Annotated in this window: 62 protein-coding genes and 1 riboswitch (1 of these 63 running past the window's edge); of the genes, 11 read left to right on the top strand and 51 right to left on the bottom strand. The window is 37.8% G+C overall.

Annotation, left to right across the window (positions count from 1 at the left end; genetic code table 11):
- Positions 1–169: transposase (locus tag OPF91_RS19160; RefSeq protein ID WP_373877063.1), on the bottom strand; the 169-nt coding region annotated here is incomplete at its 3' end.
- Between the two features lie 175 nt (positions 170–344).
- Positions 345–788, bottom strand: a complete 444-nt coding sequence (locus OPF91_RS14405) for a hypothetical protein (RefSeq protein ID WP_264989580.1) — start codon at positions 786–788, stop codon at positions 345–347.
- A gap of 424 nt (positions 789–1212) precedes the next feature.
- Here OPF91_RS14405 and OPF91_RS14410 point away from each other — a divergent pair, with 424 nt between their 5' ends.
- A complete protein-coding gene (locus OPF91_RS14410; protein WP_264989581.1) occupies positions 1213–1413 on the top strand; it encodes a response regulator transcription factor in 201 nt (66 codons plus the stop codon).
- Between the two features lie 48 nt (positions 1414–1461).
- On the opposite strand, the gene cysI is transcribed toward OPF91_RS14410, so the two are convergent.
- The 7 genes from cysI to OPF91_RS14445 all read right to left on the bottom strand — a co-directional run bounded on the left by cysI (position 1462) and on the right by OPF91_RS14445 (position 8890).
- Positions 1462–3183, bottom strand: coding sequence for an assimilatory sulfite reductase (NADPH) hemoprotein subunit (gene cysI / locus OPF91_RS14415; RefSeq protein ID WP_264989582.1), 1722 nt, complete (start codon positions 3181–3183; stop codon positions 1462–1464).
- A gap of 18 nt (positions 3184–3201) precedes the next feature.
- Entirely contained in the window at positions 3202–5004 is a 1803-nt protein-coding gene (locus OPF91_RS14420) for an assimilatory sulfite reductase (NADPH) flavoprotein subunit (RefSeq protein ID WP_264989583.1), read from the bottom strand.
- Positions 5005–5015: 11 nt separating this feature from the next.
- Positions 5016–5165, bottom strand: a complete 150-nt coding sequence (locus OPF91_RS14425; RefSeq protein ID WP_264989584.1) for a YezD family protein — start codon at positions 5163–5165, stop codon at positions 5016–5018.
- Positions 5132–5899 carry a sirohydrochlorin chelatase gene (locus tag OPF91_RS14430; RefSeq protein ID WP_264989585.1) on the bottom strand — a complete coding sequence of 256 codons (768 nt, stop codon included), beginning with the start codon at positions 5897–5899 and terminating at the stop codon, positions 5132–5134. The genes OPF91_RS14425 and OPF91_RS14430 overlap by 34 nt, the downstream gene beginning before the upstream one ends.
- A 12-nt stretch (positions 5900–5911) precedes the next feature.
- Complete coding sequence (gene cobA, locus OPF91_RS14435) at positions 5912–6688, bottom strand: uroporphyrinogen-III C-methyltransferase (RefSeq protein WP_264989586.1); 777 nt, start codon at positions 6686–6688, stop codon at positions 5912–5914.
- Between the two features lie 420 nt (positions 6689–7108).
- The gene (locus tag OPF91_RS14440) at positions 7109–7318 is read right to left on the bottom strand and encodes a uroporphyrin-III methyltransferase (protein ID WP_264989587.1); all 210 of its coding nucleotides are present in this window, start codon (positions 7316–7318) and stop codon (positions 7109–7111) included.
- 66 nt (positions 7319–7384) lie between these two features.
- Complete coding sequence (locus OPF91_RS14445) at positions 7385–8890, bottom strand: leucyl aminopeptidase (protein ID WP_264989588.1); 1506 nt, start codon at positions 8888–8890, stop codon at positions 7385–7387.
- A gap of 237 nt (positions 8891–9127) precedes the next feature.
- Between OPF91_RS14445 and OPF91_RS14450 the strand changes: the two genes are divergently transcribed.
- A complete protein-coding gene (locus OPF91_RS14450) occupies positions 9128–9610 on the top strand; it encodes a divergent PAP2 family protein (protein WP_264989590.1) in 483 nt (160 codons plus the stop codon).
- A 40-nt stretch (positions 9611–9650) separates the two neighbouring features.
- Here OPF91_RS14450 and OPF91_RS14455 read toward each other — a convergent pair whose 3' ends face one another.
- Both OPF91_RS14455 and OPF91_RS14460 read right to left on the bottom strand, forming a co-directional pair.
- The gene (locus OPF91_RS14455) at positions 9651–9980 is read right to left on the bottom strand and encodes a YuiB family protein (protein ID WP_264989592.1); all 330 of its coding nucleotides are present in this window, start codon (positions 9978–9980) and stop codon (positions 9651–9653) included.
- Positions 9981–10052: 72 nt separating this feature from the next.
- On the bottom strand, positions 10053–10547 hold the full coding sequence (locus OPF91_RS14460; protein ID WP_264989593.1) for an NUDIX hydrolase: 495 nt from the start codon (positions 10545–10547) through the stop codon (positions 10053–10055).
- 140 nt (positions 10548–10687) lie between these two features.
- Between OPF91_RS14460 and OPF91_RS14465 the strand changes: the two genes are divergently transcribed.
- On the top strand, positions 10688–10945 hold the full coding sequence (locus OPF91_RS14465) for a hypothetical protein (protein ID WP_264989595.1): 258 nt from the start codon (positions 10688–10690) through the stop codon (positions 10943–10945).
- Positions 10946–11074: 129 nt separating this feature from the next.
- A complete protein-coding gene (locus OPF91_RS14470; RefSeq protein WP_264989596.1) occupies positions 11075–11587 on the top strand; it encodes an ATP-binding cassette domain-containing protein in 513 nt (170 codons plus the stop codon).
- Positions 11588–11771: 184 nt separating this feature from the next.
- Here OPF91_RS14470 and OPF91_RS14475 read toward each other — a convergent pair whose 3' ends face one another.
- Positions 11772–12146: a HesB/IscA family protein gene (locus OPF91_RS14475; RefSeq protein WP_264989597.1), complete on the bottom strand. Its 375-nt coding sequence runs from the start codon at positions 12144–12146 to the stop codon at positions 11772–11774.
- A gap of 175 nt (positions 12147–12321) precedes the next feature.
- Here OPF91_RS14475 and OPF91_RS14480 point away from each other — a divergent pair, with 175 nt between their 5' ends.
- Entirely contained in the window at positions 12322–13014 is a 693-nt protein-coding gene (locus tag OPF91_RS14480) for a DUF2225 domain-containing protein (RefSeq protein ID WP_264989598.1), read from the top strand.
- A gap of 51 nt (positions 13015–13065) precedes the next feature.
- Here OPF91_RS14480 and OPF91_RS14485 read toward each other — a convergent pair whose 3' ends face one another.
- Positions 13066–13302 carry a NifU family protein gene (locus OPF91_RS14485; protein WP_373877060.1) on the bottom strand — a complete coding sequence of 79 codons (237 nt, stop codon included), beginning with the start codon at positions 13300–13302 and terminating at the stop codon, positions 13066–13068.
- An 83-nt stretch (positions 13303–13385) separates the two neighbouring features.
- Between OPF91_RS14485 and OPF91_RS14490 the strand changes: the two genes are divergently transcribed.
- Positions 13386–13721, top strand: a complete 336-nt coding sequence (locus tag OPF91_RS14490; RefSeq protein WP_264989831.1) for a YuzD family protein — start codon at positions 13386–13388, stop codon at positions 13719–13721.
- A gap of 41 nt (positions 13722–13762) precedes the next feature.
- Here the strand turns inward: OPF91_RS14490 and OPF91_RS14495 are convergent, their stop codons facing one another.
- Positions 13763–14830, bottom strand: a complete 1068-nt coding sequence (locus tag OPF91_RS14495; RefSeq protein ID WP_264989600.1) for an NAD(P)/FAD-dependent oxidoreductase — start codon at positions 14828–14830, stop codon at positions 13763–13765.
- A 235-nt stretch (positions 14831–15065) separates the two neighbouring features.
- On the opposite strand from OPF91_RS14495, the gene OPF91_RS14500 reads away from it, so the two are divergent.
- Entirely contained in the window at positions 15066–15302 is a 237-nt protein-coding gene (locus tag OPF91_RS14500; RefSeq protein WP_264989601.1) for a YuzB family protein, read from the top strand.
- 111 nt (positions 15303–15413) lie between these two features.
- Here OPF91_RS14500 and OPF91_RS14505 read toward each other — a convergent pair whose 3' ends face one another.
- Positions 15414–16163, bottom strand: coding sequence for a TIGR01457 family HAD-type hydrolase (locus OPF91_RS14505; protein ID WP_264989602.1), 750 nt, complete (start codon positions 16161–16163; stop codon positions 15414–15416).
- Complete coding sequence (gene hepT / locus OPF91_RS14510; protein WP_264989603.1) at positions 16163–16612, bottom strand: type VII toxin-antitoxin system HepT family RNase toxin; 450 nt, start codon at positions 16610–16612, stop codon at positions 16163–16165. The genes OPF91_RS14505 and hepT overlap by 1 nt, the downstream gene beginning before the upstream one ends.
- A 76-nt stretch (positions 16613–16688) precedes the next feature.
- On the opposite strand from hepT, the gene OPF91_RS14515 reads away from it, so the two are divergent.
- Complete coding sequence (locus tag OPF91_RS14515; protein ID WP_264989605.1) at positions 16689–16955, top strand: DUF3055 domain-containing protein; 267 nt, start codon at positions 16689–16691, stop codon at positions 16953–16955.
- Positions 16956–17000: 45 nt separating this feature from the next.
- Here OPF91_RS14515 and OPF91_RS14520 read toward each other — a convergent pair whose 3' ends face one another.
- The 18 genes from OPF91_RS14520 to OPF91_RS14605 all read right to left on the bottom strand — a co-directional run bounded on the left by OPF91_RS14520 (position 17001) and on the right by OPF91_RS14605 (position 38108).
- Positions 17001–17324, bottom strand: a complete 324-nt coding sequence (locus OPF91_RS14520; protein WP_264989606.1) for a YutD family protein — start codon at positions 17322–17324, stop codon at positions 17001–17003.
- 19 nt (positions 17325–17343) lie between these two features.
- Entirely contained in the window at positions 17344–18261 is a 918-nt protein-coding gene (gene lipA, locus OPF91_RS14525; protein WP_264989607.1) for a lipoyl synthase, read from the bottom strand.
- A gap of 192 nt (positions 18262–18453) precedes the next feature.
- Positions 18454–19236 carry a sporulation protein YunB gene (gene yunB / locus OPF91_RS14530; RefSeq protein ID WP_264989608.1) on the bottom strand — a complete coding sequence of 261 codons (783 nt, stop codon included), beginning with the start codon at positions 19234–19236 and terminating at the stop codon, positions 18454–18456.
- Positions 19237–19274: 38 nt separating this feature from the next.
- Positions 19275–20384, bottom strand: coding sequence for an HD-GYP domain-containing protein (locus OPF91_RS14535; protein ID WP_264989610.1), 1110 nt, complete (start codon positions 20382–20384; stop codon positions 19275–19277).
- A gap of 18 nt (positions 20385–20402) precedes the next feature.
- Positions 20403–21782 (bottom strand): bifunctional metallophosphatase/5'-nucleotidase, encoded by a 1380-nt coding sequence (locus OPF91_RS14540; RefSeq protein ID WP_264989611.1) that lies wholly within the window; start codon positions 21780–21782, stop codon positions 20403–20405.
- Between the two features lie 25 nt (positions 21783–21807).
- Positions 21808–22629 carry a sulfite exporter TauE/SafE family protein gene (locus OPF91_RS14545; protein ID WP_264989612.1) on the bottom strand — a complete coding sequence of 274 codons (822 nt, stop codon included), beginning with the start codon at positions 22627–22629 and terminating at the stop codon, positions 21808–21810.
- On the bottom strand, positions 22629–23480 hold the full coding sequence (locus tag OPF91_RS14550; protein WP_264989614.1) for a DUF72 domain-containing protein: 852 nt from the start codon (positions 23478–23480) through the stop codon (positions 22629–22631). Before OPF91_RS14550 ends, OPF91_RS14545 begins: the two co-directional genes overlap by 1 nt.
- A gap of 88 nt (positions 23481–23568) precedes the next feature.
- Positions 23569–24687 (bottom strand): amidohydrolase, encoded by a 1119-nt coding sequence (locus tag OPF91_RS14555; protein WP_264989615.1) that lies wholly within the window; start codon positions 24685–24687, stop codon positions 23569–23571.
- A gap of 97 nt (positions 24688–24784) precedes the next feature.
- Entirely contained in the window at positions 24785–25567 is a 783-nt protein-coding gene (locus tag OPF91_RS14560; RefSeq protein WP_264989616.1) for an aminoglycoside phosphotransferase family protein, read from the bottom strand.
- A gap of 463 nt (positions 25568–26030) precedes the next feature.
- Positions 26031–27428, bottom strand: coding sequence for a Fe-S cluster assembly protein SufB (gene sufB, locus OPF91_RS14565; protein WP_264989617.1), 1398 nt, complete (start codon positions 27426–27428; stop codon positions 26031–26033).
- 60 nt (positions 27429–27488) lie between these two features.
- Positions 27489–27917 (bottom strand): Fe-S cluster assembly sulfur transfer protein SufU, encoded by a 429-nt coding sequence (gene sufU, locus OPF91_RS14570; protein WP_264989618.1) that lies wholly within the window; start codon positions 27915–27917, stop codon positions 27489–27491.
- Positions 27907–29136: a cysteine desulfurase gene (locus OPF91_RS14575; RefSeq protein WP_264989619.1), complete on the bottom strand. Its 1230-nt coding sequence runs from the start codon at positions 29134–29136 to the stop codon at positions 27907–27909. Before OPF91_RS14575 ends, sufU begins: the two co-directional genes overlap by 11 nt.
- On the bottom strand, positions 29136–30425 hold the full coding sequence (sufD, locus tag OPF91_RS14580; protein ID WP_264989621.1) for a Fe-S cluster assembly protein SufD: 1290 nt from the start codon (positions 30423–30425) through the stop codon (positions 29136–29138). The genes OPF91_RS14575 and sufD overlap by 1 nt, the downstream gene beginning before the upstream one ends.
- Before the next feature lie 18 nt (positions 30426–30443).
- Positions 30444–31223 carry a Fe-S cluster assembly ATPase SufC gene (sufC, locus tag OPF91_RS14585; RefSeq protein WP_373877061.1) on the bottom strand — a complete coding sequence of 260 codons (780 nt, stop codon included), beginning with the start codon at positions 31221–31223 and terminating at the stop codon, positions 30444–30446.
- Positions 31224–31616: 393 nt separating this feature from the next.
- Positions 31617–34787 (bottom strand): hypothetical protein, encoded by a 3171-nt coding sequence (locus OPF91_RS14590; protein WP_264989622.1) that lies wholly within the window; start codon positions 34785–34787, stop codon positions 31617–31619.
- On the bottom strand, positions 34784–36205 hold the full coding sequence (locus tag OPF91_RS14595) for a glycosyltransferase family 2 protein (protein WP_264989623.1): 1422 nt from the start codon (positions 36203–36205) through the stop codon (positions 34784–34786). The genes OPF91_RS14590 and OPF91_RS14595 overlap by 4 nt, the downstream gene beginning before the upstream one ends.
- Positions 36202–37248 (bottom strand): HEAT repeat domain-containing protein, encoded by a 1047-nt coding sequence (locus OPF91_RS14600; protein ID WP_264989624.1) that lies wholly within the window; start codon positions 37246–37248, stop codon positions 36202–36204. Before OPF91_RS14600 ends, OPF91_RS14595 begins: the two co-directional genes overlap by 4 nt.
- Positions 37245–38108: a response regulator gene (locus OPF91_RS14605; RefSeq protein ID WP_264989625.1), complete on the bottom strand. Its 864-nt coding sequence runs from the start codon at positions 38106–38108 to the stop codon at positions 37245–37247. Before OPF91_RS14605 ends, OPF91_RS14600 begins: the two co-directional genes overlap by 4 nt.
- Before the next feature lie 607 nt (positions 38109–38715).
- Between OPF91_RS14605 and gltC the strand changes: the two genes are divergently transcribed.
- Positions 38716–39618 carry a glutamate biosynthesis transcriptional regulator GltC gene (gltC, locus tag OPF91_RS14610; RefSeq protein ID WP_264989626.1) on the top strand — a complete coding sequence of 301 codons (903 nt, stop codon included), beginning with the start codon at positions 38716–38718 and terminating at the stop codon, positions 39616–39618.
- Positions 39619–39654: 36 nt separating this feature from the next.
- Here gltC and OPF91_RS14615 read toward each other — a convergent pair whose 3' ends face one another.
- From OPF91_RS14615 to OPF91_RS14660, 10 genes are all read right to left on the bottom strand, one after another.
- The gene (locus tag OPF91_RS14615; protein WP_264989627.1) at positions 39655–40512 is read right to left on the bottom strand and encodes a MetQ/NlpA family ABC transporter substrate-binding protein; all 858 of its coding nucleotides are present in this window, start codon (positions 40510–40512) and stop codon (positions 39655–39657) included.
- Between the two features lie 58 nt (positions 40513–40570).
- A complete protein-coding gene (locus tag OPF91_RS14620; protein WP_264989628.1) occupies positions 40571–41239 on the bottom strand; it encodes a methionine ABC transporter permease in 669 nt (222 codons plus the stop codon).
- On the bottom strand, positions 41229–42257 hold the full coding sequence (locus OPF91_RS14625; RefSeq protein WP_264989630.1) for a methionine ABC transporter ATP-binding protein: 1029 nt from the start codon (positions 42255–42257) through the stop codon (positions 41229–41231). Before OPF91_RS14625 ends, OPF91_RS14620 begins: the two co-directional genes overlap by 11 nt.
- Positions 42258–42349: 92 nt before the next feature.
- Positions 42350–42454: riboswitch (SAM riboswitch) on the bottom strand.
- Between the two features lie 53 nt (positions 42455–42507).
- Positions 42508–42819: a thioredoxin family protein gene (locus OPF91_RS14630; RefSeq protein WP_264989631.1), complete on the bottom strand. Its 312-nt coding sequence runs from the start codon at positions 42817–42819 to the stop codon at positions 42508–42510.
- Positions 42820–42832: 13 nt separating this feature from the next.
- Complete coding sequence (locus OPF91_RS14635) at positions 42833–43174, bottom strand: toprim domain-containing protein (protein ID WP_264989632.1); 342 nt, start codon at positions 43172–43174, stop codon at positions 42833–42835.
- 110 nt (positions 43175–43284) lie between these two features.
- Complete coding sequence (gcvH, locus tag OPF91_RS14640) at positions 43285–43665, bottom strand: glycine cleavage system protein GcvH (RefSeq protein WP_264989633.1); 381 nt, start codon at positions 43663–43665, stop codon at positions 43285–43287.
- Between the two features lie 82 nt (positions 43666–43747).
- Positions 43748–44104 (bottom strand): arsenate reductase family protein, encoded by a 357-nt coding sequence (locus OPF91_RS14645; protein WP_264989634.1) that lies wholly within the window; start codon positions 44102–44104, stop codon positions 43748–43750.
- A gap of 127 nt (positions 44105–44231) precedes the next feature.
- Entirely contained in the window at positions 44232–46013 is a 1782-nt protein-coding gene (locus tag OPF91_RS14650; RefSeq protein ID WP_264989635.1) for an acyl-CoA dehydrogenase FadE, read from the bottom strand.
- A gap of 95 nt (positions 46014–46108) precedes the next feature.
- Complete coding sequence (locus OPF91_RS14655) at positions 46109–47281, bottom strand: acetyl-CoA C-acetyltransferase (RefSeq protein ID WP_264989636.1); 1173 nt, start codon at positions 47279–47281, stop codon at positions 46109–46111.
- 27 nt (positions 47282–47308) lie between these two features.
- The gene (locus OPF91_RS14660; RefSeq protein WP_264989637.1) at positions 47309–49693 is read right to left on the bottom strand and encodes a 3-hydroxyacyl-CoA dehydrogenase/enoyl-CoA hydratase family protein; all 2385 of its coding nucleotides are present in this window, start codon (positions 49691–49693) and stop codon (positions 47309–47311) included.
- Between the two features lie 219 nt (positions 49694–49912).
- Between OPF91_RS14660 and OPF91_RS14665 the strand changes: the two genes are divergently transcribed.
- Together OPF91_RS14665 and OPF91_RS14670 are read left to right on the top strand one after the other, a co-directional pair.
- Positions 49913–50233, top strand: coding sequence for a thioredoxin family protein (locus tag OPF91_RS14665; RefSeq protein WP_264989638.1), 321 nt, complete (start codon positions 49913–49915; stop codon positions 50231–50233).
- 54 nt (positions 50234–50287) lie between these two features.
- Positions 50288–50788: a C39 family peptidase gene (locus tag OPF91_RS14670; protein ID WP_264989639.1), complete on the top strand. Its 501-nt coding sequence runs from the start codon at positions 50288–50290 to the stop codon at positions 50786–50788.
- On the opposite strand, the gene OPF91_RS14675 is transcribed toward OPF91_RS14670, so the two are convergent.
- The 7 genes from OPF91_RS14675 to OPF91_RS14705 all read right to left on the bottom strand — a co-directional run.
- A complete protein-coding gene (locus OPF91_RS14675; RefSeq protein WP_264989641.1) occupies positions 50781–51668 on the bottom strand; it encodes a 5'-3' exonuclease in 888 nt (295 codons plus the stop codon). The two genes, OPF91_RS14670 and OPF91_RS14675, sit on opposite strands and share 8 nt — an antisense overlap.
- A 76-nt stretch (positions 51669–51744) precedes the next feature.
- The gene (locus OPF91_RS14680; RefSeq protein WP_264989643.1) at positions 51745–52716 is read right to left on the bottom strand and encodes an agmatinase family protein; all 972 of its coding nucleotides are present in this window, start codon (positions 52714–52716) and stop codon (positions 51745–51747) included.
- A gap of 175 nt (positions 52717–52891) precedes the next feature.
- The gene (locus OPF91_RS14685) at positions 52892–53902 is read right to left on the bottom strand and encodes a polysaccharide deacetylase family protein (RefSeq protein WP_264989644.1); all 1011 of its coding nucleotides are present in this window, start codon (positions 53900–53902) and stop codon (positions 52892–52894) included.
- Between the two features lie 32 nt (positions 53903–53934).
- Complete coding sequence (locus OPF91_RS14690; protein ID WP_264989645.1) at positions 53935–55596, bottom strand: GNAT family N-acetyltransferase; 1662 nt, start codon at positions 55594–55596, stop codon at positions 53935–53937.
- Positions 55568–56665 carry a glycosyltransferase family 4 protein gene (locus OPF91_RS14695; RefSeq protein ID WP_264989646.1) on the bottom strand — a complete coding sequence of 366 codons (1098 nt, stop codon included), beginning with the start codon at positions 56663–56665 and terminating at the stop codon, positions 55568–55570. The genes OPF91_RS14690 and OPF91_RS14695 overlap by 29 nt, the downstream gene beginning before the upstream one ends.
- A gap of 47 nt (positions 56666–56712) precedes the next feature.
- Positions 56713–57348, bottom strand: coding sequence for a sugar transferase (locus OPF91_RS14700; RefSeq protein WP_264989647.1), 636 nt, complete (start codon positions 57346–57348; stop codon positions 56713–56715).
- A 117-nt stretch (positions 57349–57465) separates the two neighbouring features.
- A protein-coding gene (locus OPF91_RS14705) for an SACOL1771 family peroxiredoxin (protein ID WP_264989649.1) crosses the window boundary here: on the bottom strand, positions 57466–57671 show its 3' portion. The gene runs 241 nt beyond the window's last position; the window shows 206 of its 447 coding nt (coding positions 242–447); its start codon lies beyond the right edge, outside the window; it ends in the stop codon at positions 57466–57468.

Here is a 57671-nt window from a genome sequence, read left to right on the forward strand (position 1 = left end):
CTACTCCACCAAATTGATAAAGCGCTCGCCATTGTAGAAGGGTTATGTCAGTTACAGAAAACATCTTACATATTTCTTTAATAGTATAATGACCCTCTTTTAGATATTGAAGTGCTAGTATTTTTACGTCTGATGAAAATGATTTTTTAGGCAAAAAAAAACTCCCCATTCGATAAACAGATTTTATTTTTTAATCTGTCTACTTAATGGGGAGCATATCAAATAACCTTTGCTCTATTGTTTTTCTTTCGCACTCTATCAATCTCCTATTGCTATATAGGAAAAATTCTTAGTGGAAAATAATGGTGCAAACCCTTTTCTAACACGACTTTCTTTATGTGATTTTATGATTTAGTCCGAATCACAAAACGAGGCTCATAATCACTAATTACTTCAAAAACACCATCACCATAAGCATAAATATGATGCTCAGCGCCTGGAATATCTTTACTGCCTAACCATGGTAGTTGATCAAACCATTCAATATAATCGGAATTGCTCATTTTATAAAACCACGCTGCCGTTTTTACAATGGACGATTCTTTCTCCATTTCATCATCTGGTATTTCATTTAAATAAGTCCCAGGGATTTCCCCAATATGGCGAAAAGCCCACACATAATCTTGAATTTGAGTCACTTTATCATAAATAATATCCACTTCAGTACCATTTATATCAATCAATGTGATACATAGACCTGAATTCGGATAATTGCATTTAGCTTCGAAAACTCGACCTCTCTCTAAACAAGTAACTGGCTGCCATACATGCAGTCTACGATTGTCCATTTAACCCCTTCTTCCCTTAGTAGTATGTGAACGGCAAACAAAGGATTATCGCCTATAGGTTTATTATATAAGGAACATAAAATAATTGCCAGATTTTACTTACAATTCTAATATAACACAACCTTTTTCAGAATACATACGTATATCACACCAGTTTTGATGTGATTCCTCCAAAAAATCACATGAATAATTATCATTTTTTAATTTAATCAGGGAAAATATTGTGTGAAAATTCGTGTGTTTCATTTACTTGTATTGGAAGTCCTACGTATCTGATTAGAAATGAATCCAACTATTCAAGTGGTCGGCACTATTTCACCTCTTCACAATTACTAGAAGATATAAAATGTTTACAACCAAATGTTTTACTGATGGATATTAATATAAGGGGCTTACGTCATTTTCTCCTTTTAAAGAGAGCCTATTGAGCACTACAGAATTGAAAATTTTACACCAAATCACTGAGGACAAAACAAATGGCATGATTAGCGAGGAATTAGGTGTCTCCCAACGAACTGTGGAACGTCATATTTCTTCGATTTTATGTAAATTGAAGGTAGATTCCCGTGTGGGGGCTGCTGTTAAAGCACTTTATGATGGATTAGTTGTATTCAGTAAAAAATAGAAAAAAAGCCATTCAGCAAAAATTTTCTACTGAATAGCCTTTTCTCTGTTATTTTTTATGGAAGTCACGTCCATCATGCACCGCTTCAACATAGCCTGCACGAATCACGAAGTCACCAAAATGCTCGCCTTCTGTACGTTCCTTTGCATAGCGTAATAAAATAGGACGTAGCTCTGCTAAAATTTCTTCCTCACCGATATTCTCACGGTAAATTTTATTGAGGCGATTGCCTGTAAAACTTGCCCCTAAGTATAGATTGTATTTACCAGGACCTTTACCAATAAATCCAATTTCGCCCATCGCTGCACGAGAACAGCCATTTGGACAACCTGACATACGAATACCGATTTCTGTTTCATGTAAGCCTGCTTCATCAATAATACTATCAATTTTCGTAATTAATGATGGTAAATAGCGCTCCGCCTCTGCCATCGCTAAACCACATGTTGGCAAGGATACACAAGCAATGGAGTTACGACGTAGTGCTGAGTAATGTGCACCGTCTGTTAATTTATATTGCTCAATCAGCTCTTGAATTTTCTTTTTCTTCTGTGCCGTCACATTGCTAATCATCAAGTTTTGATTTGGTGTTAAACGGAAATCACCTGTGTGAATTTTTGCAATTTCACGTAAGCCCGTTAATAGCTGATAGTCCTCAAAATCCTTTACACGACCATTTTGCACATACAATGTATAATGCCATTTGCCATTTGCGCCTTTAATCCAGCCATATTCATCCCCTGTACGCTTAAATGTGTATGGACGTGCCTCTTGTAATTCCCAGCCTAAACGACGATGCAATTCTTCTTTAATCCAATCAAGCCCTTTGGCATCTACTGTATATTTAAAGCGTGCATTTTTACGTACTGAACGATTACCATAATCACGCTGAATCGTCATAATTTTTTCTGCTGTATCCAACAATTGATCTGGCGTTACAAAGCCAATTAAACGGGCAAGCTGTGGGTAAGTAGCCTCATCACCATGTGTCATCCCCATACCGCCACCAATAGCAACGTTAAAGCCAACCAATTTGTCATTCTCCACAATCGCAATTAAGCCAACATCTTGTGAAAAGACATCCACATCATTACTTGGTGGAATCGCAAGACCGATTTTAAATTTACGTGGTAAGTACAGTGCACCATACACTGGCTCTACCTCTACATCTTGACTATCAATCACTTTTTCGCCATCCAGCCAAATTTCATGATAGGCACGTGATTTTGGCAATAAATGCTCACTTAATTTCGCAGACCAATTGTAAATTTCCTCATGTAATGCCGATTGATTTGGATTCACATTACACATTACGTTACGATTTACATCACCACAAGCCGCAATCGTATCTAATAATACTTGATTAATTTCCTGCATGTATTTTTTCATATTCCATTTTAAAATACCATGCACTTGGAAGGCTTGGCGTGTCGTTAGCTTTAAAGAGCCATTCCCATATTTACGTACCATTTCATCCATTACTAGCCATTGCTCAGGTGTTGCTGCGCCGCCTGGTGTTCGCACACGCACCATGAATTGATAGGCAGGCTCTAATTTTTGACGCTGACGCTCGTTACGTACATCACGGTCATCCTGTAAATAGCTGCCGTGGAATTTCATCAAACGGTTATCATCCTCTGGAATGCCTGATGTTAATGGATCAGCCATCGTTTCTATTAATGAACCACGCAAATAATTACTTTCACTTTTAATACGCTCTACATCACTTGGTTTTCCTGGCTGTGGAGGTAAAATTACCTTTTCTGTCATCGTCTCGCTCCCCCTCAATTAATATACATCACGTTGATAACGATTTTGTTGTTTTAATTCTTGTACAAAGGCTTTTGCTTCTTCTGCTGTTTTTTGTCCTTGCTCCTCAATAATACGGTGAATTGTTGTATCGACATCTGCTGCCATCGTGTTTTTATCACCGCATACATACAGTATAGCGCCCTGCTCCAACCATTCATAAACAGCTGCTGCATTCTCCAGTAATTTATGCTGTACATATACCTTTTGCTCTGTATCTCGTGAGAAGGCTACGCTCATATTCGTTAAAACACCCGAAGCAATAAAACGTTGCCAGTCTGTTTGGTAAAGGAAATCCGTGACGAAATGCTGGTCACCAAAGAATAACCATGACTTCCCTTCTACACCTAATTCCTCACGCTCCTCTAAAAACGAACGGAATGGCGCAATTCCTGTACCTGCACCAATCATAATAATCGGTGTGCTGTCTTGCTCTGGTAATCTGAAGTTCGGATTTTTATGCACATAGATTGGTAATGTATCGCCGATTTGTACACGCTCTGCAACACTACCTGAGCATACACCTAAACGTGGACGTCCATTCGTTTCATAGCTTACCTTACCAATCGTTAAATGCACCTCATCACTATTCGCCTTTTGACTGCTTGCAATGGAGTATAAACGTGCTGGAATTTTGCGTAATAACCCTGCAAGCTGCTGTGCATTCCATGTAAATGGTGCAAAATCCTCTACTGCATCCAGTAAATCCTTGCCATATGCGTAGTCCTTCCAGCCATCACCTGCTAATAACTCTCCTAGCTTAGCATGCTCTGTAAAGGCACTGATTTTTTCTAAAATTGGCTTAGATAGTACCGTAATTTCTAATCGCTTTTGTAATGCCTCTTTTAATGACAAAGTCTCATCTGCCACTGTAACAGATGTTTGTGAATCGAATTGCAATGCTGTAATTAACGCATCCACAAGTTTTTCATCATTTTCAGGCTGAATGCCAATGCTATCACCAGGCTCAAAATGGAAGTTTGCCCCTTCAATCGATAGCTCAATATGACGTGTTTCTTTATTAGAGCCACGCGCATTTAAGTTAATATTTTCTAGCACCTCTGCATAAAACGGATTTTTGCGAGAATATGTACTGTCTCCTTGTGGTGCTTCATTTACAGTAGCTGTCGTAGCCGTTGATGTTGCTGTTTGTTGTACTAGTGCCTCTTGTATAGTCGCAAACCATTGTGCGGCTGCTTCGTCATAGTCCACATCACAATCAACACGAGGCGCAATACGTGTTGCACCTAATTTAGCAAATTGCTCGTCAAAGTCTTTACCTGTTTTACAGAAAAACTCATAGGAGCTGTCCCCTAAAGCAAGCACCGAATATTGAAGCTGCTCTAGCTTTGGTGCACGTTTACTATGCAGAAATTCATGGAATTGAATCGCTTGATCAGGTGGATCTCCTTCTCCTTGTGTACTCACCACAAGTAAAAGATTTGTTTCCTTTTTCAAATTATTCGCTTTGTATTTACCAACAGAGGCAACTGTTACATTTAGCCCTTGCTCCTTTAAAGCCTTTGCATACTTCTCAGCTAGCCCTTGACTGTTTCCTGTTTGCGAGCCGTATAATACTGTCACTTCTTTTGCTACTGGCTGTGCACTGATAGCTACAGGGGCTTCCACAGTAGGGGTATTTGCTACTGCTGTTGCTGCTAATGTGGCACTAATATAACCGTTCAACCAAAGTTTTTGCTCTACTGTTAATGTTGGTAATAGTTCATTTAATAGCTTTACTTGTACGTCATTAAATGGACTGTTCGTTACTTTTAACTCCACTTTCTGTCACCTCAACGTAATCGTATTTTTTCATTTTTATCAATTTGTACAACGTAGGAATTTTGTACAATCAATGTAATTGAGCCATGCTGTAGGGTAGTCAGAATTTCTCGAACATGCTCCAATGCTAGATTAATATTCTCTGTTCGTTTATCTGCCATGTCCAAACGCCCTCCTTTTGTAATAATTCATTCACACGCTCTATTAATACTTTTCTGACATTTGCATCATACCCTAGACTTTCACACAAAATCATATGCTGACTAGCTTCTGTCTGCATCCTCTTCATAATGCTTTGACGTAAAATACCTGTAAACAGTAAATAAGGAATGATAAACACAGGTCTTGTTGTATCTCGTTGTTGCTGTAGCCATTCTTCAAATGTAGGCCCTATTCCATATAAGAAGCATGTATCGACAACAGGATAGCCATATTTCTCACGTAGTCGTGATGCAATTTTGTTTAAATCTCTTTTGGCATTCGGGTCACTACTACCACGCCCAATAAGCAATACTTGTGCATTTATTGTAGGTAAACCCATTTCTAAAACCCTTGTTTGTAACGTATCAATCAATAACTCATGAATACCTAAAGGCTCACCATATGTAAATCGAATATGCGGATATTGCTGGTTCGCCTTCTCCATTTCATTGGGAATATCCTGTTTGGCATGACCTGCCGCTAATAGCAAAATCGGCATCACAGCAATCGCTGTTGCCCCTTGACGAACACAATTGGCAATGCCCTCTGCAATCGTTGGTTGTGCAAGCTCTAAAAAACAAGTTTCCTGAATCGGTACATTGACTTCTCGTTGTACATGTTGTAAGAAGGTAATGGCCTGCTCCACTCCAGCCTTTACACGACTACCATGCGCTATATATAAAATTGCCTGCATTTCAACACATCCTTATACAGAAATTTCCGTTGTTTGAGGCTGTGCGACAGTTTGTTCAAACCATTGAATCGTTTCTCGCAATGTAACAACCTTTCCGATAACGATAATGCTTGGATTTTGAATATTTTCTCGCTGTACAACTTCCTCAATCGTAGCTAAAGTGCCTGTCACTGTTCGCTGTTTGGCAAATGTTCCCCAATGAATCAATGCTACAGGTGTTTCCTCTGAACGTCCATATTTTAATAGTTGCTGACGAATGTAAGGTAAATTGCCTACCCCCATATAAATCGCAATCGTATCAATACCCTTCGCCAAACTTTCCCAGTGAATAGCATCATCTTTCCCTTCTCGCATATGTCCTGTTACCATCGCAAAGCTTGAGCCTAAATCACGATGTGTGACAGGAATACCTGCATACGCTGGTGCTGCAATACCAGATGTAATCCCTGGTACAATTTCAAATGGGATTTGATGTTGTACTAATACCTCTGCTTCTTCAGCTCCTCTACCAAAGACGAAAGGATCGCCACCCTTCAAGCGTGTTACCACTAATCCTTGCTGCGCATATTCTACTAATGATTGATGAATTTGCTCTTGAATCATGGCATGTTGCTGTGGTAATTTACCACAAAAAACAAGTTTGGCATCTTTTTTCGCATACGTTAATAATTCTTCATTAATAAGACGATCATATAAAATCACATCTGCCTGTTCAATGCAGCGTAAGCCTTTTACCGTAATCAGGTCCACATCACCAGGACCAGCACCTACTATAAATACTTTGCCCATTGCCCTCACTCCCTCTTTTTCCACATCATGGGTAAAAAAAGAGACTCATACCATCCATAAACAAACAAATGCCTTTGAACAATACGAGCCTCTAGTTTGCTAGTCAGCTACGTTTCTTAATTCATAGTAATATAATAAGAATAATAAATAATATAAGATATCGTGTCAATAGCTAATGAAAGAAAAATTGTAAATGCCCTCCCACTAAGCGAAAATATCCTACGGCAATGACTTGTTATACCTAGCGCTAACGCTTCCGATACAAAACATTTGTCGATTATCCACGTAATTTTGTCGAATACCTACGAGGTCGTGTGGCTGTCGCTACGTTGCACTCACGCTTTCGCACAAAAAATCTCTGTTACTGAACCAAGATAAAAAACCAGCTATCGATCATAAAATCGACAACTGGTCTGTTACTTAATATGGTCTACGATACCGTGGATATGGTCGAAAATATGGCCATGGTGGGTTTGGACGGTAATTCGGATAGTTTGGATAATTTGGGTAATAAGGATATTGATTAAACTGTGATCCAAGTAAACTGCCTAAAAATCCGCCAAAAAAAGGTGCACCGAATGGCCAAAAGCCGCCTCCAAAGCCACCTGGATAGCCTCCAAAATTCCGCATATGCTCCCTCCCTTTTACTCACTATCGTATGTGAGAAGGTTGTTTCGCATAGGGAGATTGCCCACCTTACTTGTTTTCTGCTAGACGTTGTACAAAATGAGCTAGTGTACGTACCATCACACCTGTACCACCCTTTGGACCTAAATCATATGCAGCCGTTGCATCAGATGTTCCCGCAATATCTAAGTGAATCCATGGTGTATCTCCAGCAAATTCACCGACAAAGCCACCTGCGAAAATCATATGACCATCACGTCCAGGTGAGTTGTTTAAATCAGCCAAATCTGATTTACGAATACGTTTTTTATCGCTTTCTGTTAACGGCATACGCCATACAAATTCATCTGTTTTTTGTGCAGCCTCCATGAAATCAGCAAAGAATGCATCATTATTTGATAATGCACCTGTTTTATCCATACCAAGTGCAACAATGACGCCACCTGTTAAGGTAGCAAGATCAATTAATGCTGTTGCCCCTTGCTGCTTCGCATACGTTGTAGCATCGGCTAATACTAAACGGCCCTCAGCATCTGTATTTAATACTTCAACCGTTTTCCCACTATATGTCGTAATCACATCATCTGGCTTAAAGGCTGTACCAGATACCATATTATCGGTTGCGCCAATTACAGCCACAACATTTTTATTTGGGCGCACTTCTCCGATAATTCTCATAGCTCCTAGTACAGCGGCTGCACCACCCATATCGCCCTTCATACCGACCAAGCCATCTTTTGGTTTTAAAGAATAGCCACCTGTATCGTAAGTTACACCTTTGCCTACAAAGCCAATTGGGTCCGCAAAATCCTCTGTCGCTTTATATTTCAATGTAATTAAGCGTGGCTCCTCATATGAACCTTGGTTAACACTTAAAATACCGCCCATCCCAAGCTCTTCTAATTGTGCTTTATTTAAAATTTCAATTTCAAAATGGTAATCATCTGCTAACGTTTGTGCATAGTTTGCTAAATCAGTAGCTGTCAATAAATTAGGTGGTAAATTAATTAAGCTACGTGCCTCATTTACGGCATTAGCATAAATCGTACCTACTTCAAAGCTAGTCGCAACCTCATCCATTGCATTCTCTGTTACAAAATGAGCAGCCTCTAAATGCACATCTGCCTCATTTGAGGATGTTTTATAATGTGGCACTGTGTAGTAGCCAAGATGAATACCTTCTCCAGCTAAAAGGGCAGCATCCTTCACTGTCACTGCTTCTGTTGTGAAAGATTCTAGCCAAATAGAATAGTCTTTTACCTTCATTACCTTCAGCTCTTTACCGACTAAACCAAATGCAGCACGTACATCTTCTGCTGTTATATTTTTACGTTCACCCAAGCCTACAAAAAGAATACGCTTTAAATTTGTGTGCGCTTTCAAAAATGGCAGCTTCGTCACTTTTTTCAGTTCTGTTGACACATCTCCTGCTTGCACCCATCCTGTTAGCTCACTACCATAAAAAGCAGCAAAGCTTTCCCATTGTGGGCATTGTGTCGGATTTTTCGCCACACCTACGATTAACACCTCTGTTGAAATCGTATCAAATGTTTTGGCTTCTTGTTCAATGTGCATATTCATATCTCCAATCAATACATAGTTAGTAAATAGCTAGCCTACTTAACACCTCTAGCCCATTTCATTATACCGAAATTATCTGCTTGTGCGTAACATTTGCGTAGGATGAATGTTATAATAAAGTGAACCTTCAAACAGTGGGGGCTCTTCATCTCCACTGTTTGGTAGTTTCACCAATCGATTTTTTACAGGCTGTTAATTACGAAATAAACATAATTATTAATAAAGGTTGTGATGCATTTGAGTTTACTTCAAAATACACCATTATTTGTTGCTCTCTTCGCTGTCATTTTTGCACAATTTGTTAAAATTCCTATTCATTTTTTAATGACGAGACAAATACAATGGGGGCTTTTTACATCAACTGGTGGCATGCCAAGCTCACATTCCGCTGCCGTCACAGCACTCGCCACAGCTATTGCCTATGAAACAGGCTTAGATTCACCTGTCTTTGCAGTAGCCGCTATGTTTGCCATTATCGTTATGTATGATGCAAGTGGTGTACGTTATCAGGCAGGACAGCACGCAGCCATTTTGAATCAATTACGCAAAGATTTTCAAACTTTACTCCATGACTTAAAAAAATGGCCACAAATGGATGGTCAAGAAAAAATGGAGGAATTAAAAACACTGTTAGGGCATAAACGCAGTGAAGTATTTTTCGGTGCACTTACAGGAATTATCATCGGGATTGTCACTTATCAATTTGTCCTTTAAAAGCAGCATGGGATGTATCTTTTTGATACATCCCACACTGTTAAAACATCCGATAGCCACTTTTTCTTAAATAAATCATTACAAAGCCCGCTACAATGGCTCCTGCCAATCCGCCTGATAAAATAGCCACATCCACCATATGCAATGCTTGGAATTTATCAATTAGCGCTGGAAAAGCTGAACCAGGCTTGAAAATATAGTCTAGAAAACTCACTTCATCCACAATAAAAATGACGACAATTGGATAAACAATCGCCATGAGCCATGTCATACGTAACAACATATTTAATAAAAATCCAATACCAAAAAACATGACGAAAAATAGTAATACTGAGATAATTAACTGTACTACTGAAACTGAACCGCTCATATGTATAACCCCCATATTCCTTTCACTAGTTTACATGATTACTACGGACCTTTCAATGAACAACCTTTGTCATTATTTCAAAAATAAACGATAGGCTGTATAACCAAAAATATCGCCAGGATTAATGCCATCAATCGGCAATAATTGATGCTGTTCAAACGATATGGAGGCCATTTCCTTTAACATAACAGAGGCTGTATCATCTTGTGCTAGTTCCTGTGGGTTAATCCAACAAGCCTCCACAATCTCATGTTCCTGTATGACAATTGCCTGCCGTTCATCCTTCATTCGGCAATAGAAAATCGCCATATTATCGCTAATTTCTTCACGGATAACGCCTGTACGAAAACCAATTAGCCCTGAAACAAAGCAATCGATACCTGTTTCTTCTTTTACTTCACGCACAGCTGCTTCATCTACTGTCTCACCCGCATCTACAAAACCTGCTGGTAATGACCAACGCCCCTGTAAGCCACCATATGTTTTTTTAACAACTAACCATTGCCCCAGTTCATTAACGACCACACCTGCAACCCCTAGCCAAACTTTCCCTCTATCCTTTTTCATAGCACTCACTCCTCTATTTAAAATATGCTATAATTTCTAGTTAATACAAGTATAATCACTTATTTAGCTTAGTAGTATTTATTGTAATGCTACTGCTCCGCTTTGTTCAAATATTTCACAACAGAAAGGTAGTGGAGAAAATGTTCTTTAAAGTTGAAGTGTATCGAAGCTACGCATTAGAAGATTTAGCAAAGGTAAGACAGGCTTTAGCAACAGCAAGTATACGTTATACTTATAAAGTAGTGAACCTCTCAACTGATTGGTCAGGGCATCGCAGTAGGAATAATTTCGGTAGCTTTGGCACAAATACAAATGTTGAAAGACAGTATGTTGTGTTTGTTGGGAGAAAGGATGAGGAAGAGGCTAATTATATTATTCGTCGTGCTTTGAATGGCTAGAGCTAAATTTTAATGTGGTTTTTTTATTGTATTTGTACTTAATTAAAAATCAGCTTAAATAATGATGCTTTGCTCATTTTCGCTTACGCTACAATGACTTTATATTAATCATTAAAGGAATGATGGGGCTTGAAGGAAAAAATTCATATTATCGGCAGTGTTGGAAGCGGAAAATCAACTTTAGCAAGGCAGATAGCAAGCAACTGTAAAATGAACTATATTGAGCTTGATAATATTGTGTGGGAACGCCATGCTCATGGCGATATGCGACGCTCTGACGAAGCCATCTCTCAACTAATCCAACAAGTAGTACAACAAAATGAATGGGTAACAGAAGGAGCTCATTGTAAGCATTGGGTAACACCGCTTTTTGAACAAGCAGACTATATTATTCACCTACAACCTTCCTATTTTACAAGACTATGGCGCATTCATAAGCGATTTTTCAAGCAAGTTTTGAAGTTAGAAAAATCGAATTATAAGCCAACACTGCATATGTTACTCGATATGTACAAATGGAATCACTCATATGAGAAGACAGGTCAGTGGAAAATTAAAGAACGATTACAACCATTTCAAGATAAAGTGGTAACAATAAAATCGCAAAAGGCTATTGAAGAAACACTTAAATCCTTGTCGTAGAATCTTAAATACATAAAAATCCTTTCAAATTGTGATGTTTTGCAACATACAAATCAAAAAGGCTTGGTATTCACAACCCTAAATGTGCTGTTTTAGGGTTGTGTTTACATATAATCAGGATTGTGTACAATCAATTTCTATCTGTAATTTACAATCCTTCTTCAACATTTCTAAACGCCACGAATCATTCACAAACTTCTGGCGTACCTTCACGTTTTGCCGTTTTAAATGAAGTCCCACAGCCACATGAAGCAATAGCATTTGGATTATCGATGGTGAAGCCACCGCCCATTAGTGATTGCTTGTAATCAATTTTTGTGCCCATTAAAATCGGGGCATCTTCACGGGATACAACAATTGTTAAGCCATGTTGTACATCCTCAAAGTCGTCTTCGTTTTGTTCCTTGTCAAAATGCATGCCATAGGATAAACCACTACAGCCACCGCCATTGACAACGACTCGTAAGACAGAGCCTTGTTCCTCATTGTGTACCATCATTTCATTAATATGAAAAACCGCTGCTTGCGTTACTTCGATTACTTGTTTTTGTATTGCCATTTGAAACACCTTCCTTTGTTGTTTCTATCATATCAATTTTGACTATTGTATGACAAATATTCAGCTCCATGCAACATGATAGTTGAACAACTCATTTTCAGTTATTTCGATTCATGTTTCTCCTCTTACAACTGGTATAATAGGTATAATAATATTGTTGAAAGAGGGAGAATTTATGGAGTTAACACCGTATTATGAAACAAAAATTCAATGTATCAATTGCAAAAAAGAATTCCCGACATTAAAAGTACGCTCGAAATTTATTAAGGTGGAACGTACAGAATCAGACTTTCATCCTATCTATGCCGATGGTGTTAATGCTCTATATTACAATGTATTTGTTTGTGAACATTGTGGTTTTTCGTTTACAGAAGATTTCACGAAATACTTTGCTCCTGGTGTTCAAGACGAAATTCGTACTCAAATTACGAACAATTGGGTGCATCATGATTTCAAAGGGGAGCGTACTGCTTTTCAGGCCATTCAAGCCTATAAACTAGCCTATCTCTGTGGCTCAATCAAAAAAGAAAAACACGTGGCCCTTGCAGGTTTAGCACTACGACTTGCTTGGCTTTATCGTTCATTGACAAATACAGGACAAGAAGAACGATTTTTAAAGATGGCACGTGAACAGTATATGGAATCCTATTCAACAGAGGATTATAGCTCTACACAAATGTCTGATGTGCGTATTATGTATATGATTGCAGAGCTTTCTCGCAGAATGGGAGACATTGAAAACGCTACACGCTTTTTCTCAAGGGTCATTGAAAAGCAAAACGTTGGTGGCGAAGCAAAAGTCATTGAAATGGCAAAGGAACAATGGGCGATTATTCGTGCTGAAAAAGAGCAATCACATCAAAATTAAAATAAAAAGTTCTAGTCTGATTTTACACCAGCTAGAACTTTTTTCATTTCATTAAAATACTTGCTCTACTTCAACAACGCCAGGTACTTCTTCTAATAAAGCACGTTCAATCCCTGCTTTTAACGTAATTGTTGAACTTGGGCAACTGCCACATGCGCCTAGTAAGCGTAATTTAACAATGCCATCTTCCACGTCAACTAATTCGCAGTCTCCACCATCGCGTAGTAAGAATGGGCGTAATTTATCTAATACCTCTTGTACTTGGTCGTTAATTGTTGCTTCTGTCATTTAGCTCGACTCCTTTCCTTATAATGATTATAATGTTAGCAACAGAAAAAATCCAATATTGAATCACGAGGAGCGATAGAATGATGGAACAAGCAAAGCCAATGATTGAAATTTACGGTGCAGACATTATTTGTGCAAGCTGTGTAAATGCCCCGTCCTCAAAAGATACATACGAATGGCTACAAGCAGCCATTGATCGAAAATATCCAAATCAAGCCTATACAATTCGTTATGTAGATATCGAAGGTTCACTGGATAATGAGCGTGACCAAGATTATGCTACACGTATTCAGGAAGATGAATTTTTTTATCCACTTGTCCTTATTAATAATGAGGTTATCGGTGAAGGCTATATCCAATTAAAGCCTGTTTTCACCAAACTTGAAAATCTTGGATTCATCCCAGACGAAACAGTTTAACATGAAAGGGATTGTCACAAAAATGTGAGCAATCCCTTTTTTTAGTCATTTTGGTATTTATACATCCATAATATACCTGATTTCATTAAACGAGCAATACGTCCTGTTACCGTTTTATCTGCTAAATAAGCGAAGCCTTGTTTTTTACCTAATGAGCCAACAAAGCCTTTTAGCTTAATAGGGGATAATTTTTCTGGTAGTTGCTCATTTTTCCAACGGGCACGCAATACTTTGACAACACGCTCTGCCTGTTCCTCTGCTAAATATGCACTTGGTGGGAACTCTGAAGAAGCACAATCGCCTACAACATAGACATGTTCATCGTCTACTACATTAAAATATTCTGTGACAATTGGGCGACCTTGTCCATCTTTTTCAACATCCATCTCACGCACAATTTTGACAGGCTGTACACCTGCTGTCCATACTACTGCATCTAGTGGAATTTCTTCTTCATGGTTGTAAATTTTATCTGGTCCAACCTTCGTAATATTGGAATTGGCAACAACCGCTACATTATGTTTAGTAAACCATTCCTTCACATAATTACTCAGCTTTTCAGGAAAATCCTTCATAATACGTGGACCACGATCAAATAGATGTATTTGTAAATCTGCACGACTTTCACGTAGCTCACTGGCTAATTCGATACCACTTAAACCAGCACCTACAATACCAACTGTAGAGCCTGCTGGTAATCCACAAAGTGTTTGAAACGTTTCACGTGATTTTGCCATTGTTTGGATGCTATATGTATACTCATCTGCACCTGGTACACCATGATATTTATCCTCACACCCAAGCCCAATAACTAAATCATCATAGCTAATACGTTGCCCATCTTCTAATAGCACTACTTTTTCCACTCGATCTACCCCGATAATTTCTCCATAAATCATCGTTAAACGCTCATGCTCTGGGAAGCTTACTCGAATTTCCTTATCTGTTGCCGTTCCTGCTGCCAAAGCATAAAATTCCGTTTTCAAGCTGTGGAAAGGTGCTCTGTCGATTAATACAATCTCAGTATCTAAAGGAAGGTTATTTGGTAATAAACGAAGCATCACACGCATATTTCCATAGCCGCCACCTAAAAGCACTAATTTTCCCATAATGATCTCCTTTTATATTGGTTTTCACCACTTTTCTAGGTGATAAACCATGATAATAATATTTGTTCACAAAGTATCCACAAACGAGTATAACTGATTGTGAGAAGTTTCACAATATCAGAATCTAAATTTGTGAAACTTTTCACAAATTGTCGCAAAAATCGAAAATATTGACGCAACAAGGAAAAGCGAGTAGCATTATTTTTGTCTTGATTACTGTCTTGAGGTGACACACGTGAATCCAATGGTTGAATTTTGTATTAGTAATTTAGCAAATGGCTCTCAGGAAACATATGAAATACTAGAACGTGATCCTAATATTGATGTTTTAGAATACGGCTGTCTCAGCTATTGTACGAAATGTGCTGAATCATTCTATGCTATCGTCAACGGTGAGCTAGTGGAAGCAGATTCTCCTGAAGCTCTAACGAAAGCGATTTATCAATTTATTGAAGAAAATCCATTATGGTAATATCCATTACGCTGGGGCTTTCCCTGATTCAATAGGTATCCCACCATTCACTGAATGAAGAGAAAAGGATGCTATGTCTATAATCGGCATAACATCCTTTTTTCATTACACTTATAATTCATCCACCACATATGTCGGTTTTTGTTCTTTCATTAACACTGCTTCGGTTGGTGTCACACCTGTATTCACATGAATTGTATCACACCCAAAATGAATACCACATAGTATATCCGTGTCATAATTATCCCCAATCATCACCATATCTTCTTTTGAAAACCCATGCTCTGTGGCAATCGTTTCTAATATGATTGGTGATGGCTTGCCGATATAAATAGGCTCTACGCCTGCTACTTCTCCTACTAAACGTGCAAATGAGCCATTACCTGGTAAAAAGCCTTGCTCCATTGGATATTTAATATCTTGATTTGTTGCAATAAATAATGCACCATTTTGAATGGCTAATGTAGCACGTGCTAATTTATCATATGTTAAAGCACGATCCATTCCTATGACAAAAATGTCACTATCTTGTTCAACGATATCAATTCCCTCTTGTAATAAAGCAGAACGGATGCCATCAGAGCCTAACATCGCTACTGTTTTTTGAGGATAATGGTGAGCAATATACTTTGCCGTCACTAATGCACTTGAATAAATATGTGTGAGAGGTACTTGTACACCCATCGCACGAAGCGCTTCTTGGAGCTGCTCTCTTGTTTTTGAGGCGTTATTTGTCACATAAAATGGCTCAATTCCTGCTTGTTGTAAACGATGAATAAAAGCAATAGCAGAAGGAATACCCTCTTTCCCACGATAAACAGTTCCATCTAAATCAAAACAATAGGCTTTATATGCTTTCATTAATGATCCTCCGGTAAAAATGCTGAAACAGGGCCAAGCTCATTCGTAATATAATGGCTAACAGCAGGTGAAAATTGCTTTAATACAGGTAAGCTTTTTTGTAAAACCTGTACTACTTCTTCAATGTTCACGTCTATAAATTCACGTACAAGCATTTTCCGCAAACCTACAACAGCTTTTAATGATGCTTCCATGTCTGGTGATATGACCTTTTCATCGACTAAAATATCAATAATATCTTCATAGCTACCTGGATCACGCATAATAAAGCCATCAATCATTAAGTTTCCAACATCCATCATGGATTCCATAATGTTATGCCCAATGCGTTCCACCGCTAATTTTTTTATCTCATTCTCTTGCCAATTGCTCTCTGTTTCAAATACAGCGATTAATTGGTCTAGATATTGTAAATTTTTTGTGATTTTATTACGATCTACAAAATACACAAAGAAGCCCCCTAAAAGTTGATAGTCTTTTCTCTTCTATAGTACCATAACTATATGACTGGAAGGAGAGTAAAAGATGGAACGTTTTTTCTTATATGATGATGTAGAGGACACAAAAACACGCTTTGTCAGCTTTGCAGGCAACAAATTACGTTATGATTTAGCGATTTTACAATCAGGTCGTTTCTTTGGTAAAGTACTTGTCATGGATATTCAATTTGGTCGCTTTGCTATTATTGGACCAGATGATGTAGAAGAACCAGGTTACTTAGAGCATGTCTACAATCGCTCGGAGGAAGAAACTGTGGAGTTGCGTGACTACTTACGTGAATTGCTGAATTAATACATAAAAGGATGCTACCCTCTCAAATAGGTAGCATCCTTTTTATTAGTCTTCTAATGGTTCATTTTCCACATGCCCAATTGTCTCAGGCTCTATTTTTCTTACTTTGCGTAACACAAAATAAGCACAGCCAAAATTACAATACTCATATAAATAATCCTGCAATGTACTAATTTTTGTATCGAATGTTGCTTTTTGATTTTTATCATCAAAAAAGCCTTTTAATCGCAACTGATTATAGCCCCAATCGCCTACAATATAATCATAACGAGCTAAAATATCTGAATAACGTTCCTTCAATACATCCTCTTGAAACGCTTCTCGGTAATTTTCCAATAGCTCATATTCATATCCTTCTACGATAATCAACCTACACACCAGCTTTCCTTTACAGCTCTGCTTGCAATTGACGCTCTTTCGTTGCAGCGTTTACTTGCTCATCTGCATGATAACTACTGCGCACAAGTGGCCCCGCTTCACAATGCTTAAAGCCTTTCTCCATGGCAATTTTACGCAACTTCCCAAATTCAATAGGTGAATAATATTTTTTCACAGCTAAATGTTTTTTCGTCGGTTGCAAATATTGACCAATCGTCATAATATCTACATTGTTTGCACGTAAATCATCCATAACCTCTAAGATTTCTTCATGTGTCTCCCCTAATCCAATCATTAATGAAGATTTTGTTGGAATATCAGGCTGCATTTCTTTTGCTAAACGCAGGAATTCTAATGAACGATCATATTTTGCACGTGCACGTACTCTTGGTGTTAAACGACGAACTGTTTCAATATTATGATTTAAAATATCTGGACGTGCATCCATTAGCAATTGTAAATTTTCTTCTAAGCCACCTAAGTCAGAAGGTAGTACTTCTACAGAGGTTTGAGGGCTTTTACGACGAATGGCACGCACAGTTTCTGCTAACACTTCTGCACCACCATCTTTTAAATCATCACGTGCTACCATTGTGATTACAACATGCTTTAAATTCATAATTTGGACAGAATCTGCTACACGCTCTGGCTCTGCCAAATCCAGTTCATTTGGTAAACCTGTTTTTACGGCACAGAAGCGGCAAGCACGTGTACAAACAGAACCTAAAATCATCATCGTTGCTGTACGACGTTCTCCCCAACACTCATGAATATTTGGACAGCGCGCTTCCTCACATACAGTATGCAGGTTTTTTTCACGCATTAATTTTTTTAAGCCTTTATATTCTTCATTCGTATTAAGTTTAATTTTAAGCCAATCTGGTTTTCTAATATGCTCCTCTTTGTTTGTAGGTTTACAAGATGTCATGGCAAATATCGCTCCTATCAACTATATGTGTTATAGCTTTCATTATATTCTCTGTTGTCACTGTACCATAATAATAACACGTCAACAACTATCATTATCAATATGCCCTAGCGTAATTGTCTCTCGTTTTTGTGAGCTCGCTTTATTTAAAATCTAGGCTTTTGTCTCCATTTCGTGCATCAGTACCCAAACCTATTCATATGGGACAGGAACTTCTAATGAAGGTTGGGGTGCTTCACTACCATTTGTATAAATATGCGGAACAGGTCCTCTTGTCAAGCTCATCGCCACTGGAATATCTTGCACAACGGTGGCTGATTTACTAGCAAACGGGACAATAATTTGGACATTGACCTCAAAATGGATACCGACCTCTACAAATGCACTGTTAATGCCAAATTCTTTTATAAAGGATGTTACCTCACTATGCACATTGCCAATGACATGAAAGCGTATTGGCACTTTTGGACCTAAATTGCCAAGTAACGGAATATCCAATGCCTGACCAAGTGGTACTAGAAAAACAATACCATCGCCATCCTGAATACGCCCGACATCATATTCAACATTCTCTAGTTCAGGTAAATGGGATAGTTCTCCCTGTTCGGCTTGCTCTAAATACATTTTCACAAGCTCTAATGTTTCTGAGCGCACACGGTTGATGATTTCTGTATTAAATTTAGTCGTTATCATATTGGATGTACCTGGTGGAATATCTTCAATAATATCATTGACATCTAATGTATTGGATGTTCTAGAATTAATCGCTTTATTCACCACATATGACGCAATTTTATTCGTTTGTACCTCTGCATATTGCAAATAGGTGGGCATCAATCGTTCGTTTAAATAGTAAATGAAAAAAAACAGACTAATCATAATACTCACAATAAGGATGGTTAAACGATTTAAACGAACTCCTTTTTTACGATAAGCGCCTAATTTCATTCTTTTTCGAGGGAAAAACAAAAACATCTCCTCCTGCTCATTAACATATGAACAGGAGGAGATGTTTATTCAAATTTGGCTGGTGCTACATAATCAGTCTCCACACTATCAATGGTAACTGTTGGATAGTCCACTAGATTAATTTCATAGGTTGCCCCAATTAATTCATTTTGTTCTTCAAAAATTCGGAGCCATGGCAATGTAGGATCTAACATATTTTGCTTCGAGACAATCCCTCTACGGCCATCTGATAATTTTAAAATAACACCATTTGGATAATGAACAATGGACTTTCTTAACGCTTCTACAATACGTGCATCATACAATGTACCAGAGCCTGATTCTACAATAGCTAACCCTTGAGATGGCATCATTTTTTCACGATATACACGATTCGTTGTGACAGCATCAAATACATCTGCCACACCAATAATTTTAGCGAACGGGTGAATTTCAAAATCCACTAATCCCCGTGGATAGCCACTGCCATCAATACGTTCATGGTGTTGGAACGCACAATGCGCTACTAACAAGGAAATTGAATGTAAATTTCGCAATAAATCAAAGCCAAATCTCGTATGATTTTTCATCAATTCAAATTCTTCATTCGTTAAGCGTCCAGGCTTTGTTAAAATTTCCTTTGGTATGAGCAGCTTTCCCACATCATGCAATAATGCACCAATCCCGATTAAACGTAAATCTTCCATTGAATAGCCTAACTCTTTCGCAATCGCAACGGAATATAGTGTCACTTGGTAAGAGTGCTGATATAAATATTCATCGAATAAATAAGCATCTGTCAGTATAGTTAAAATTTCACTGCTTTCTGTAACAATTGACAGTAACTCATCGACAATCGATACAATAACTTTAGATTGCTTATCGAGTATATAAGAAGCACCTGCTGCATCTAGTCCATTGATAGCTTGGAAAGAATTTTTGATGGTCGACAGTGCTTTATTGCGCACTTCTGGTGACACTGTTTCCACAATTTCGATTCCTTTAGAAAGCTCATCATTGATATATAAATAGTGCATATTTAATTGCCTTAATCTTTGAATAATACGCTCGTTAATCACAACATCTTTCTTTAAAAGAGGATGTCCAGCCTCATTCCAGACCGTTCTTCCGAGTACCATTCCCTCTTTCACTACATCGATTGAAATTAATCGCATGATTCATTCCCCAATCCATCACTTAAGCTCCTGTGGCTTAAAGCGTCTTCGCCCATAATCTATCATAATATTTCGTAAAAATGCTGGTAGTATATATTTTTTCTTTGCATATTTAAAACTTGGATAAAAATAGCCAAAGGTAAATAAATCGAGTGTTACTAATTTATAAATACGCTGCTCATCTGCTAATTCTCCATTCACCATCAACTGGCGATCCTCATTTACCATAAATCCATATGTCAACATTTTCCCGAAAATGACGCCTCTAAACCCTAGCCCTTTTAGTTCAATATAGGGCCATTCTTCATTTTTAGATTGTTGGTAAATTTCCTTTAATTCTGCCACTGATAATTCAATTGTACATAAATTAATAGGGTGTGGAAAAATTCGATGTATGTCAAGGGCGGTTACCTTTCCTTTTGGTAATCCATCTAAAAAAATACCCGCATTAAACAGTGCACAATCAGCTCCACTTTTCTCTACTATCGCCTGTGCAAATACATCAGACAACTGGGAATAATGAAACCACTCTTTATTATAAAATTTATCTGTTTCGAACACAGCTACATCTAGTAATTTTTTCCCTTCTTCTTCAAAGTATTGTACTATGTCTTTTTCATTTTTAACAGTAGGAAATTCTCTAATATTCAGCAAAATCTCGTTTTTTTCAACTATTTTCTTTAAATTGTCATCATATTCAATCACAAGATGTCCTAAATATTGACCAAACTTACCACCACCTGTTAATAATACGCCATTTACCCGTTCTCCCTCTAACAAAACATGGTGTGTATGTGAGCCAAAAATAACATCAATTGCTGGACATGCCTCCGCTAAAAGTCGATCTTCTGTAATGCCTAAATGGGATAGACAAACAATAATATCTACCTCATCACGCAATTGATGGACCAATTGAATAATTGTTTGCTGCGCATCATCGACTTGCCAATTTAACTCCCGATAGTACACATCGAACATCGCTGTAGCAGCAATGATGGCTAGCTTTGTCCCACGTACTGTTGTTATGATTACATATGGCTTCATCCAGCTCGGATTTGCCCCTTGTAGTGCCTGCACATTTGCCACAACTACTTGAAATGTTGCCTCATCATACAAATGGAATAGCTCATCATGTGTTAATGTAATGCCCTCATTATTGCCAATGGTCACAACATCATAATTTGCTTCATTCAATAATTGTACATTACCTTTACCAAATGTTGCCTCTGTATAAATATTTGAACGATCCAGATGATCTCCAATATCGAATAAATAGCTTGTCTCTCCTATTGCTGCAAGCTCTGCACGTTTTTGTGTCACAAAGTGCTGCATACGTGGCCAATACTGAAAATGACTATGTACATCATTCGTATGGAAAATATGAATTTTTTCAAGCATGAAAGCCACCTCACTTCACAATTTCTTACCATAATCCTTCGATAATCGAACGAATCCCCATTAATAATAAAATAATCCGTAATGCTACAACAAGTGTTGCTGATTGAATGCGTTTATTTAACGCAGCTCCTAGCTTTGCACCAATATAGGCTCCTGGAATGACAGGAATTGTATATAACCATGGCACATGCCCTAAGTAAATATGACTGGCTGAATTCACGATAGATGTTAAAAAGACCATAAACATGGACGTAGCCACTGCGACATGTGGTGGAAATAAAAATAAAATAATCATGGCAGGTACAATCATCGATCCACCGCCAATACCAAATAGCCCTGAGGCAAAGCCAATACCGAATGTTAAAAGCAATGCAAACCATACAGGATAGCCATAGACAAATGTTTGTCCTTCTGTATCTGTAAACTGTTGCTGCCGACCATTTTCTACAAACCATTTGACTGGCTTTAATTTGTCACGAACAAGTAATATTGTAGATAAAATAATTAATAGAATGCCGAAATACAAATTAAAAGAAGGTAAATCTACGCCTTTATTCACCCATGCGCCTAGCACTGTCCCAGGAATACTACCACAAAAAAAGATCAAGCCACTTTTATAGTCAACCGTTTTGGCTTTCAAAAAGCTCAATGTAGAGGCAAGCCCTGTAAAAATCATCATGACCACCGATAAACCAACTACTTTTTGTGGTGTCATATCAGGAATCAATCCCATGTTTAGCCCTATATACAATGTAGCTGGTACTAATATAATACCCCCACCAAGTCCTACTAATGCACCTATTAAGCCTGAACACAGTGCAATAACTACTAAAAGAATAAATTCCACTATAGCTCTCCTTCAAACATATCTAATTGTTTTGGGGCAAGTCCGCTATCCTGAATATCTAAAATTACTTGCAGCTCTTTTGCATTTTTCGCTGCATGATGTCCTGAATTATTATTAAAGAGAACGAATAATTCCTCTGCTTGTAACTGCCTTATATGTGCACCGAGCTGCTGTAATTCTTTTTGATTGTAATCATATAAAAAACGAACTTTACGCCAATTTTCTGTATTGCCTGTGTTGCGCCAGCCGTGAATATTGCGCCCATGAATGCGTATTAAGGCTTTTTTAGCCGTCACATGTGGATAAAATGGCACAGACCCAACGCCTGCTTGTGGTTCATCACATATTGTATGAATAAATTGATGCTCTTGTAAAAATGTCATCGTTTGTTGAACCATTTTCTCTGCATACCATGTTTGGTTTCGGAACTCAATCGCCACATCAAAATCACTTAATTGCTGACGAATATATCGTAAATATTGAACATTTTTCGCCTGACAATCAAACCATGGTGGAAACTGTGCTAATACCATACCTAATTTGTCATATCGCTTAAACTCATTGGCACAGTCAATAAAAGCATTGAACATATCATTTTTCGTGTCGAATGGGATGTCCCCACGCAAATGCCCTGTCATTCCTTGATAAGCCTTTAAAACAAAGCGAAAGCCCTTTGGTGTATCTTCACACCATTTACGCACATTTTCTACAGACGGTATTGCATAAAAAGACGTATCCACTTCTACCGTCAAAAAATGCCCTGTATAATCAAATAATTTATCCTTAGCAGCCGTTACACTGCTATAAAGTGAAGGGTGATCTCCCCAACCTGTTAATCCAACTCGAATCATTGACCCTCCCCCTTTATTACCATGATAGCATAATCCAGATTTTTTATTAAAAAAAGTGGGACATCAAAAAAGACTGAGCTATGCACGCTCAATCTTCTCCTTCTTTCATATGAAATTGCTTTATTGTACGCAAGCATACATCTGTTAAAATAGCTATGCCCTTCTCCATTGACTGATGATTAAATTGCATATATGGATCATGTAGACCTGGTGTAACATCTGCCCCAAGACCAAGCATTGTTGCTTTCAGATGTGGACGCTCAATTGTGTAAAAATGAAAATCGTCTGCCCCAGGTGTGATAATAATAGGTATAGCAGGACGCTCTAAAATATGTTCAATCGCTTGTGCCATAAAATGTGCCGCTTCTTCATTGACAACCGCTGCTGGTACATGGTCAAAAAATTCAATATGAATCGGAACATGATATAAGGCACTCAATTGCTGACAAACATTTTCTACCTTCGCTTTTAATTGCTCCATCACTTCATTTGTTTGTGCACGCAAATCTAAACCAAACGATGCTTTCCCTGGAATAATGTTAAAATTCTCTGTTCCAGCATGTACATTCGTCATCTTCACTGTTGCCGCAATATGTGGATCTATATGTGTAAAACTGAGTTGTTGCACAATAGATGTCACAACTTCAATCGCATTAATGCCTTTATGTGGTCTTGCTCCATGATGATCTAAGCCATCAATCTGTCCTTTTACAAATAAACAAGCTCCATGCTGAATACCTGCTGCACAATTAGGGTAACTAATTTCATCAAATGGACGTACATGAACACCATACAAATAATCTAAATCATCAATAACCCCTTCTTGAATAACACTTAATGAGCCATTGCCAAGCTCCTCAGCAGGCTGAAAAATGGCTCGCACTGTTCCATTCAAGTGACCTATTTTCTGTAATTGCTGCATCACACCTGTCACAATCGTCATATGTGCATCGTGCCCACAGGAATGATTTGCTCTCATCTCGCCATTGACCTCTTGCCATAATGCATCCATATCCGCACGTAGTCCAATTTTCGGTGAGCCTTCTCCAATCTCTACAGAGAAACCAGGAATATGTTGAAAGCGTTGTGGTTGAAAACCCGCTTCTTCAAATAAAGCTACAAGATAATTCGTTGTTTCAATCTCTTTCCAGCTTACCTCTGCATGTTCATGTAAATGTGTAAATAGATTTATTATACTTTCTTTCATCTACTATACCTCCTCTTATAACGACTATTTAACGACATATTATCATTGTAAAGAGATATTCATTATTGAGCAATATAGTTATTTGCCTTATTTAGCCTTAAATCCATTCTCCTCTATGCCTGTGAATGAATTTAATATCCGCCTCATAATGCTCAAGATGCCCTTCGTCTATCATTTTTTGAAAAGCACTATCTCCTTCGCTAGCTTTTCTTTTTATCGTTTGACATAGCCCTTCCAATCGTAGCAACACCATTTCCAAATAATCTTCTGTTATTTCTTGACCATAAGACTCAAAAAATAGTTTAATTCTTTGTGTGACACAGTCAGCATGCTGCGATGAATTATAGTAGACAGCTTCTCCAGTTTCAGAATACCAAATTCTGCTTAACGGAATACAAGTGTAAAGCGTATAGGCCACATCCCAAAGCCTCGGACCAGGGCCAGCAACATCAAAGTCAATAATGCCTACTGGTTTTTCGTTATTAAAAATAATATTATAGATAGCAAAATCATTGTGACAGAGAACCTCTATTTTGTTTGGCGTATTATCGATGGATTGCCAATCATCCGACAAAGGAAAATCACTAACAGCATCATGATAAAGGCACAGTATTTTTGCGATTTCTTTTAAGACACTATTAGACCACATATATTTCTTTAGAGGATAATTCCCTGCCTCACCCTCAATAAATGATAATATTTCCCGTCCATTTTCATCAATACCTAAAAATCTAGGCGCATAACTAAAGCCTTTATTTTCTAAATGCTTTAATAACTTATGAATTTTAGGACTATCTATTTTTACATCTCTCCGCACAGTATCGCCTAGCCGATAGACCTTCGAGACATTTCCTCCTGTTAATTCGTACTCGTTACTCATAACAATCCCCCATATTTTAGGAATCTAATGCTTATGTTCAATAAAGATACATTTTTAGCCATAAATAAAAGCAGATAGACAAAGGTATCTGCTCATCAATGGGAATTTAATTGTCCACATCATGTATCCCTTGAATGATTTCAGATAGACAACTCAACACATCCTAAAGAAAGTGCAATTGTCTTTATCTAATTAAATAATCATTTCAGGGTATGCCACATATGTCCTATCGATTCCCCTCTCTTTACATCTCTATATTCCATACTATCAAATCTTACTTGATAAAAAAAGTGTAGTTACTTTTGTGGTGTAAACATTGCATATACATCCTAGATAAAATGGGTTTCTATATGTTGAATAAAAACATAAAGCTATGTACGTTTTCAATAAAAAAGGTGGTATCAAACGGTATGTTTAACCGTTCGATACCACCTTAACATGTTGTTACATCAATATTCTAGACTTACCCAATAGAGCCTTCCATCTCGAACTTAATCAAGCGATTCATCTCAACTGCGTATTCCATTGGTAATTCTTTTGTGAATGGCTCAATAAAGCCCATTACAATCATTTCTGTTGCTTCTTCCTCAGAAATACCACGAGACATTAAATAGAATAATTGTTCTTCAGATACTTTTGAAACTTTTGCTTCATGCTCTAAAGATACATTATCATTCAAGATTTCGTTGTATGGGATTGTATCTGAAGTCGATTGGTTATCCATAATTAACGTATCACATTCAATGTTAGCACGTGCACCACTTGCTTTTGGACCGAAACGTACTTGCCCCATGTATGTTACCTTACCACCTTGCTTAGCAATCGATTTGGACACGATTGTAGAAGATGTATTTGGCGCCATATGAATCATTTTCGCACCAGCATGTTGGTGTTGCCCTTTACCTGCTAAAGCGATAGATAATGTCATACCACGAGCACCTTCACCTTTTAGGATACATGCTGGGTATTTCATTGTTAATTTCGAACCAATATTACCATCGATCCATTCCATTGTACCGTTTTCTTCAACGATTGTACGTTTTGTTACTAGGTTATAGACATTGTTCGCCCAGTTTTGAATCGTTGTATAACGGCAATAAGCATCTTTTTTCACGATAATTTCTACTACTGCTGAGTGTAATGAATTCGTTGTGTAAACAGGTGCTGTACAGCCTTCAACATAGTGTACGTGTGCGCCTTCGTCTACGATAATTAATGTACGCTCAAATTGTCCCATATTTTCAGAGTTAATACGGAAGTAAGCTTGTAATGGTGTTTCTACTTTCACACCTGGTGGTACATAAATGAATGAACCGCCTGACCAAACTGCTGAGTTCAGTGCTGCAAATTTATTATCTGTGTATGGAATTACTTTACCCCAATGCTCTTTGAAAATATCTTCATTTTCACGTAATGCAGAGTCTGTATCTTTGAAGACAATTCCTAAATCTTCAAGGTCTTGCTTCATGTTGTGATACACAACCTCAGATTCGTATTGAGCTGATACACCTGCAAGATATTTTTGTTCCGCTTCTGGAATACCTAATTTATCAAATGTTGCTTTAATTTCTTCAGGCACTTCATCCCAAGAGCGCTGTGTTGCTTCAGATGGTTTTACATAGTATGTGATCTCATCGAAGTTTAAATCGCCAAGATCCCCACCCCATTGTGGCATTGGTTTTGCATAGAAAGTTTCAAGTGCTTTTAAGCGGTATTCCAACATCCACGCTGGCTCTTGTTTCATATTTGAAATTTCACGGACAATTTCTTCAGTTAAACCACGTTTTGAACGGAAAATTGATACGTCCTTGTCATGGAATCCGTATTTGTAATCGCCGATATCAGGCATTTTTTTAGCCATTTTTTCTCCTCCGTTCTTGAATTGTTGATTGAGGAGAAATTTCCCCAATCCTATCTATTTCTATTGTTTTACGCCTTTTTCCATAGCCTTCCAAGCTAATGTCGCACATTTAATACGAGCTGGGAACTGTGATACGCCTTGCAATGCTTCTACATCTTCAAGGTCGTACTTATCGCCATAGTCTTCACCCATCATCATTTTAGAAAAAATATCAGCAAGCTCAAGTGCCTCTTCTACTTTTTTCCCTTTAATCAGCTGTGTCATCATGGAAGCTGAAGACATCGAGATTGAGCAGCCTTCACCGTCAAATTTCGCATCCTCGACTACACCATCTGTCACTTTTAAAGTTAAATGAATACGGTCACCACATGTTGGATTGTTCATATCAATCGTTACAGCATCATCTTCCAGCGATCCTTTGTTACGAGGATTTTTGTAATGATCCATAATGACTGAACGATACAATTGATCTAAATTATTAAAAGACATCGCCAAAATACTCCTTCGCAGAACGTAATCCTGTCACTAAGCGGTCAATATCTTCTTCTGTATTGTACAAATAGAAGCTTGCACGTGCTGTTGCCACTTGTTGCAGACATTTCATTAATGGCTGTGCACAGTGATGACCTGCACGAACTGCGATACCATTCATATCTAAAACAGTCGCTACATCATGTGGATGGACATCATCTAAGTTAAATGTCACTAATCCACAGCGTTTCATAGGATCACGTGGGCCAAAAATTTTAAGTCCATCAATTGTTTCAAGCTGTTCCATTGCATAGCCTGCAAGCTTATGCTCATGTGCTGCAATATTCTCAAGCCCAATTTCCGTTAAGAAATCAATCGCTGCACCTAGACCAACCGCACCTGCAATAATCGGTGTGCCGCCTTCAAATTTCCACGGCAGTTCTTTCCATGTCGAATCATATAAACCAACAAAATCAATCATTTCACCACCAAATTCGATTGGCTCCATGTTTTCAAGATGTTCCTTTTTACCATATAGAACACCAATACCTGTTGGTCCACACATTTTATGCCCTGAAAACCCTAAAAAATCGATATCTAAATCTTGTACATCAATTTTCATATGTGGTGCTGCCTGTGCGCCATCAGCTACCATTACAGCACCATTGGCATGAGCAATTTGCGCAATTTCTTTAATAGGATTAATTGTTCCTAAGACATTGGATGCCATTGATACAGATACAATTTTCGTTTTTGGCGTAATCGTTGCACGCACTTTTTCTAAATCGAGTGTACCATCCGCTTCAATATCGATATATTTTAGTGTCGCATTTTTTTCCTTTGCTAATTGCTGCCAAGGAATAATGTTCGAGTGATGTTCCATTTGCGTGATGACAATTTCATCACCCTCGCTAACATTTGCACGACCATAGCTTGCGGCAACAGTATTTAATGCTGTTGTTGTCCCACGTGTAAAAATAATTTCTTGTGTAGACTTCGCATGAATAAATTGACGAACTTTTTCACGTGCCCCTTCGTATTTATCCGTAGCACGATTTCCTAATGTATGCACACCACGATGCACATTAGAATTATCAAATTCATAATAATGCTTTAATGCTTCAATGACTTGTACAGGCTTTTGTGAAGTCGCAGCACTATCAAGATAAACAAGCGGATGTCCGTTAATCTCTTGGTTCAAAATAGGGAAATAGCTTTTAATGTTTTTATCCATCATTAACGCACTTTCCTTTCAATAACCTCCGTCAGTTGCTTTTGAACGCCTTCAATTGGTAATTGCGTAACAACTGGCGCAAGGAATCCATGGATAACAAGGCGCTCTGCTTCTGTTTTTGAGATACCACGGCTCATTAAATAATAAAGCTGTAATGGATCTACTCGTCCAACAGATGCTGCGTGTCCTGCTGTTACATCATCTTCATCAATTAATAAAATTGGGTTTGCATCCCCACGTGCTTTTTCAGAAAGCATTAGAACACGTGATTCTTGCTGTGCGTCTGCCTTTGTAGCACCATGCTCAATAAAACCGATGCCGTTAAAGATAGATTGTGCGGCATCCTTCATCACACCATGCTTCAAAATATGGCCATTAGAGTTTTTCCCCCAATGACGTACTTCTGTTGTAAAGTTTAGCTTTTGCTCACCACGACCAACAACAACCGTTTTTGTATCTGCATGTGAACCATCACCTACAAGATGTGAAATGTTTTCAGAAATTGTATCTGAATCATTCATTAAGCCTAAAGCCCAATCCACTTTTGCATCACGTGCTAAACGCGCACGACGATTGACATATGTTGTATATCCTTTTGCAAGAACATCTACCGCACCATATGTAATTTGTGCGTTATCTTGTGCTACTACTTCAGCAATAATGTTTGCTTGCCCTTTTGCTTCTTCCACTGTTGATACATATGTTTCTACATATGTGACAGCCGAATTTGCTTCCGCTACTACTAATACGTGATTAAATAAAGAAGCCTCTGCATTATCGTTCAAAAACACGACTTGTAATGGTTGTTCTATCACAACATTGCGTGGTACATAGACAAATACGCCACCATTTACAAGTGCTGCATGAAGTGCTGTTAATTTATGCTCGTCTACTTTTACTGCTTCTGTCATAAAATATTTTTGTACAAGTTCACTATGCTCACGAACTGCTGTTAACATATCTGTAAAAATAACACCTTTATCAGCAAGCTCCTGTGATGTACGGATATATGCAGGCGTATTATTGCGTTGAATATAAAGGTTTTCTTGTGCATCTACATCAATTAAACCTTTCACTTCTGCTGGTAATGCGTCAAGTGATGCAAATTCTTCACTTACAACTGTATGTGTTGGGAATGTTGTAAAATTCCATTTTGTAATGTTTGTTCTATCTGGTTTTGGCAAATCTAAACCAGTTGCTTTGTCTAGTGCTGCCGCACGAAGCTCTGTAAACCAAGATGGCTCGCCATTTGCTTCTGAGAACGAGCGCACGTCCTGTAATTCTACTGTCATGCTATTTCGTCCTCCCTTTTATGCTTGTTGTTCTTCTGCTTCTTCTTCAATACCTAATTCTTTTTTAATCCAGTCATAGCCTTCTGCCTCTAAGCGATGTGCTAATTCAGCACCACCTGATTTCACGACACGTCCTTGCATCATTACGTGTACATGGTCTGGTGTAATGTAGTTTAATAGGCGTTGATAGTGCGTAATCATTAAGCAGCCGAAGCCTTCGCCACGCATAGCGTTAATACCTTTTGATACAACTTTTAGTGCATCGATATCAAGACCAGAGTCAATTTCATCTAAAATAGCGAAAGTTGGCTTAATCATCATTAATTGAAGAATTTCGTTACGTTTTTTCTCACCACCAGAGAAACCTTCATTTAAGTAACGTTGTGCCATATCTTCATCCATTTCAAGGAATTCCATGTTTTTATCTAACTCACGGATAAATTTCATTAATGAAATTTCATCGCCTTCTTCACGTCGTGCGTTAATTGCTGAACGTAAGAAATCAGCGTTTGTCACACCTGCGATTTCAGATGGATATTGCATTGCTAAAAATAAACCAGCCTGTGCACGCTCGTCTACTTCCATTTCAAGTACATCTTCGCCATCAAGCTCCACTGTACCAGAAGTTACTTCATACTTTGGATGCCCCATAATAGCAGAAGCTAGAGTAGATTTACCTGTTCCGTTTGGTCCCATAATTGCATGAATTTCATTTGTATTGATTGTAAGATTTACACCTTTTAAAATCTCTTTACCGTCGATTGCAACGTGAAGATCTTTAATAACTAAAGTTGACATGAAAATACCTCCATAGTGTGTTCAGTGAATGACCCTTTACGCCTCGGCTAACTCTCATTCAGATTTTTTCGAGCTTGCTTGAAAAGTGCCTCTCCAAAATCCATGACCACCGCCGAAGCTGCATCTTGATTCAGTAGGGATTTGGGCACCTATTGAATCAAGATAAATCATTCCTTAATTATCATCATTCTAATCTTAACTGAAAATTGTTCTCTATGCAAATACTCTTGCTTTTCTATACGAAATCAGTGTTTATAAAAATATAGTGAATCAATTATAACCCTATTTTATTTTCAATAGATTCACTCTAATTGAGAATTAATTTCATCTAGCTACATAGTGGAAACCTATTAAAAATGACATGCTAGCGTCTAACACACTAGCATGCCATTTTTAATAATCTGCAAATAATTTTTGCAAAATAAAGTACGATTGTTTCAAACGCTCTGTTGATTTTGGCATTTGCCAAGTATCCCACGTATACGGTGCTAATGGAGCTAGCATACCATTTGTTGTTTCTGGTAACGAATCAATGACTTTACCATCTTTATCAACAAATACAGCCCCCATATAAATTTCATCTACTTTCACAGCAGCACTTGCGCCATCACGATAGAAATCTCCCATAAATTCACGCTGACTTGGATCTTTTGCTTGAATTAATAACCAAGGAATACGCAATTCAATGGTATTATCTGCTGTCCATGTAAAATCGACGAGTGAATTATAATCTGTTGCCTCTGGATTAGCATTTCCTTGCAACAGCTTACCTGTTTCATAAGAACTAAATTCTGTTACCCTATCTTCCTCTGGCAAATAAAGCTGCTTATTCAGCACAAAATAAATCGGTGCAAACTTACTGCTGTTTTTCACAGCTGTTGCCATACGTGGTGGTATAAGCTGTAAACGATGTCCATATAAATAGTCATAGAAATCATAGTATTCATCAACAACAACGCGTGAATCACCAGCTTTATTTAACTCAACAATAAAATCAATACCATTTGAGAATTTCGTCGTTGGAATCGTTGCCACTGATGTATTTCCTTGGTTTGGTACTACATCTAATAAAATACGTGGCGATGATTGTGCTAACAGTTCACTATTTAATTTAATATACAAATAACGCTCATCATAGTCGACGGCAAAATCTGCCTTCTCTGTCTTATATAGCGGTGTGTTTTGCCATTCTTCTGTATTGCCATCTACTTTTACCTTTAATCGATCAAAGCTAAGTAAACCAAATTGTTGCTCATTTGTTTGGGCATTAGACCAGAATGGACGTCGATTCGAATCATCATAATCCATTGTATTCCATGTGCGTTTAAACCACTCATCCTGCCATGTAAAGACAAGTCCGCCCAACAAACCTTCATGCATAATATCTTCAAACAAATGCTGTAATGTGTCCCCTTGAGCTTTTTCAGACATAAAGCCTTGGTTCCAGCCATAGACATTTTCATGCGTCATTCCACGAGAAGCAGGAATGCCAAATTCTGCAATTAAAACAGGCATATTATGTGCCTCATGTAGCTCTTTTAGATAACCAGCATAACTATTCTTATTTCCTCGAAAATCAACATAATTTAAGTAATCCTTATCGAAATTAAAGAAATCTGGGTAATATGGATACACATGATATGAAGCAAATTGCCCGATATCCTTCATCTCTTTTTTTGTATATATCACATTAGGATTTACTCCTACTAAATCTTCTTCCTCTGACGGCTCTGATGGATGCTCCAGCAAATCCGTTGTTACCCAATTCGTAAAGCTCATTGGACGCATCCAATTATATTTTTTCATTTCATAGGTAGTAATGAAATCCATTTGCTCTGCTAACCAATGCTCAAATGGCGCAGCATCCTTCGTTTCAAAATAATTGCCATCATATTGACCAAGTGCTGTGTGCTTTTCATTTGTACCAAGTACCATATGTGGATACCACTCAATCCCTAGCACCCAGCCAATCACATATTTTGATACATCCGCATCGTATAACCCTGAAGCATGTCCCGCTTTAGGCTCCACATAAGTATTGCCATGTATTACATCTACAATTCGTTGCATTTCTTCTTGGAAATCTTGCAATGTTTCTGGATTGTAGGCATCAAGAGAAGTTTCTAGCCCTGCTTCTTCAATCCATACACCATGTAAAACATATAATGGTTGCTTTGGATGTGCTTTATTGTACCTAGCAAGGGCATTATAAAAGCCTGGTGGATGCAATGTATAGACACGAATTGTATTGGCATTCATCTCTGCTATTTGCGTAAACCAACGATAATATTCTTCCTCTGTAATTGCTGCCTCCCCTGGAAATGCACCTGGTTTTCCCATACCAAGATTAACGCCCTTAAAGACAATTGGCTGCCATTTATCATTCTTTAATATTTCAAAGGTTTCTCCTTGAATACGTGCATTATAATAAGCACTATCTTGATTAACGACTGTTTTTATTTTTTTGTCTTCAAATACCTCAAATATTTTGTCCATCATAGGCACATAAATAGACCAATAAAATGAACGATCAGCAAATTTTTCTGCATATTTATAAACAGTTGGTAAGCCCTTTGCTTGATAGAAAAGGGGGGCTTTAGCGATATCATTAAAATCTCCAGCAAAATAATAGCTCGTAGTGTACTGCTTATCCTGTGTAACCATTGCTGCAAATTCTTCAGGAATATTATATTCCTCCAACAATTTTCGTCCCTCATCTGTTACATTCCATTCATAATTAGCAAGGACATCCTCTTGATATTTAGGTGTAACAATATCAAACCAATATTCATAATTAGCGCTAGCAGATGCTCCTAAAAACTTTTCCCCTTTCTTTGTTAACGATACTTTGATACCAGCTTTATCCACATGCCTGTCAAGCTCTAAGACAACTAGCTGGTTCGTTAGCTCATTCAAAAGAAGGAAGCCTCCACCTTTATAGCTCCACTTTTCACCGTATTGAGTGACAACCCATTGCGGAATATCTTGATTTTTAGTATAGTCCAATTCATCGAAATAACGTCCAATCCAACCAGACCATGTAACACCTAAATAATTTTGCAACTCTTTGCGAACAGCTTCAGATGTTGGTGATGCAAATGTATTGTACTCAGCAATAAGCATACTTTTTTCCTTACTTGCTAAGCGATTGACAATACTTTGCCATTCCTCCGAAGTTAAACCACCAATAATTTTTTCAGAACGTTCCCCTAAGCGTGTATTTTCCTTAAAATCATCCTCATAAACCCCATACATATCGGCTAAATAAATAACATCATAATCACTATAATCTGTTGGCAGCTTCTTTTCTGTCACACTTTTCTTTTTATCATCTGGCTTTACACCATAATAGTCTTTCGTGACATCATATGACTGTTGATTCAATGTGTATTTATAGTGATTTAAAAACCACGACAGCCCTAAATGTTCACGGTATGTTTCATTTGGAACAGTCTTGTCTAAAATAGCGACATGGATTGGTTTATCATCCTCTACATACCACCAAATGATTGGTATAGCGAGAAACATAATGATGATACTAACAGCTAAGTAAATTCGTTTCATACGCTATTCTCCTTTTTAGCAATCCCTACTCGTTTCATATTCCCCCAGTCACTTTTACCAAATAAAAAGCGAACAAGTCCTTCACAACGCCAAACAAGGGTTAGTGGACGATACCAAAATATTTCAGTAAAGGATAGTATGGTCATACGAAATAAATCTCTCATTGATGGATAAGTATTCATACTCCAAGCTTCAAATAATACAGAAGCGACTGAAAATATCACACCGTAAATAACGAATAACAATAACAGTACGACTGCCATTTCATAATAAATTCCACCTAAGAAAAAGGCAATAATGATATAAAGATAACCCGCCAGCTCAATAACAGGTCCTAAACATTCGATAAGCCAAAAATAAGGAAATGAAATAAAGCCTATTAATCCATATCGTGGATTGAAGGTCATTTTTTTATGTTTCCATAAACTTTCCATCAACCCTTGATGCCAGCGTCTGCGTTGCCTGCGTAAAACACCTACTGTTTGTGGAGCTTCTGTCCAACATACTGGATCGGGTACAAATTCAATGCGCTTCTTTTCTTTCTTCTCCTTTAGTAAACGATGGATATTGACTACCAACTCCATGTCCTCACCAATAATGTTTGTTGAGTAACCGCCTGCTTCAACTGCCCATTTTTTAGAAAATACACTAAATGCCCCTGAAATAATCAGTACAAGGTTAAACTTACTTAAGGCAATACGTCCCATTAAGAACGCTCGTAAATATTCTATAATTTGCATAACCACTAAGTAATTTTTCGGTAAATTTGTTTCATAAACAGATCCCAGCTGCATTTTTGCACCATTGGCAATCCGTACATTCCCACCCGCTGCAACTACTTCTCCATCAGATAAAATAATAGGTTTCATCACACGTAATAATGATTTCTCATCTAAAATGGAATCCCCATCAATAGAACAAAAGTAAGGATATTGTGAGATGTTAATGCCTACATTCAAAGCATCCGCCTTTCCACCATTATCTTTATCTACTAAAATACAATTTTGATAAATTTCCGATTGATAAATTTGTTTCACTTGCTTCGTTGGAATATTCACACGAATGATTTGCTGCACAGGCTTCATCTTGAAATGCTCAATAACTGTTTGTAATGTACGATCGGTAGAACCATCATTAATGATGATAATTTCTGTTTGTGGATAGCGTAAATTTAATAAAGAATAAACCGTATCCACCACACCTATTTCTTCATTGTATGCAGGTACAAGCAATGACACTGGCTTTGAATAAAATGCATCAATATGTGCATCATCATACTCCGATGGGTCTAAACGGTAACGCCTTTGTATGTCCAACAATGCAACGATAAACATAATGCAATAAGACATAATGACAAATAACATATACAATATAATAAGCTCACTAAAGAACATCATCAAATAATCCAAAATTTTCATCTGTTCCCCTGCTTTCTTACGATTGTCTCTTGTACCATTTCAATTGCATATTGATCATCTGCATGTGCTATAAATTGCTGTAATTTCGCTACTCCCTCTCGTTCCTCAGCAATGGTTTTGGCAGCCTGTGAACGCACCCACCAATTTTCATCCTGAAGGAGCTGCTCTAAATAAGGATAAGTGTAAGTCAATGGAGCATATTTAAAAATTTTAGCAACCATCAAACGTATCTCCCATACATTTGATGTCACAAAGGGAATATACGTATCAATTTCGTCCACAATCCCTATCTCATAAAGCCCTTTCAATGCTCTAATTTTAATTTCATCACTCTCATCGTTTAACAAACGCTTTAAATTTTCTATAAATTGCATATTACGCTTTACCGCTGTTGTATCAATAATAGCAAGTTGAATATTTTGTTCATTGTTATAAAAATCATCAAACATTTGATTAAATACATCATCCGATAATAAGATAAATAATCGACGATATTCACTTTCTGAATATCTTGTTCTTGCTTCTTTAATTTTTTTTAGGAATATTTCTGGCTGTAAAATGGAATATATTTTAAGTAACTGAAAATATTCTTCCTTTGAAATCTTTTTTTGCTCAAATTGTAAAGCTTCATCCAATAATTCATTGATACGGAAATCTGCAATCCGATACAAAGCATTCATACGAACACCCCAGAATCTACTAGTTAGATCTTTCGCATAAAATTTCTTCAAATATTGATTGGCTGAATTTTGTATCTTATTTGTTACTTCTGCGTTGATAACATTTTTTAAATATGAAGAAAAAATCTCCTCAACTGCTGCAACCTGTGCTTTTCCACGTGGTATCATAGCAATCGAAAATTCAGCATCTTGAAATAAAAAGGCATACCATGCTTGTGAATATGTTTGTAAATAAACAGCTCTGGCTTTATTAAAACGTACCTCTCTACTACGCTGAAAAAGAATATATACTATAAACACAGCCAATACAGTAAGCATCACAAGAATGGCGGACAATAGGAATGGTATGGATAGTTCAATCATAGCCATAACCTCTCAAACGTCCGTTTAATTTTTGCCTCTAATAAGCGTAAATTAAATGGCTTGGTAATAAATTCATCAGCTCCACCATCATAAGCATTGATTGCAACACTTTCTGAATTGCGTTCCGACATCATATAAATAATAAATTTATTCCCATTTGGCATTGCTCGCAAAAGATGCAATATTTCAAATCCATTTTTCCGTGGTAAAATATCATTTGTAATAATCAAATGAATATGTGCAGACTTATAATTATTCGATTGGAAAAAGCTATAGCCATCTTCATATGTTGATACTTCCAAAGAAAAATGTGGAATGACTAACTGACTAATGGCTACTTCAAGCACCTGCCTAAATATTTGATTTTGTTCAATGACACTTACCTTCACATGTTCAGTTGGTGGCTGTTGATAGTCTATGATTTCCTCTACAGCCCACTTCTTCTGCCCTATCTTTGTCAATAGCTGTTTGTTTTGCGTTATTAATGTGTCAAAACTTACATCATTATTACGGATTTCAGTAATTGTCGCATTAACCAATAAATTACTATGCTCTTCCTCCAAAATATTGAAAATACGCTCCAAAAAAGCTCGAGCTTCTACAACACTGCTCTGTAAAAAAAATATTCCCCAATGCTTACCGTCTACTAATTGAAATAATAAATCTGTTTTCCTTAATTTCGATTTCAAAAACATGGACATTTCTTCAGGAACAGCATGATTTTGCACATCATTTGCGAACGTTAAGAATACTACTGTCATCGTTAAATGGGAGCGAATTACACTTTCACGCAATATATTAAAATAACGCTTCACCTCATGCTCCTGCATTACATCTTGCGACATCATTGGCATATCCATCTCTAATTCTCCCCTCTTATATAAACGTCCATCTAGATTAGAATTCAAATTATACTATTGTTCCTTTCTACATAAATGCTAATATTTAACTATTCTTTACAATAGATATATTATACCAATAAAAAGCGGTTTCAATTCATTATAATAGTTACATATTACCATTTTACATTTATAATTTCAATATACTTCAATCATAAATAGTTCATTTAACCTATTATCATATCACTCATACAAATTCCAATATCTAAGCCAAATCAATCATAAAATAGTCTGTATTTATAACATCGCTCATTAGTTTCGAATATTTTGAATTCTATAGTGTTCCAGCTCATCAAATAAATAACCGATAGACTCAAATAGAAATACCCGTACAGGATGAATTAATGTTTAATCCACAATCTTCATTCACCAATAAATAACAGGAAAATCACTTAGTCACCTTTATTTGATATTGTATAGAATGATTAATGCTACGCAGAGCCACACATAAAGTATCATCATCGTTTATTGTTTTAATACTATTAGATTAACCGTTATCTTTTATATTAAATAGTATATAATGAAAAGAAATCAATCGTATTTTGCGATTAATCGAGGTGAATAAATTATGGAACTACGTCAGTTACGTTATTTTGTAGAAGTTGCAGAACGAGAACATATATCAGAAGCGGCGGAACATCTGCATGTTGCTCAATCTGCTATTAGTCGTCAAATTGCTAATTTAGAGGATGAATTAGGTACGCCACTTTTTGAACGTGTTGGACGCAATGTCAAATTAACACCCATCGGTAGAATTTTTCTAGAGCATACCATTACTGCTTTAAAAGCTATTGATTTTGCAGCAAAACAAGTAGAAGAGTATTTAGACCCTGCAAAAGGAACGATTAAAATTGGCTTTCCAACCAGCCTAGCTAGCTATGTTTTGCCCACTGTCATTTCAGCTTTTAAACAGGACTACCCCGATTTGCAATTTCAGCTTCGACAAGGTTCCTATCGCTTTTTAATTGATGCTGTTAAAAATCGGGAATTAAACTTAGCCTTTTTAGGTCCTTTACCTCCAAAAGATGAAGCGATTCAATCAACCGTGTTGTTTACCGAAAGCATTGCAGCACTGTTACCAGCCAATCATCCATTAGCTAAAAAGGAAAGCATTCAACTTGGGGATTTACGCCATGAGATGTTTGTGTTATTTCCAGAAGGCTATATTTTACATAAAGTCGCAATGGATGCTTGCCGTGCTGCTGGTTTTTTACCAAATGTCATTTCAGAAGGAGAGGATTTAGACGCACTAAAAGGCTTAGTAGCTGCTGGCATTGGTGTGAGCTTACTCCCTGAAAGCTCATTGTACGATTCCAGTGCCCGCTTTACAGTGAAAATACCGATTACTTCACCAACGATTCCACGAACAGTTGGCATCATCTCGCCTATTAATCGTGATATTGCACCTTCTGAACAAGTCTTTTTGGACTTTGTCACTCACTTCTTCTCACGTCTCTCTCAATTCCAATAAAAAAATCGCCACTTATCATGGCGATTTTTTATTGCATTATTTAACTGGTACAACTGCACCTTTCCACTCTTTAAGAATGAAATCTTGAATTTCTGGTGATTTTAATGCTTCGTATAATTTTTGAATTTCTGGCTTTGTTTCATCTCCAGCACGTACTGCTAAAATATTCACATATGGAGATTCTTTGTCTTCCAATGCAATGGAATCTTCAATTGGATTTAAGCCATTGTCAATCGCAAAGTTTGAGTTAATTAGTACAGCATCACCTTCATCATTATTGTACATCTGTACTAACATTTCCGCTGCTGTATTTGCATCAAAGTTAAAGTTTTTCGGATTCTCAATCACATCTTTTAGCTCTGCTTTTGTTTTATCAACGCCATCTTTTAACTTAATTAAACCTTTTGCTTCAAGCAATGATAACATACGTCCATGGTCTGCTACTGAATTGGAAAGTAAAATTGTTGCACCTTCTGGCAGTTCCTCTAATGATTTATACTTTTTAGAGTACACACCGATTGGCTCAATATGGACACCACCAACATTGGCAAATTCATAACCATTATCTGCAATTTGCGTATTAAAGTAAGGAATATGTTGGAAATAGTTTGCATCAATATCACCATTTGATAAATCTTGGTTTGGCAATACATAATCTTGATATGTTTCAACTTTTAGCTCAATGCCTTCTTTTTCTAAAATCGGTTTTACTTTTTCTAAAATCACAGCATGTGGTACATTAGAAGCACCAACTGTTAATGTCACATTTTCTTCCTTACTTTCTGGCTCTTTTGTTGTTTCTCCTGAATTTGCATCTTCTTTCTTAGCAGTGCCACAAGCAGCTAATGCTAAAACAAGTACTGCTAAAAATAAACCTGTTAATAATTTTTTCATATGAATATACTCCTTCGTATTTTTATTGTATATAGCAACGGTATAAAACCGAAATACCCTAACGCTTATCTGTTTTGACTGTAATCATATCGCCAATCCATTGAATGACAAAAACAACTAATAAGATTAAAATAGTCGCCATTAATGTCACATCTTCTCGACTACGCTGGAAGCCATCTAAAAAGGCTAAATTCCCTAAACCACCTGCTCCAATAATACCTGCCATTGCCGTATAGCCAACAAGCGCAACAGCTGTCACTGTAATACCAGAAATCAGTGCTGGTAGTGACTCTGGAATTAACACCTTCCAAATAATCGTCGATGTTTTTGCCCCCATTGAACGAGCCGCTTCAATGACACCTTTATCAATTTCACGCAATGCAATTAACACCATACGTGCATAAAATGGCGCTGCTCCAATAATGAGCGCTGGCAATGCTGCATTCGCTCCTCGAATTGTGCCAAGTAAAAATTTCGTAAACGGAATTAATAAAATAATGAGCACGATAAATGGAATAGAGCGGAAAATATTGACTAGTGAGCCTGTTAAAAAGTTCACGATTTTATTTGCCCATAGCTGATTCGGACTTGTTAAAAATAATAAAATACCAATAGCTAAGCCTAAAATAAAGGTAATCACAGTCGAAACGGTCGTCATATACATCGTTTCATATGTGGCTGCCCACATTTTTGCCCAATCTACATTTGGAAAAAGACTAGTTAGCATGTGTTATCACCTCTGTTTGTACCTCAACTGTATTTAAGTAATTTAATGCCTCAATGACATTGTTAGCTGAACCATCAATTTGAACAGTTAGTGTACCATATGCACCATTTTTCGTTTGCGAAATATTCCCATGCACAATACTTACCTCTACATCAAATTGTTTAATTAAGTGTGAAATAATCGGTTGCTCTGTTTTTTCACCTACAAAAATCAATTTCACTAATTGACCTGTTGGATAGCTTGCTTTCAGTTGTGCGACTATTTCCTGTGTTTCCTTCGTATCTGTAATTTGTGATACGAATTTTTTCGTAATCGCTGCCTGTGGTGCTTGGAATACTTGTAATACCTCACCACGCTCCACAATTTCGCCAGCCTCCATGACAGCTACACGATGACAAATTTTGCGAATGACATGCATTTCATGTGTAATCAACACAATCGTTAAACCTAGTCGTTCATTAATGTCGACAAGTAAGTCTAAAATCGCATCCGTTGTTTCAGGATCGAGTGCTGACGTTGCCTCATCACATAAAAGCACTTCTGGGTTATTAGCAAGGGCGCGCGCAATACCAACACGCTGTTTTTGTCCTCCCGATAATTGCGATGGATAGGCTTGTTCACGTCCATTTAAACCAACAAGGTCAATCAATTCTTTGACACGTGCTTGTCTTTTTGCTTTTGATACACCTGCAATTTCAAGTGGAAAAGCAATATTTTCAGCAACGGTTCTAGACCAGAGTAAGTTAAAATGTTGAAAAATCATACTCACTTTTTGACGAGCATCTCTTAGCTTTTGCCCTTTAATCGATGAAAATTCCTGATTATTGACGGTTACGGTTCCAGATGTCGGCTTTTCCAAACCGTTTAATAAACGAATCATTGTACTTTTCCCTGCTCCACTGTAACCAATAATGCCGAAAATTTCACCTTTGTTAATGCTAAGGCTAACATCCTTCACAGCTGTCAATTCGCCATCTGCGGTCTTATATTTCTTTGTAATATTTTGAAGTTGTATCATCACAGCGAATCTCCTTTAATCAAAATATAAAAAACCCCTTCACTCATTAGACAAGTAGAGGGGGTTTTTCGTACGCTATACGATTAACCGTTCTCTCATCTTCCAAAGATACTATCTTTGCGTGATTTGGCACCTTTTCACATCGTGATGGTTGCCGGGCTTCATCGGGCACTTCCCTCCGCCGCTCTTTATAAGAGTTCGATATATGAAATGTTTTAATATAAACGTTACTTTATCACGCATCGATCAGTCAGTCAATGCTTTTTTGCAACAATTCATACAAAAAAGGTACGGATTGAAACGCATAAATTTTTTCTGTCACAATTCCGCCATGACTAATGAGCAAACATGGCACACTTTCAATTTGATTGTCATAGGCAACTTGCTCTAAAAAATTAATATTTGCCTGTCCTATTTTTAGCTGCGGTAGTAATTGTTCGACAACTGTCAGCATTTTAGATGCTACCGCACATGTTCCACACATCGGTGTGTACAAATAAAAAGCCGCTTTTTCTTCTGAGCCTTTCATCGTTTCCCAATGTTCCTTTGACCATTCTTTCATTTTTCATGTAACCTCACAAAATATATTCATGATGAATGGAGAAATGTGCACGTAACAAGATTGTTGCGAGTACCTTTCTCGGTGTCGTTTCTACTTCTTTATATGTGGGCATTGTCCGTAAATGCTCTGCCTCTGGATAATGTCTGTCCATTAATGCTCGCAACTTATCCCCTGATAAATCTGCATCAAAAAATGTATATAGCTCACAGCCTTCATATGGATCGAGTAGCTCTTCTAATTGGTGAACACCAATTGTACCATTTGTACAAAGTATTGTAACATCCTCACTCAAAATAGGTGCAATGCGAAGCTTATCTGAGCGTCCTTCTACAATTAAGCATTTTTTCTCGAACATCACGCCACCTCCATCAGACATATGCTTACCAATGAATAGAATCGTTTCTTGATACTAGTATATAACAAAAAACGCCGGTAATTGCCGACGTTTTCCCATTTTAGCTCGTTTTATTCTGAAATTAATTGCTCATATTGTTCTGCTGTTAGAAGGTTTTCAACTTCTGAAGCATCCGCAGGCTCAACAACGATCATCCATGCTTTTTCATATGGTGATTCGTTCACAAATTCTGGACTATCTTCTAAATCAGCGTTTACTTCAACGACAGTACCTGAAATTGGTGCATATAATTCGGAAACTGTTTTAACAGATTCTACGCTACCAAATGGGTCGTCTGTTTTGATTTCATCGCCAACTTGTGGAAGCTCAACGAATACGATATCGCCTAACTCTGACTGTGCGAAATGTGTGATACCGATACGCACTTTTCCATCTTCTACTTTTACCCACTCATGCTCTTCAGAATAACGTAAATCTTTTGGTGTACTCATGCCCAAAAACCCCTCCATCAATATGTAATTTCTTCATTTTCAGTGTGCCATATTTCGCTTATAAAAACAAGAACAAATGCTGTTATTTCCAAGTCTGTTCAAAATCTGTTTCTTTAAAACCTAACGTTACATTTTTACCATCTGTTACAAGCGGACGTTTGATTAACATACCGTCTGAAGCAAGCAATGTAAGCTGCTCTTCCTCTGTCATCGTTTCTAATTTATCCTTCAAACCTAACTCGCGATATTTCATACCAGATGTATTAAAAAATTTCTTTAACGGTAAACCGCTCGCTTGCCAAATATTTCGTAATTCATCTTTTGTTGGTGTTTGCTCCACAATGTGAATATTTTCATAGGCTATACTATGGTCATTCAACCATTTTTGTGCTTTTTTACATGTTGTACATTTAGGATATTGTATGAATTGAATCGTCATGAAAATGCTCCTCTACTCTTAGTTAGCTGTAGTATACCATCACTTGTCGGTATAGCGTCAATCCATCCTCCCTGCATAGAGAAAGGTTGTAGAGAAAATTTAACCTTTCTCTACAACCTTTTTTCTATTAAACGATATATTTTTCAGCGTCGATTAATTTCACTGAAGCCTCACGTTTTTTCGCAATTAAGTTGTACGGATTATTGCGAGTTAATTTGCGTAGAGCTGATAATGTCATACGTGCAGCATCGCCGTCTGCTGAAGCAAGGATTGTATCTTTTGCTTCTTTTTCGATTTCTGCAAATGCTTCCTGACAGAAAATTTGTGTGTAAAGTAATTTTTGGTTCGCTTTTTCTGCACCGTCACGAGCAATTGCTTTTTCTGTACGCAATACAGCAGATTCCATTGCAAATAATTGATTAGCAATATTCGCAATATTTACTAATACTTCCTGCTCATTATCTAATTTTGCACCAAAACGTTGTGCCGCTATTCCCGCTGCTAAAACACCAATTTTCTTCGCATTTTTCACAAGGTATTTTTCTTGTGCTAATGGCTCTGTGCCGATGTCCTCAGGCATTAACATGAGCAGCTCTTGTTGTAAGCTTTGTGCCACTTGTAATAGCGGTAATTCACCTTTTAATGCTTTTTTCATAAATGTACCAGGTACGATCATGCGGTTAATTTCATTTGTTCCTTCAAAAATACGATTGATACGGGAATCACGATAAATACGCTCTACTTCATATTCAGCCATAAAGCCATAACCACCATGTAATTGCACAGCTTCATCAGCAATGTAATCTAATGTTTCAGAACCGAATACTTTGGCAATTGAACATTCAATCGCATATTCAGCAACTGCCCCTGCGATTACCTTGCCTTGCTTTTGCTCTTCAAGGCTTAGCTGGCTTAAACGGTCCTCAAATAGACCAACTGTACGATAATTTAATGATTCAGAGGCATATAAATGTGATGCCATTGTTGCTAATTTTTCTTTTGTTAGATTGAAATCAGATAGCTTTGTTTTAAATTGTTGACGTTGGTTTGTATATTGGATAGCAAGCTCTAATGCACGCTTTGAACCACCTAATGTACCAACCCCTAATTTATAACGACCAATGTTTAAAATGTTAAAGGCAATCACATGCCCACGGCCAATTTCACCTAATAAGTTTGCAACAGGTACTTCTGCATCTTCCAGTATTAATGTACGAGTAGATGAAGATTTAATCCCCATTTTCTTCTCCTCTGGACCAACAGAAACGCCATTATAACCACGTTCTACGATAAATGCTGTAAACTGCTCACCATCAATTTTTGCATAGACAACAAAGACATCTGCAAAGCCTGCATTGGTAATCCATTGCTTTTCACCATTTAAAATATAATGTGTACCAGCAGCATTTAATTTTGCTGTTGTTTTTGCGCCTAAAGCATCTGATCCTGAACCTGGCTCTGTTAACGCATAAGCAGCAATTAATTCACCTGAAGCAAGCTTTGGTAAATATTTTTGCTTTTGCTCTTCATTACCGAAAAGCACGATTGGTAATGAACCAATTCCTACGTGTGCACCATGTGTAATGGAGAAGCCACCTGCAACCGCCATTTTTTCTGCAATTAATGCTGAAGAAATTTTATCTAAGCCTAAGCCCTCGTATTCTTCAGGTACATCTGCACCTAATAAACCTAACTCACCAGCACTTTTTAATAAACGTACAGAATGCTCGAATTCATGGTGCTCTAAGTTTTCTACAACAGGTAATACTTCGTTTGCTACATACTCCTCTGTTGTTTTTGCAATCATTTTATGTTCATCTGTGAAATCCTCTGGTGTAAATACACGATCTAATTCTACGTCCTCGATTAAAAATCCGCCGCCTTTAATAAAATCTGTTGTTTTCGTCATTTGTAATTCCTCCTCAAATATCGTATATAGAAAAGCTTGAAGTACATTGTCCGGAGGCAACCAGAAACATTGTACTCCAAGCTAATCTTGCTTTTTTATAGAATTTCGAATACGCCAGCAGCACCCATACCGCCACCAATACACATTGTGACAACACCATACTTTTTACCTTGACGTTTTAATTCATGAATCAGTTTTAATGTTAAAATAGCCCCTGTTGCACCAAGTGGATGACCTAATGCAATCGCTCCACCATTGACATTCACTTTCTCTTGATCGATGCCTAAATGGCGTACAACTTGTAATGATTGTGAAGCAAACGCCTCATTAATTTCCCATAAATCAATATCTTCAATAGATAGCCCTGCAATTTCAAGCGCTTTTGGTACAGCAACAATTGGCCCAATTCCCATTACTTCAGGTGGTACGCCGCCTACTGCAAAGCCTAAAAATTTCGCCATTGGAGTAAGCCCTTGTTTCTCAGCTTCCTCACGATCCATCACAAGAACAGCTGCTGCGCCATCAGAAGTTTGTGAGGAATTTCCTGCTGTTACGCTACCTGTTACATGGAAGGCTGGACGCAATTTTGCCAAACCTTCTACAGATGTACCTGAGCGTACACCTTCATCCATGCTAAACGTGAATTTTTCCACCTGTGGCTTATTGTTCGCATCTACATAATACTGTTCTACTTCGATTGGTACGATTTCATCTGTAAATTTACCTTCTTTAATCGCCTTTTCTGCTAAGGCGTGTGAACGTACAGCGAATGCATCTTGATCCTCACGACTCACACTATATTGACGGGCTACTTCCTCTGCTGTATGCCCCATCCCCATATAGTACTGAGGTGCTGTTTCTGCCAATGTTGAATTTAAACGTGGTGTGTTTCCAACCATTGGCACCATACTCATGGACTCTACGCCACCTGCAAGAATTGCCTTAGAATGACCAAGCATCACACGCTCTGCAGCATAAGCAATTGCCTGTAAGCCTGATGAACAGAATCGGTTAATCGTGATGGCTGGTACTGTATCTGGTAAACCTGCTAGTGCACCAATACTACGTGCCACGTTCATCCCTTGCTCTGCTTCTGGCATTGCACAACCTAAAATTAAATCATCTATTGGTCCTTCATAATTTGCTCTTTTTAATGTTTCTTTGACAACGGCTGCACCAAAATCGTCTGGGCGTACTGTTGCTAAAGAACCTTTCTTTGCTTTTCCAATCGGAGTTCGTGCTCCTGCTACAATAACGGCTTCACGCATTCTTTACATCCCCCTAGTGTTTTATCATTAATTGCGTAGCGGCTTTCCTTTGAGTAACATATGCTGCATTCTTTGCTGAGATTTTGGATCTGCCACAAGGCTTAAGAATGCTTCACGCTCTAAGTTTAATAAATATTGTTCATCCACTAATGTGCCATATGGAACTTTCCCACCTGCAATCACATAAGCTAACTTTTTCGCAATTTTCAAATCATGCTCACTAATAAAGCCTGATTCAAACAACCCTTGTGCACCAATTAGTAATGTACCGTAGCCTGATGCGCCTACGACAGGTACTTTTGTCGGTACTGGTGGTTGGTAGCCAGCTTCGTACATAGCTAATGCAACTTGCTTCGCATCATAAATTTGGTGATCTGGATTAACAGATACGCCATCCGCAAAATTCAAGAAATTATTTTCACGTGCTTCTTCACCAGAAGTTGATACTTTCGCCATCGCAATCGTTTCAAATACTTTATTAGCAATGTTTTGATAATCTACTTCTACACCGTTTGGTAGACCTTTTAAGAACTTTTGGTAAAGTGCTTTATTACCGCCTCCACCAGGGATTAAGCCTACACCAACCTCTACTAAGCCCATATATGTTTCCATTGTTGCTTGAATATGTGCAGCAGGTAAGCAAACTTCTGCGCCTCCACCAAGCGTCATGCCGAATGGTGCTGCTACAACTGGTTTACGTGAATATTTCACCTTTTGCATTGCATCTTGGAATGATCGAATAACGAAATCTAATTCAAAAATATTATCATCCTGTGCTTCTACTAAAATCATGCCTAAGTTCGCACCAACACAGAAGTTTTTCCCTTGGTTACCGATAACTAAGCCTTTGAAGTTTTTTTCCACTTCATCTATGGCAAAATTAATCATTTGAATAATATCTAAGCCGATTGCATTTGATTGTGAATGGAATTCAAGCAATGCAATACCATCGCCTAAATCAATAAGACTCGCACCTGTATTCGATTTAATAACACCATGCTTTTTCTTATAACGCTTTAAATTAATTTCTTTTTCATTCACTGGCACTTTTACATATTCAGTACCGTTATAGTATGCTAGGTCGCCATCGATTTCAGCATAGAAGGACTCAAAGCCTTTCGCTAACATATCCTTTACAAACGCTGGAACCTCACGACCCTCAGCTACCATTTTCGCAACCGAATCCTTCACACCAAGCGCATCCCAAATTTCAAATGGCCCTTGCTGCCAGCCGAAGCCCCATTTCATCGCATTATCAATAGCAACGATATCGTCTGCAATTTCACCATGTAATTGTGCAGAGTACAGTAATGTTGGTGCAAAGATGCTCCATAACAATTGACCTGTACGGTCGTTTGCATATGTTAATACCTTTACTTTATTCGCTAATCCACGTGCTTGTTTCGCCATTTCGATTGAAGGCGTTTTCAATTTTTTCACTGCTGCATACTCGAATGTTTGCGGATCGATTTCTAGTATTTCTTTGCCTTGTTTTAAAAAGAAGCCTTGACCTGATTTTGCACCTAACCAGCCGTTCTCCACCATTTTTTGTAGGAATGCTGGTACTGCAAATACTTGTTGCTCTTCACCTGTCGTTTGGTCATAAACATTTTTCGCTACGTGGATAAATGTGTCTAAACCAACAACGTCTAATGTACGGAATGTAGCTGATTTCGGACGGCCAATTAATGGTCCTGTAACAGAATCAACTTCACCAACAGAGTAACTGCCTTTTAACATTTCTTGTACTGTTACCAATAAGCCATATGTACCAATACGGTTAGCAATAAAGTTTGGTGTATCTTTAGCAAGTACAACACCTTTACCAAGAGTATCTTCACCAAATGTTTTCATAAAGCTAACAACCTCTGGCGCTGTTGTTTTGGCTGGAATCACTTCAAGCAATTTCAAATAACGTGGTGGGTTAAAGAAATGTGTACCAAGGAAATGCTTTTGGAAATCCTCTGAACGGCCTTCTGCCATCGCATCAATACTAATGCCCGATGTATTTGAACTAATGATTGTACCAGGCTTGCGTACAGTATCAATTTTTTCATATAAATTTTGTTTGATTGCTAAATTTTCAACAACCACTTCAATGATCCAATCAACATCTTTCAGTTTCTCTAAATCATCCTCAAAGTTGCCCGCTGTAATAAGTGACAAATTTTTCTTAGATGTAAGTGGTGCTGGTTTTTGCTTTAATAATTTTTGAAGTGCTCCGTTTACAATACGATTTTTTACTGCTGGGTGTTCGAGTGAAAGCCCCTTCGTCTCTTCCTCTTTTGTCAGTTCTTTCGGCGCAATATCTAATAGTAATGTCGGAATACCGATATTCGCTAAATGTGCTGCAATGCCAGAACCCATTACTCCAGAGCCTAGAACAGCCGCTTTTTTAATATTGTAAGTCACAAGCAATTCCTCCTCATTATCTAACTGAATGAATAACCATTCATTTTTTGGTTAAAAAAATATAAAACTGATTTTTCCTGTTTTTAGTGTAGATGATTTTGTCTAATTTAGCAATCTTTTTTTATAAAATAATTTTCAATTTTTACTCTTCTTCAAACAGAAAACTTTCCGATTACCACAGAAATGTGTACAATGATGTCGAAGGAGTGTGACTTAAATATGAAAACAATTACAACTGTAGAACAATTTAATGAACTAATCGCAGGTGAACAGCAGGTGCTTGTGAAATTTTATGCTGGCTGGTGCCCAGACTGCACACGCATGGACATGTTTATTGACCCAATTATTGAGGAGTACAAGCAATATGATTGGTATGAGCTAAATCGTGATGAGCTACCAGAGCTTGCGGAAAAGTACGATGTAATGGGCATTCCAAGTTTATTGATTTTCCAAAATGGTGAAAAATTAGCGCATTTACATAGTGCAAATGCTAAATCACCACAGCAAGTAACAGACTTTTTAACAGCACAACAAGCATAAGCAAAAGACCACATTTCTTTGAGGAAATGTGGCCTTTTTAGAAAGGAGCTTTTTATGCGCCAACTCTCTATATGCGGTCAATCACAGTACGATGATTCTATTTTACCTCGCTATCGCAATTCTGCTTGTGGACCTACGACCGTGCATGTGATTTTAAAATATTTGAATGCATCTGCACCAAGCGTTAATGAACTTTACAAACAGCTTGGTGGCACAAAAATCGGCTTGTTTAAATGGCGACTCATTCATCATTTACGCCAACTTTATCCTACGTGGGACATTCGTAGCTGTACATTAAAGGAAGCATTACAGGAAATTGATGCTGGTCATCCTGTTGCAATGCGCTTTGACCGTTATTTTAGTCTACAATGGCGACATAAGACTTCAGCCTATGCCTATCATTGGGTTCCTTTAATTGGTTATGAGCTACAGCATGATGAGCTTGTATTGATTTTTCATGATAATGGCAGTCCAAGCCATCCTAGCAAAATTCAAAAAGCTCCTTTGAAAAATAATGATGAAATACTAGACTTTGTAAAAATTATGCCTAAATAAGTGTGTATAAAGAACGTGCTTGCTTGCCAATTAACGTAAAGCCACGTTGCTCGATAGCTTGAATGGTGTGATGTTCATAAGGTGCACATATTAAATTCGTCAGCTCTGTTTGAATGGCTACATCTGTTTGAATAGTTGCCAGCTCATGTGATAATTTCAGCATGTCCATATTGTCTTGAATTTTCGTACGCTGTGCTGGCTTTAATTCATGTAACATTGTTAAGACATTATCAATGGAGCCATATGTTTGAATAAGTGTCAATGCTTGCTTCGGTCCAATCCCTTTCACTCCTGGATAGCCATCACTCGTATCGCCCATAAAGGCTTTTACTTGCGCAAATTGCTGTGGCATAATACCATATTCCTTTTGAAAACGTGTATAGGTGTACACATCATATTCCGTATAGCCCTTTTTCATAAGTGCTATATTTGTAGACGGTGTAAGTAGCTGCAATAAATCTTTATCGCCACTAATCACGGTTATTTCCGCTTCTTCCTGCCATTTCATCACCATAGAGCCAATAACATCATCTGCCTCTACCCCTATCAGCCCAAAGTTTTGCCAGCCCATTTGCTGTGAAAGCTCCTTTGCCATATCAAATTGGGGAAGCATTTCCTCTGGTGGTGCTGGGCGATTCGCTTTATAGCCATCAAATAATTCATTACGGAAAGTATGTGCGCCCATATCCCAACAAACGGCTAGATGTGTTGGCTGTATAATTGACTGTGCTGTTAATACATGGCGTACAAAGCCTTGCACACCATTTGTAGGTGTACCATCTGCCAATCGCACAAAATGCCCCATTGCAGCCGAGGCAAAGAAAGAACGAAATAATAAGGCCATTCCATCTATAATTAATAATTTTGGTTTTGTTGTCATTGTTGCTCCCTCTTCTTCAGTTATTGCTATGAAGAAAACCGATATCCTTATAGACAGGAATCGGCTTTTGCATAGATTATTTTTGTCGTATACGATTGCGGCGATCTAATTGAATACCTGTGAGCCATTGTAAGAATGCTGTAATACCTGTTTTGACTGTTTTAGGCTGTAATTCTCCCTCTTTTGGGTCAGCATAAATAAAGTCAATATGGCGCACTCCTTCATTTTCACCGATATATTTTAACATATCAAATAGCTCATATGCGGTGAAACCACCTGGTGTAGCAGCAGGTACATCTGGTGCAAAAATAATATCGAGCGCATCTAAATCAACAGATACATAAATACGGTCCACTTCATGCATTAGTTGGCGAAGTATTTCTTGAATGGTTGGCTTTATACCATCTCGGCGCATTTGCTTTAATGTAATCATATGAATCCCTTTTTCACGAGCATAATAAATCATTTCTGGTGAATTAAAATAGCCATGTAACCCAACATGGTAGACATGCTTTCCTTCTATACTATTCTTCTCTATCAAGCGGTGAATTGGTGAATCCTGTGCCAAGCCGATTGCCTCTTGATTTCTGGCATCCAAATGCGTGTCTATTTGAATAACGCCTATACGCTCCTGTGGAAATTTATTTTTAATGCCCTTCAACGAACAGGCTGTTATTGCATGATCACCACCAATAAGACAAGTAAAACTTTTTGGATAGGTAGTCACCATATGCTCAACGGCTGTTTCAATGGCTGATTCAGACAGCATACGATCTGTATCATGAACCATCACATCGCCGATATCAGATATAGCCAATGAACGTAAATCAATTTGCTCATCTAAATTATAGGATTGAAAATGCGACCAGCCTTTGCGAAATGCAGTTGGGTATTGTGCTTTTTTGGCTGTTTCTTGTGCATAAGATAATAATGCCCCACATAAAATAACGTCCACATCATTCGGCTCTGGATTAGCCTTTTGCTTAATCCACTGATTCATAGCCGAACCTTTTTCCTGTTTCCATTGACATTCCGATTGTACAAACATCCCCATTCAACCACCTTTAAATCATAATGAACATAGCCTTTTCCACATATCATACCATTTTTTATCCCGTTTCAAAAATAGGAAAATAGCATATCGTGTTCTAAAAAAATCCGAACTATTACGGGAAAGTTTCATCACTCTCCTGTAGTAGTTCGGATTATGCAATATTTATATACTATTTTTGTTGCTGATGTAATCGTTGGCAAAGGGTTGCCACCTCATACATCGTGTAGCTTTGAAAGCCATACCGTTTATGCAAATGCTGATAATGGTGTAAAAGCTCCTCTAACATCGCTAAATTTCGCTCTATATGTTTGCCAAAATTATGCGGATGCCACCACAGATGATAAAAGGTATTCGTTTTCGCTGCAGTCTCCATGCTTTCTTTGATACGCTTTATTTTAAAGCCTTCAAAAAAATGTAATGGACGACAATAAGGGCGTAGAAAGGCGCTTGCCCGAATATTCATAAAGGGCTCTTGCTGTATTTCCTCTAACATCAGCAAATGCTGTCCTGTTAGATTAACATAGCTATCCAGCCATTTCATTACACCCAATAACCTGCTTTTTTTTGTGAATGGCTGTGGTGCATAGAGGGAGTGACGCTCATTACCACGATAGCAAACAAAGCCCGCTTCCTGACAGGCTTTGAAATACTGTGTATTGACTTGATTACGTGGGAAAACGAGCGATTTCATTGGTGGCACATAGCCTTCTGTTATCATCTTTGTAGCATGTAAGTCGGCACAAAAATCACTCTCTGTTTGTCCATTTTCTAAACAATAAAAATGAGAGAACGTATGACTGCCAATTTCCTGATAAGGTGTTTGTTTAATTTTTTTAATTAATGATTGGCCAAAATGCAATAAATCCGTCTGCTCATTCTCTCCAACTTTTACAAGCTGTGAATAGGCAGCATACTGCATTTTTTCATACTTCACTGGAATACAGCGCAAATAATGAGCCATTTCTGCCTTCGATTCGGCAAATAATAATCCTACAGTTGCCCATGTTGCATGAATTTTATATTTTTCAAATAAAGCTAGTATTCTCGGCAATGCTTGGCGTACACCGTAAATGTTTTGATGATATTGTCCATAGCTATTCGTATCATGGACACCCCAATTCAATTCAAAATCTAGTGAAATCACCAAACCTCCATGCCTATTATTGATTGCTTGAACCATTTTCTACACCTCATTTTAGAGTGTCCTATTTGCTACTGAATTGCATGGCTCCTACCTTCATGTTCACTATAGTGTTGTAGCTGTTTGCGTTGATAACGAAAACATTTGATATATCTGATACGTGTTATACGTTGATATCCTAATTGCACCAATGCTTTGCGCTTACGCCACTGCCAGAAGCTCGCTGTCATATAGATGGTGTGAATCGGCTGTATTTTTCGGCAAAATGCTGTAATCGTTGCTACGTTTCCTTGCTCATTTGTCACAAAGCATGTTTGTGGTGGTAATGATTCAATGAGCTTTACTGCATCTATACGCAATTGTTTGTAATGCATAGCAAACATCAGCGATTTTTTTGTCGTAAAAGCATCTGTGTACACATTGTAGCCTTGATACAATAACGCGATCACTTCCTCTTGCTGTAGCTCTATCGCCTCTTGTATCGTTAACTCTTCAAATAATGTACCGACTGGCTGACATGGTACAGTAGGTGCTATAGCATATAAGTCTATTTGCTTTATATTGAACCATTTAGTGATTAATTGTTGTCCATATTGTAGCCAATCTTGCCATTTTCCATACTTCCCCAAGTAGTACCATTGTCCGAGTGTATTGCGCTTCCAATTCACGAGCCATTGCTTGCTCTTTGCATATGTTTTCAGTCGTTCTTTTATAGCTAAACAATGAATGAACCATTTAGCTCGCTTCGTTGTCCCACTGACAAGCATATGTCTTGTAAAATCTAGCCCTGAATGCCAGTCAAATTTATAAGGTTCATAGCCAATGCTCATATCAAACAGTTGACCTGCTTCTATATAGGTTCTTCGGAGTACTTCTTGCTGTAGTAGTCTGCCAACACCAAATAGCTGAAAGGTTGGCTCATGTGCAAGTGTATATAACACATAACGACCTCGACAGCGTATACCATATGTGAAAGCAAGCCATTGTTGCTCAAAAACGAGTGTATCGATTTCGATTTGCAATGCTTCTTCCTTTTCATATGCCAATTGTTCAAAAAATGCTCGTTTTTTTTTCGTCGTGAAGCCACTTGTATCTAATTTTTTGGCCCAACGTCTATCAAAAAGCTGAAACATTTTCCACAACTCATTTTCAGAAGCCTTTTTCTTTACGAATGTACCTAAACGTCGAAGTTTTTTTTCACGCCGATCAACACCGTGTAATTTTTTACGCTGCTCAATATACTGTGGAACATCCACCTCTTGTAAAGCAATATAAGGTGTCACTACACGGAAAATATGCGGATGGAGCTGCCTTTCTACAAAATATTGCTCTAGTAGCTTCACTGATAACTGACTTTCCAGTAACCCATGCAAAGAAAAAGCAATATGTGGATATTTTTTGCATAGCCCGTCCAATACAAAAACGACTGCCTTATACAACCATTTTTGCTCAGCAATAATACCTGCATAATTGGCTATCCCTTCTCCTGCAAAAGAATAAAGACGCACGCCCCATTGCTGACGAACAGTGAATGGGAAAAAGGCGATTATGCTATCCTCGTGCTCCACTGCATAAAGCTCCACTCGCTCTTTACGTCCTACTGTTCGCCACCAATGATAAAACCAAATAAATTCAATAAATGGATTATCATTTTTTTCTGTAGCTAATATATCGTCCCATTGCTTTTTATATAGAAGTAACTCATCATCTGTTTGAATGCGAATTAATTGCAAATCCTTCACCCTTCTCCATGACAGCCTGCTGATAAACCATTAACGTATCACGATACATGGACTGAAAAGTAAAATGACGTAAAAAATGGCGTTCACTCGCATCGCTCATTTTTTGACATAATGCTTTATCCGTCAATAGCTGCTGTAGTTTTGTTTTCAATTGTTCCTTATCATGTTTGGCAATTAAAAATCCATTACTCTTGTCCACTACAAGCTCGCCTACCCCACCTACATCAGTTGCAATAATTGGCAAGCCTGCTCGCATCGCCTCAATAATTGAAATGGGCAAGCCCTCCCAATCTGACAGCAAGACGAATAGCTGACTTTTGGCGAGTATTGCCGATACATCTAGTTGATTGCCTAAAAACGTAACACGAGCTGTTAAGTTATGATGTTTAACAAATTTTTCTGCTGCCTCTCTAGCTGAACCATCACCAACGAATTGCATATGCCAATGTAAATCTTGTAATTCTAGTAAAGCTTCTAACAATAAATCTTGCCGTTTCGGTGCTTCAAAACGTGCAATCATCGTAATCCTTGGACAAGTTTGCTGTACTTTTGTTTGTGCTTCTTGCCAGATACCATTGTGAACTGTTGCTATTTTATGTGGCGGGGCAATTTTGGAAGAATGTGCTAATTGACGGTCATAATGTGAGACAGTAATGATTTTAGTGGTCATTGGCTGCATGGCTTTCTCTAACCAGCGATACATCCATCTTCGTTTCATAGGAATACCCTCTGTAAAGCTCCAGCCATGCGCCGTGAAAACAGTAGGGATTTGCAAAAAACCACCCGCTACACGCCCTAGTATTCCAGCTTTCGATGAATGAATGGCTAAAATATCTGGTTTGATTGTTTGCAAAAGCGCGATTAATTGCCAACAGGCTTTTATATCTTTGAAAGCGTGAATGGCTCTTTGTATAGCTGGAATACAAATGACCTTCACCTCCTGTAATTGCCATAATGAAGCATCATATTGCCCTGTTACAATCGTCACATCATGAGCATCTTGTTGTAACTGTTTTGTCAATGCTTCTACATGTTTCTGTGCACCACCAATACAATCCATCCGTGTAATGAGCTGAACTATTCTCAGTCACAACCACTCCTTGTCCATTAGTAAGCACCTGTTCTTGCGAGCACGACATATATTGTTTTAAGGATGATTTTTACATCTAGCCAAAAGCTATACTGATCTATATAAGCTAAATCATAGGCAATTTTTTGGCCATGTGAAATATTGGAGCGGCCATTCACTTGTGCAAGACCTGTTAGCCCTGGTTTGACTTCTAAACGCCTCGCTTGCAGTGAATTATAAGCATTTGTAATGGCTGGCACTTCTGGGCGTGGACCAACAATGCTCATCTCCCCTTTTAAGACATTCAGTAATTGTGGGATTTCATCGACACTAAATTTACGAAGAATGGCACCAATTTTTGTAACTCTTGCATCCTGTGCGGTTTTAAAGAAGTAGTCCTCTGGAATTCCATCTGTACATACAATTGGCTGTTTAGTAGATGATTTTTGTAGATGCATTGTGCGTAACTTCCAAATGATAAAGCGTTGCTGATGGATACCTGTACGTACTTGCTTAAAAAAAATAGGTCGGCCTGTGGAAAAATAGAGAATGAGGAGAATGCTAATCATAAGTGGCATCATGAAAATTAATAAAAAACTAGCAACGATAATATCAACAATTCGTTTGCCATATTGACTATAAAATGTGAATAATTCAGGTGTTTGGACGTGCAATACATCACCCTTTACATGTTTTTAGTATTTACCTCTATAGTATTGATAGTGATTGCTTTCTAGAACTTTTCCTACTAAAAAATAAAGAATCAACAGCGCTCCTGTTGATTCTCTTTCTTACTCCATATTCTGAATGGTCGCCTTACATGTTATCATCACATTGCCTTTCAAAGCCTTACTAATCATACATGTTTGCTCCGCCTTTTCAACAAAGCGTTGAATACGTTTATATTCATGCTCTGATAGATTAGCAATGACAACAACTGGTTGATGAATAATTTCCTTATAAGTGAAAATTCCATTCGTTACATCTACAATGCCTT

It is taken from the genome of Lysinibacillus piscis (assembly GCF_026012395.1).
GTDB classification, from domain to species: Bacteria; Bacillota; Bacilli; order Bacillales_A; family Planococcaceae; genus Lysinibacillus; species Lysinibacillus piscis.

What these genes read in the sequence shown, in the direction of transcription:
- OPF91_RS14465 (WP_264989595.1), top strand. Translation starts at nt 10,688, where the DNA reads ATGTTCTTTAAAGTTGAAGTGTATCGAAGCTACGCATTAGAAGATTTA.
- OPF91_RS14475 (WP_264989597.1), bottom strand. Translation starts at nt 12,146, where the DNA reads ATGGCAATACAAAAACAAGTAATCGAAGTAACGCAAGCAGCGGTTTTT.
- OPF91_RS14635 (WP_264989632.1), bottom strand. Translation starts at nt 43,174, where the DNA reads ATGTTCGAGAAAAAATGCTTAATTGTAGAAGGACGCTCAGATAAGCTT.
- OPF91_RS14505 (WP_264989602.1), bottom strand. Translation starts at nt 16,163, where the DNA reads ATGAAAGCATATAAAGCCTATTGTTTTGATTTAGATGGAACTGTTTAT.
- OPF91_RS14425 (WP_264989584.1), bottom strand. Translation starts at nt 5,165, where the DNA reads ATGGCAGATAAACGAACAGAGAATATTAATCTAGCATTGGAGCATGTT.
- OPF91_RS14555 (WP_264989615.1), bottom strand. Translation starts at nt 24,687, where the DNA reads ATGAAAGAAAGTATAATAAATCTATTTACACATTTACATGAACATGCA.
- OPF91_RS14485 (WP_373877060.1), bottom strand. Translation starts at nt 13,302, where the DNA reads ATGACAGAAGCAACAATTAACGACCAAGTACAAGAGGTATTAGATAAA.
- gcvH (WP_264989633.1), bottom strand. Translation starts at nt 43,665, where the DNA reads ATGAGTACACCAAAAGATTTACGTTATTCTGAAGAGCATGAGTGGGTA.
- lipA (WP_264989607.1), bottom strand. Translation starts at nt 18,261, where the DNA reads ATGACATCTTGTAAACCTACAAACAAAGAGGAGCATATTAGAAAACCA.
- OPF91_RS14450 (WP_264989590.1), top strand. Translation starts at nt 9,128, where the DNA reads ATGCATTTGAGTTTACTTCAAAATACACCATTATTTGTTGCTCTCTTC.
- OPF91_RS14590 (WP_264989622.1), bottom strand. Translation starts at nt 34,787, where the DNA reads ATGAAACGAATTTACTTAGCTGTTAGTATCATCATTATGTTTCTCGCT.
- OPF91_RS14620 (WP_264989628.1), bottom strand. Translation starts at nt 41,239, where the DNA reads ATGCTAACTAGTCTTTTTCCAAATGTAGATTGGGCAAAAATGTGGGCA.
- OPF91_RS14430 (WP_264989585.1), bottom strand. Translation starts at nt 5,899, where the DNA reads ATGCAGGCAATTTTATATATAGCGCATGGTAGTCGTGTAAAGGCTGGA.
- OPF91_RS14445 (WP_264989588.1), bottom strand. Translation starts at nt 8,890, where the DNA reads ATGCACATTGAACAAGAAGCCAAAACATTTGATACGATTTCAACAGAG.
- yunB (WP_264989608.1), bottom strand. Translation starts at nt 19,236, where the DNA reads ATGTTTTTGTTTTTCCCTCGAAAAAGAATGAAATTAGGCGCTTATCGT.
- OPF91_RS14460 (WP_264989593.1), bottom strand. Translation starts at nt 10,547, where the DNA reads ATGAAAAAGGATAGAGGGAAAGTTTGGCTAGGGGTTGCAGGTGTGGTC.
- OPF91_RS14560 (WP_264989616.1), bottom strand. Translation starts at nt 25,567, where the DNA reads ATGAGTAACGAGTACGAATTAACAGGAGGAAATGTCTCGAAGGTCTAT.
- OPF91_RS14550 (WP_264989614.1), bottom strand. Translation starts at nt 23,480, where the DNA reads ATGATTCGAGTTGGATTAACAGGTTGGGGAGATCACCCTTCACTTTAT.
- OPF91_RS14630 (WP_264989631.1), bottom strand. Translation starts at nt 42,819, where the DNA reads ATGAAAGAATGGTCAAAGGAACATTGGGAAACGATGAAAGGCTCAGAA.
- OPF91_RS14680 (WP_264989643.1), bottom strand. Translation starts at nt 52,716, where the DNA reads ATGTTTGTACAATCGGAATGTCAATGGAAACAGGAAAAAGGTTCGGCT.
- OPF91_RS14685 (WP_264989644.1), bottom strand. Translation starts at nt 53,902, where the DNA reads ATGGTTCAAGCAATCAATAATAGGCATGGAGGTTTGGTGATTTCACTA.
- OPF91_RS14495 (WP_264989600.1), bottom strand. Translation starts at nt 14,830, where the DNA reads ATGGGAAAATTAGTGCTTTTAGGTGGCGGCTATGGAAATATGCGTGTG.
- OPF91_RS14650 (WP_264989635.1), bottom strand. Translation starts at nt 46,013, where the DNA reads ATGACGAAAACAACAGATTTTATTAAAGGCGGCGGATTTTTAATCGAG.
- sufD (WP_264989621.1), bottom strand. Translation starts at nt 30,425, where the DNA reads ATGACAGTAGAATTACAGGACGTGCGCTCGTTCTCAGAAGCAAATGGC.
- OPF91_RS14665 (WP_264989638.1), top strand. Translation starts at nt 49,913, where the DNA reads ATGAAAACAATTACAACTGTAGAACAATTTAATGAACTAATCGCAGGT.
- OPF91_RS14675 (WP_264989641.1), bottom strand. Translation starts at nt 51,668, where the DNA reads ATGACAACAAAACCAAAATTATTAATTATAGATGGAATGGCCTTATTA.
- OPF91_RS14655 (WP_264989636.1), bottom strand. Translation starts at nt 47,281, where the DNA reads ATGCGTGAAGCCGTTATTGTAGCAGGAGCACGAACTCCGATTGGAAAA.
- OPF91_RS14605 (WP_264989625.1), bottom strand. Translation starts at nt 38,108, where the DNA reads ATGGATATGCCAATGATGTCGCAAGATGTAATGCAGGAGCATGAGGTG.
- OPF91_RS14440 (WP_264989587.1), bottom strand. Translation starts at nt 7,318, where the DNA reads ATGCGGAATTTTGGAGGCTATCCAGGTGGCTTTGGAGGCGGCTTTTGG.
- OPF91_RS14695 (WP_264989646.1), bottom strand. Translation starts at nt 56,665, where the DNA reads ATGGATTGTATTGGTGGTGCACAGAAACATGTAGAAGCATTGACAAAA.
- OPF91_RS14490 (WP_264989831.1), top strand. Translation starts at nt 13,386, where the DNA reads ATGGAACAAGCAAAGCCAATGATTGAAATTTACGGTGCAGACATTATT.
- OPF91_RS14515 (WP_264989605.1), top strand. Translation starts at nt 16,689, where the DNA reads ATGGAACGTTTTTTCTTATATGATGATGTAGAGGACACAAAAACACGC.
- OPF91_RS14645 (WP_264989634.1), bottom strand. Translation starts at nt 44,104, where the DNA reads ATGACGATTCAATTCATACAATATCCTAAATGTACAACATGTAAAAAA.
- OPF91_RS14670 (WP_264989639.1), top strand. Translation starts at nt 50,288, where the DNA reads ATGCGCCAACTCTCTATATGCGGTCAATCACAGTACGATGATTCTATT.
- sufB (WP_264989617.1), bottom strand. Translation starts at nt 27,428, where the DNA reads ATGGCTAAAAAAATGCCTGATATCGGCGATTACAAATACGGATTCCAT.
- OPF91_RS14540 (WP_264989611.1), bottom strand. Translation starts at nt 21,782, where the DNA reads ATGCTTGAAAAAATTCATATTTTCCATACGAATGATGTACATAGTCAT.
- OPF91_RS14405 (WP_264989580.1), bottom strand. Translation starts at nt 788, where the DNA reads ATGGACAATCGTAGACTGCATGTATGGCAGCCAGTTACTTGTTTAGAG.
- OPF91_RS14625 (WP_264989630.1), bottom strand. Translation starts at nt 42,257, where the DNA reads ATGATACAACTTCAAAATATTACAAAGAAATATAAGACCGCAGATGGC.
- OPF91_RS14535 (WP_264989610.1), bottom strand. Translation starts at nt 20,384, where the DNA reads ATGCGATTAATTTCAATCGATGTAGTGAAAGAGGGAATGGTACTCGGA.
- cobA (WP_264989586.1), bottom strand. Translation starts at nt 6,688, where the DNA reads ATGGGCAAAGTATTTATAGTAGGTGCTGGTCCTGGTGATGTGGACCTG.
- cysI (WP_264989582.1), bottom strand. Translation starts at nt 3,183, where the DNA reads ATGACAGAAAAGGTAATTTTACCTCCACAGCCAGGAAAACCAAGTGAT.
- OPF91_RS14600 (WP_264989624.1), bottom strand. Translation starts at nt 37,248, where the DNA reads ATGATTGAACTATCCATACCATTCCTATTGTCCGCCATTCTTGTGATG.
- gltC (WP_264989626.1), top strand. Translation starts at nt 38,716, where the DNA reads ATGGAACTACGTCAGTTACGTTATTTTGTAGAAGTTGCAGAACGAGAA.
- OPF91_RS14575 (WP_264989619.1), bottom strand. Translation starts at nt 29,136, where the DNA reads ATGATGGATAAAAACATTAAAAGCTATTTCCCTATTTTGAACCAAGAG.
- OPF91_RS14595 (WP_264989623.1), bottom strand. Translation starts at nt 36,205, where the DNA reads ATGAAAATTTTGGATTATTTGATGATGTTCTTTAGTGAGCTTATTATA.
- sufC (WP_373877061.1), bottom strand. Translation starts at nt 31,223, where the DNA reads ATGTCAACTTTAGTTATTAAAGATCTTCACGTTGCAATCGACGGTAAA.
- OPF91_RS14455 (WP_264989592.1), bottom strand. Translation starts at nt 9,980, where the DNA reads ATGAGCGGTTCAGTTTCAGTAGTACAGTTAATTATCTCAGTATTACTA.
- OPF91_RS14480 (WP_264989598.1), top strand. Translation starts at nt 12,322, where the DNA reads ATGGAGTTAACACCGTATTATGAAACAAAAATTCAATGTATCAATTGC.
- OPF91_RS14615 (WP_264989627.1), bottom strand. Translation starts at nt 40,512, where the DNA reads ATGAAAAAATTATTAACAGGTTTATTTTTAGCAGTACTTGTTTTAGCA.
- sufU (WP_264989618.1), bottom strand. Translation starts at nt 27,917, where the DNA reads ATGTCTTTTAATAATTTAGATCAATTGTATCGTTCAGTCATTATGGAT.